The sequence below is a fragment of the Streptomyces sp. NPDC001380 genome (assembly GCF_042895785.1).
In the GTDB taxonomy this organism is placed as follows: Bacteria; Actinomycetota; Actinomycetes; order Streptomycetales; family Streptomycetaceae; genus Peterkaempfera.
Window position 1 is genome coordinate 144,814 of the sequence record NZ_JBIAWP010000013.1, and the last position, 55,620, is coordinate 200,433.

The following is a 55,620-nucleotide window of genomic DNA, read 5'->3' on the forward strand; positions in this document are numbered from 1 at the left end:
CGTGGGGGGGGGGGGGGGGGGGGGGCCGCGGCCGGCGGGGGGGGCGGGGGGGGGGGGGGGGGGGGGGGGGGGGGGGGGGGGGGGGGGGGGGCGCGGGCGGGGGGGCCCCCCCCCCCCCCCCACACCCGCGGTCAGGGGTCAGGCCGTCCGGCGCGGGAGGAGCTGCACCAGTCCCGCCAGGACCAGCTCCAGCACTGCCAGGGCGGCCACGCTGTGCCCGAAGCCGGACACCGCACCGCCGGCGCCGTAGAAGAGCAGGCCGATCAGGGCGATCCCCAGGGCGCCGCCGACCTGCTGGACGGTGGCGATCACCCCCGCCGCGGAGCCGGCCAGCCGCGGGGCGACCCCGGCGAGCACCGTGGCGGTGACCGGTGCGATCACCAGGCCCATCCCGATCCCGTCGAGGAACAACGCCGGCGCGAGCCACCAGACGCCGCCGGTGGTGCCGATCCCGCGTGCGGTCAGCTCCAGCAGGACCAGTCCGGCCGCCATCAGCACGGCGCCGAGGGCGATCGCCTGGCAGCCCAGGCGCTCCGCGACCAGGTGCGCCGTGGTGGAGGTGACGAGGTACCCGGTGCCGATGGAGACGAACAGCAGGCCGGAGCCGAGCGCGTCCAGGCCGCGGCCCTGCTGGAGGTAGAGCGCCAGGACCAGGAAGAAGGACGCCTGGCCGAGCCAGAAGGCCAGCTGGGCGAGGATGCCGACGGTGAAGGCCCGCTCCCGGAACAGCCGGGTGTCCACCAGGGGGTCCCGGTCGCGGCGCCGGTGCTGGTGCGCCCCGAAGAGGGCGAGCAGCACGGCGGAGGCCCCCAGCGACAGCCGGGTCCACAGCGGCCAGCCCGTCTCCCGGCCCTGGATCAGCGGCAGCACCAGGGCGGTCAGCCCGGCCGTCAGGAGGGCGACGCCGCCGGGGTCGAGCCCCGGGCGCTGCGGCGCCCGGGACTCCGGCACGGTGCGGCGCACCAGGGCCAGGGTCGCCAGCCCCACCGGGGGGTTGATCAGGAAGCAGTTGCGCCAGCCCAGCCCGAGCAGGTCGGCCCGGATCAGCAGGCCGCCGACGAGCTGCCCCAGCACGGCGCCGACCCCCATGGTCAGTCCGTACATCGCGAAGGCGCGGGCCTGTGCGGCGCCGGTGAACGCGGTCCGCAGGACGGCCAGCACCTGCGGTCCCATGAGCGCCGCCGAGGCGCCCTGGGCCACCCGGGCGGCCACCAGGGCACCCGCGGCGGGGGCCAGGCCGCAGGCCGCCGAGGCGGCGGTGAACAGCGCCAGTCCGAGGGCGAAGACCCGGCGCCGGCCGTACCGGTCGCCGAGCCGGCCCGCGGTGACCAGCCCGGCCGCGAGGGCCAGTCCGAACCCGGCGACCGTCCACTGGGCCGCGGCCTCCCCGGCGCCGAGGTCGGCCTGGAGGGAGGGGAGGGCCACGTTCACGATGAAGACGTCGAGCGCGGTCATGAAGGTCGCCGCCAGCATCACCGGCAGCAGGCCCCGGTGCTGCCCGCCGGCGGCGGCGGCGGTGGCGGTCGCGGTGGCGGTCGCGGCCGGGACCGGGTCCGGGACTGCGGCCGGGGTGCGCAGGGGGGTGCTCATCTCCGGTTCTCCTTACGGGAGGGCGGGGGCGGGGGCCGGTCAGGCGGAGGGCACCCGGTCCAGGAAGCCGAACACCGAGGCGACGCGGCCCTCCGCGTCCGCGACCAGCACGTCGAAGCCGACGACCAGCGGTTCGCCGCCGGCGGGCCCGAGGTGCCAGGTGAACCGGGCCAGGTCGTGGTGGGTGTCGAACACCGGGCCGGGCGAGAAGACGAGGCCCGGGAACTGCCCCTGGACGGCGCCGACGGTCGCGTCGAACGCCTCCCGTCCGACGGCCTCCCCCAGCGGGTCGGTGTAGGAGCCGTCCTCCGCCCAGAGGGCGTCGACCAGCGCGCGGCGGGCCTGCGGGTCGGTCTCGTTCCAGACGGCGAGGTAGCGCTCGACGAGGGTGCGGATGTCGCTCACGGTTCTGCTCCTTCGGTGGGGCTGCGGTGGTTCTCCTCGGTGTCCCTGCAGTCCACGACCGTAGGAGCGGCGGGCGGACCGCGAATCTGTCGGCTATCCGTCACCGACTGGGTAGGGTGCCGGTCATGCTGTACGGGAGGGCGGAGGAGCAGGCGGCGGTCGACCGGCTGCTCGCCGGGGCGGGGGACGGCCGCAGCGGCGTGCTGGTGCTGCGCGGCGAACCGGGCATCGGCAAGACGGCGCTGCTGGAGTACGCCGCCCGCTCGGCCGGGCCCGGCTTCCGGACCGTCCGCGCCGCCGGCGTCGAGCACGAGGCGGAGCTCCCCTTCGCCGGGCTCACCCTGCTGCTCACGCCCGGCCTCGGGCACCTGGCCGCCCTGCCGGGCCCGCAGCGCCGGGCCCTGGAGAGCGCCTTCGGGCTCGCCGGGCACGGCCCCGGCGACCGGCTGCTCACCGGCCTGGCGACCCTCGGCCTGCTGGCCGAACTCGCCGCCGGGCAGCCCCTGCTGTGCCTGGTGGACGACGCCCAGTGGCTGGACAGGGCCTCCGCAGAGGCGCTGCTGATCGCCGCCCGCCGGCTCCGGGCCGAGGGGGTCGTGCTGCTCCTCGCCGCCCGGGACGGCGAGGGCGCCTTCCCGGCGCCGGGACTGCCGGAGCTCCGGCTCGCCGGCCTGTCCGCCGCCGCCTCCGCCGACCTGCTCTCGGACCTCGGCACGGACCCCGGCATCCGCCGCCGCGTCCTCGCCGAGGCGCACGGGAACCCGCTGGCCCTCACCGAACTGCCCGCCGCCCTGGCGCGGGAGCAGTCCGGGGCCGCCGACGGGACCCCCCTCACCCGGCGGCTGCAGAGCGCGTTCCACGGCCAGGTGGCGGGGCTCCCGGCCGCCACCCGGACGCTGCTCCTGGTCGCCGCGGCGGAGGAGAGCGGCGACCTCGGCGTCGTCCTGCGGGCGGCCGCCGCGCTCGGGTCGGGGGCGGAGGCCCTCGACCCCGCCGAGAGGGACGGCCTGGTGCGGGTGTCGGCGGACAGGAGACTGACGTTCCGTCACCCGCTGCTGCGCGCCGCCGTCCTCCGGGACGCCCCGACGGCCCGGCGGGCCGAGGCCCACCGGGCCCTGGGGGCCGCCCTGGAATTGGGCGACCGCCGCACCTGGCACCTCGCCCTCGCCGCCGCCGGCCCGGACGCCGCCCTCGCCGACGCGCTGGAGCAGGCGGCGCAGCGGGCGGAGGCCCGGGGCGGCCCGGCCGGCGCCGCCGCCGCGTACGAGCGCGCCGCCCGGCTCACCCCCGACCGCGACGGCGCCACCCGCCGCCTCGTCCTCGCCGCCGAGTCGGCCACCGAGGCCGGGGAGCCGGACCGCGCCGCAGCACTCGCCGAGGAGGCCAGGGGGCGCACCGCCGACCCGTTCGCGCTCGCCCTGGTCGACCAGGTCCGGGCGGTCGCCCGGTTCTGGCACGGCGACCACCCCGGCGCGTACCGGCTCCTGCTGGACGCCGCCGGCTCCGCCGTCGAGGCCCCGTACGCCGCCCGGATGCTGGTCCAGGCCTTCCACGCCGCCTGGTACCTCGGGGAGGACCGGCTCGGCACGGTGATGGACCGGATGGGCGCGCTGGAGCCGGCGCTGCCGGACGGCGACCCGGCCGCGGCCGTCCTGCACCACCTGCGCGCCGCCGTCCTCCCCGTGCTCGGCAGGCCCGCCCCGGCGCTGCCCACGGCCGACTCGGTGCTCGCCGCCTGCCTCACGGCCGGCGGCGACCCGGTCGTCGACCTGCTCCAGGTCTGCGGCGCCGCCCTGATCCTCGGCCGCGACGACCAGACCCACGCCCTCGCCGCCGAGCTCACGGCCCGGGCACGGACCCGGGGCGCGGTCGGGGCCCTGCCGACCCTGCTGTTCTTCCTCGCCGAGGCCGAGCTCTTCCACGGCCGGCACCGGGACGCGGAGGCCACCGCCACCGAGGGCCTCACCCTCGCCCGGGACACCGGCCAGCGGCAGTGGGCCAGCCAGCTCCACGGCCTCCTCGCCCACCTCGCCGCCGTGGCCGGCGACGACGGGCGGTGCACCGGGCTCGCCGCCCTCGCCCAGGACGGCCCCGGCGCCGGCCCGGCCGCCGGCCACCCCTGGGCCGCCTGGTCGCTCGGCCTGCTCGACCTGGCCCGGGGCCGCGCCGCCGACGCCGCCGACCGGCTCGCCGACCTCGCCGGCGGCGTCCACCGCCACCACGTCTCCGGCACCCGGTGCGTCCCCGACCTGGTCGAGGCCGCCGTCCGGCTCGGGGAGCCGGCCCGCGCCGAGGAGCCCTACCGGCGTTTCGCCCGCTGGGCCGCCGCGGCCGACCGGCCCTGGGCGCGGGCCCTGCTCCTGCGCTGCCAGGCGCTGCTCGGCCCGGACGAGCTGGCCGAGGACGGGTACCTCGCCGCGCTGGACCTCCACCGGGGCGGGGGCCGGCCCTTCGAGCAGGCCCGGACCGCGCTGCTCCTCGGCGAGTGGCTGCGGCGGCAGCGCCGCAGGACGGAGGCCCGCAGCCACCTGCGGGCCGCCCTGGAGGACTTCGAACTCCTGGGCGCCCACCCCTGGGCGCACCGGGCCCGCACCGAGCTCGCCGCCACCGGCGCCGGCGTGCCGGCCCCCCGCCCGGAGGGGCCGCTCGCCGCGCTCACCCCCCAGGAGCTGCAGATCGTCCGCCTCGCCGCCGAGGGGAACAGCAACCGGGACATCGCCGCCCGGCTCTTCCTCAGCCCGCGGACCGTCGGCTACCACCTCTACAAGGCCTATCCCAAACTGGGCGTCGGCTCCCGCACCGACCTGGCCGCCCTCCTGTAGGGGTCCGGCCCGGGCGGGGGCGCGCCCGGCCGGGCCCGGTGCGGGCGGCCCGCCTCACCCGGTGCGCCCGGCGGCCGGGGTGCCGACGACGACGGTGGCGTCCAGGTCGTCGCAGACGGCGGTCCGCGGGACGAGGCCGGCCCGGGCGAGGGCCGCGGCGGTGTGCGGCGCCTGGCGTCCGCTCGTCTCGATCAGCAGGCTGCCGCCCGGCGCCAGCCACTGCGGCGCGCCGTCGGCCACCCGCCGCTGGACGTCGAGGCCGTCAGCGCCGCCGTCGAGGGCCACCCGCGGCTCGTGGTCCCGGGCCTCGGGGGGCAGCAGCCCGATCGCCCCGCTGGGGACGTAGGGGGCGTTGACGACCAGGACGTCGACGCGGCCGCGCAGCGCGGCGGGCAGCGGTCCGTACAGGTCGCCCAGGTGCACCCGGCCGCCGGCCGCGGCGACGTTGCGGCGGGCGTACCGCACCGCGGCGGGCTCGATGTCGGCGGCGTGCAGCTCGACCGGGCCCGCGGCGGCGGCGAGCGCGGCGCCGACCGCGCCCGAGCCGCAGCACAGGTCGACGACGACCGCGCCGGGCCGGGCGAGGGCGGCCGCCTCGCGGACGAGGAACTCGGTGCGGCGGCGGGGGACGAAGACGCCGGGTCCGACGGCGACCCGCAGGCCGCAGAACTCGGCCCAGCCGAGGACGTGCTCCAGCGGCAGGCCGAGGGTGCGGCGCTCCACCATGGCGGCGAGCTCGGCGGGGGTGCGCGCCGTCCCGGCGATGAGCCGGGCCTCCTCCTCGGCGAAGACGCAGCCGGCGGCGCGGAGCGCGGCGACGGCGGAGGCCGGGGGCAGAGGCGCCCCGGGCAGGGGGAAGTCGGGCAGGGAGGAGTCGGGCAGCGAAGGGTCGGGCAGGGGGGACGCGGGGTGCGGCATGGAGGGCCTTCCGGGGTGCCGTGGGGCGCCCTCCCGGCCGCCTGCGTCGGTGCGTCAGGCGGTCCGCACGGTCGTGAGGGGAGAGCACCCGGTCTCAACAGCGGTAACGGGTCTCACCTCCTCCGACGGGGTCCACTTCCGGGAGCGGTGACACTACCAGAGCCGCACACCGGGTGACGGCCCGTCGCGGAGTGCTCCCGGAGCGGGCGGCGTCCGCGCCGGCCGCCCCGGCGGGCGCCGCGGCAGGGTGCCCCGGCGCGGGGACGCGACCCGGCGGCGGGGACGCGGTGCGGCCCGGGGCACGGGCTCCGCGCGGGCGGCGCCGCCGGGCCGTCAGGCGCGGGCGCGCAGGCGGCGGAGCATCCGGGCGTCCTGGAAGCCGACGGCGCGGGCGGCGGCCTCCACGGTGGCGCCCCGGCCGATGAGGTGCTCGGCGCGCTCGGTGCGGAGCAGCTGCTGGTACCGGAGCGGGGTGAGGCCGGTGGCCTCGGTGAAGCGCCGGGTCAGGGTGCGCTCGCTGACGCGGGCGGCGGCGGCCAGGTCGGCCAGGGAGAGGCGGTCGGCGAACCGGGCGTCGAGGAGGTCCTGGACGCGGTGGACGGCGTCGCTGAGGTGGGCGCGGTGCCGCAGCATGGCGCCGGCCTGCTGCTCGTCGCCGTTGCGGCGGGCGTAGACCACCATCGCGCGGGCGACCCGGGCGGCGGCGCCGGGCCCGTGGCGGACGGCCACCAGGTGGAGGGCGAGGTCGATGCCGCTGGCGATGCCGGCGGAGGTGACGACCCGGCCGTCCTCGACGTAGAGCACGTCGCGGACGACATGGGCGGCCGGGTAGCGGCGGGCCAGCTCGTCCTGCACGTCGTGGTGGGTGGTGCAGCGGCGGCCGTCGAGCAGGCCGGCCCGGCCGAGGGCGTCGGCCCCGGCGCAGACGCTGGCCACGGTGCCGCCGGCCGCGTGGTGGGCGGCGAGGCGGCGCAGCGTGGCGGGTGCGAGCTCCCCGTGCCCCCGGAGGGTCGGCGCCCGCCAGCCGGGGACGACGAGCAGGTCCTCGGGTCCGAGGCCGGGCCAGTCGGTGCGGGCCCGGACAGGCAGCCCCTGGGCGGTGGGGACGTCCTCCTGCTCGGCCGCGTAGTGCAGGCGGTAGCCGTGCCCGAGGTCCGCCGCGGTGGAGAACACCTGGGCGGGCCCGGCGAGGTCCAGCAGGTGCAGGCCGGGGACGAGCAGGAAGACGACGAGGGGCACGATCCGGTCAGCTCCCGGCGGCGGCCGCGGCGGGCCGGACCAGTTCGTCCACGGTGGCGATGGCCGCGAAGCGCCCGGCGAGGGCGTACTCGGTGCGGGCGATGATCTCGGCCGTCCGCAGGGTGCGCGGGTCGGCCAGCAGTTCGGCGACGGTGCGGTCCTGCGGGGCGTCGCGGTGCGGGATGGGGAAGGTGGCGGTGGCGTCGACCGCGAAGACGACGTCGAAGCCGAGGTCGGCGGCGAGGCGGGCGGTGGTCTCGCAGCACTGCTCGGTCTGGATGCCGCAGACGGTGAGGCGGCGGATCCCCCGGGCGGTGAGCTGCTGCTGCAGGTTGGTCGTGGTGAAGGCGTTGCGGGAGGTCTTGGTGAGCACCGGCTCCCCCTCCCGCGGCTCCAGGCCGTCCATCAGCCGGACGTGGCCGGAGGCCGGGTCGAAGACCCCGCCGGTGCCGGGCTCGGCGTGCAGGACCCACACCACGAGGTCCCCCCGCCCGCGGGCGGCGTCGACCAGGCGGCCGACCTGCCCGTCGATGCCGGGGTCGGAGACGGCCTGCCACAGCGGGCGCTGCCGGAAGGACTCCTGGACGTCGACGACGATGAGTGCGCTCTGGTTCTCCATGCCTTCGATCCTGCTCCTCCGGGCGGCTCCGGGTAAGGCACCATCATGCCCCGGTCCGGACCGATCCGGTCAGGCCCTGTCCGCCGGGCTTCCCCCCCGCCGGGTCCTGTCCGCCGGGTCCGCTCCGGTCAGGCCGCCGCGGCCAGGCCGCCGCGGGCAGGTCGTCAAGGATCAGCCGCCCGTCCGCCCGGACGGCGGCCGGCGGCTCCGACCGGTCGGCGGCCGTCCGGCGCGTGGTCACGCGGCGTCCGGCGAGGAGCCCGGCGGCGGCGAGGAGCAGCGGCCCGGCGCGGACCGGGGCGGTGCGGGCGTCGGCGGCGCGCAGCCGCGTGCGGACGGGTCCGAATTCCATGAGGGCGGCCCGGCCGGGTCCGCCGGGCACCACGAGCACGTCGGGCCGGGGCACGTCGGCGAGGGCGGCGCCGGCGGCCCGGACGGCGCCCGTCAGTGCCGCGCGCTGCGCAGGTCCAGGGCCCGCAGCACCCGGTCGACGAGCTCCGGGTCCGCGCCGGGCTCGCTCCGGGCGGCCTGCATCTCCCGCCGGGAGGCGGAGAGCATCTCCTGCTCCACCTCGCGGAAGCGGTCGGCGTAGGCCTTGCGCTCGTGCGCGGCGGCCCGCTGCCCCTCGTCGTACGTCTCCGGGAGCGCCCGGACGAGGCGGTCGCGCTGGCGGCGGCGCAGCCGCTCCACGATCTCCTCGGGCAGCTCCCCGTCGGCGACCAGCTCCTTGAGGCGGACCAGGCCGGCCCGGCTGGCGCGGTGCCACAGCTGCCGTTCGGCGAGGTCCTCGGCGTCGGTGTCGGCGGTGACGCCGAGGCGGCGCACCAGGCAGGGCAGGGTGAGGCCCTGGACCAGCAGGGTGAAGAGCACGGTGGAGAAGGCCACGAAGAGGATCCGGTCGCGCTCCGGGAAGGCGCCGCCGCCGTCGACGGTGCGGGGGATCGCCAGGGCGAGGGCGACCGAGGCCACGCCGCGCATCCCGGCCCACCACATGACCACCGTCTCCCGCCAGGTCACGGGCTCGTCCTCGCGGGTGCTGCGGTCGCGGTCCAGGTGGCGGGAGACCCGGGCGGCGGGCAGCAGCCACAGCAGCCGGACCAGCACGACGACGGCCAGGACCGCCGCGGCGTCGCCGAGCATGCCGTGCCAGGAGCTGCCGACCGAGGCCATCACGGTGTGCAGCTCCAGGCCGATCAGCCCGAAGGCCATGCCGGTCACCAGCAGTTCGACGACCTCCCAGAAGGCGGTGCCGGTGAGGCGGTAGGAGACGTCGTCCTCGTCGCCGGCGTGCGCGCCCAGGTGGAGGGCGCAGACGAGGACGGCGAGCACCCCGGAGCCGTCCAGCTGGTCGGCGAGCACGTAGGCCGCGAACGGCACCAGCAGGCTCAGCCCGACCTGGAGGGTGGCGTCGCCCAGCAGCCCCATCAGCCGGGTGGTGGCCCAGCCGAGGCCCCAGCCGACGGCGAGGGCGATGACGGCGGAGAGCACCAGCCGCCCCAGCGCCTCGGGCGCGGAGAAGGTGCCGGAGACCGCGGCGTCGATCGCCACCCCGTAGATCACCAGGGCGGTGACGTCGTTGAAGAGCCCCTCGCCCTCCAGGACGGAGACCAGGCGGCGCGGCAGGCCGACGCTGCCGGCGACGGCGGTGGCGGCGACCGGGTCGGGCGGGGAGACCACGGCGCCGAGCGCCACGGCGGCGGCGACCGGCACCCCGGGGACGAGGGCCTGGAAGACCTGGGCGACGACGGCGGTGGTGACGAGGACCAGCGCGACGGCGAGCAGCAGGATCGGGCGGACGTTGGCGCGGAACTGCCGCCAGGAGGTGCGCTGGGCGGCGGCGTAGAGGAGCGGGGGCAGGACCAGCGGCAGGATCAGGTCCGGGTCGACGTGCACGTCGGGGACGAACGGCAGCAGCGCCAGCACCACGCCCAGGGCGGTCATCAGCACGGGGGGCGGCAGCTTCAGCCTGCTCCCGACCGGCACCGACAGGATGCTCGCCAGCAGCACGACGAAGAGCAGGGTGAGCTGGTCCATGGTGATCGGCTTCCCCGGCGCGGGTCCCGCGAACCCCGCCTTGAACATGTTCAAAAACAGGTCTACAGTCCTGCCCACCGCAGTTTTGAACACGTTCGAAACGGAGTGGTCCCCATGGACCTGACAGTCGTCAGCTACGCCGTCTACCTGCCGGCCGCCACCGGCCTCACCGTCTGGGTGGCCCGCACCCTCAGCAGGCACGGCCGGCTCTTCCTGGCCGACGTCTTCGGGGGCGACGAGAAGCTGGCGGACGCCGTCAACCACCTCCTGGTGGTCGGCTTCTACCTGCTCAACCTGGGCTTCGTCGCCCTGTGGATGAAGACCGGCAGGAGCATCGGGAGCATCACGGGCGTCTTCGACTCCCTCTCGGTGAAGCTCGGCACCGTCCTGCTCGTCCTCGGGGCCCTGCACCTGGTCAACGTGTACGCGCTGACCCGCATCCGCCGCCGCGGCCTCATGGAGCGCGAGCAGCGCCCGCCGGTGCGGCCGCAGGGCTGGACGGCCCAGGCCGCCCCCCAGCTCTGAGCAGCGGAGGAGCCGCCGTGCACACCGCCGCCCATGCCCCGGACCCGCAGCACCCGGACCCGCGAGCACCCGCGGCCGCCGCGCCGGACGGAGCGGGCACGCCGGGCACGCCGGGCGCGTCAGGCGCACCGGGGCCCGCCGCACCGCCGCCGGTCCGCCGGCTCACCGTGCTCCACGACCCGGGCTGCCTGCTCTGCCGCCATCTCGGCGCCTGGCTCGCCGGACGGCGCCAGCTGGTCCCGCTGGAGTTCGTCACCGTCGCGTCGGCCGAGGCCCGGCGGCGCTTCCCGGGCGTGGACCACGACGCCTCGCTCGGCGAGATCACCGTCGTCGCCGACACCGGCGAGGTGTGGACCGGGCCCCACGCCTTCGTCGTCTGCCTGTGGGCGCTGGCGGACCACCGCCCGCTCGCCCGCCGGCTGGGCTCCCCGGCCGGGCTGCCGTTCGCCCGGGGCGCGGCGTTCGCCGCCTCGAAGTACCGGGCGGCGACGCGCGGGAGGGCCGTACCGGGTGCGCAGGGGGCACCCGGTGCGGCGCCCCGCGGCCGCGGAGGCCTCCCGGGCCCCGGCTGCGGGGACGGCTCCTGCCGCGCGCCGGGCTAGGCTCGACCACTGTGGACGACGCAGCACCCTCCGGCCGCGCGGCCGCCGCGGAACCCGCCGAGCGGGCCCGCGGCGGCCGCGCGCGGCCCCTGACCGAGCAGAGCGGGCGGCCTGCGGGCACCACGGCGTCCGGGCCCGCAGGGGCGCCGGGGTCCGCAGGGGCGCCCGGGTCCGCAGGAGTGCCGGGCGCACCCGCGCCCGCGGACCCCGTCGGGGGACGGGCCCGCCCGAAGACCGGGAAGAGCGAGCAGACCCGGGCCCTGATCCTGGAGACCGCGATGCGGCTCTTCCGGGAGCGCGGGTACGACAGGACCACCATGCGCGCCATCGCCGGCGAGGCCGGGGTCTCCGTCGGGAACGCCTACTACTACTTCGCGTCGAAGGAGTCCCTCATCCAGGGCTTCTACGACCGGATGACGCACGAGCACGCGGCCGACGCCCGGGTGCGGATGGCCGGGACGGCCGACTTCGCGGAGCGGCTGCGGATCGCGCTCGACTCGTGGGTGGACTGCGCGGCCGACTACCACGGGTTCGCGGCCCAGTTCTTCCGGACCGCGGCGGACCCCGACAGCCCCATGAGCCCCTTCTCGAACGAGTCGCACCCGGCCCGCGCCACGGCCGTCCTGCTCTTCCGGGAGGTCCTGGACGGCTCGGAGCTCGGCCCCAAGCTGGACGAGGAGCTCGACGAGCTGCTGCCGGACCTGCTCTGGCTGCACCTGATGGTCGTGGTGCTGTACTGGGTCTTCGACCGCACGGAGGACACCTGGCGCACCCGGGCCTTCGTCGCCCGCTGCGCGCCGTTCGTGGCGAAGATGGTCGGCCTGTCCCGCTACCGCGTCTTCCGCCCCCTGGTGCGCGAGGCCACCGGCATGGTCCGGGACTTCGTCCTGCCGACCCTCGGCAGGGCGGCGCCCCCGGCCGGCTGACCGCCGCGCCGACCGGCCGGCGCGGCGGTCACGGCGCGGTGGTCAGAAGATGTCGGGGCACCAGGGCCGGAACGGGGTGCGCAGCGTCAGGTCGGCCCGCGCCGCGGCCCCCGGCACCAGCTCCTCGACCAGGCCGGCGGCTGCCAGCCGCGGGACCGTCTCGCCGCCCAGGTGGAGCGAGGACAGGGCGGCCACGCCGAGCGCCAGGTCGGCCGGGTCGGCGGTGCGGGTGCAGATGCCGGTGCCGTCGGCGGCGGTCTCCAGGGCCCAGCGGCCCGCCGCCCAGCCGTGGGGGTCGGACACCTCCATGACGACCCGGCCGGGCGCCCCGTAGGTGCGCGCGCCGAAGGCGGCGGGCACGTCCAGCACGCGCAGCCACAGGAAGTCGCCGCTGGTCGCGGTGGAGCGGGCGGCGCGCGGGTCCTCCAGCAGCAGCGGGAGCGGGTCGTCGGGGGCGAGGTCGCGGACCTCGACGCGGCGCACCCAGTCGACCGAGAGGACGAACCGCCACAGGGCGGCGGCCGCGGCCCGGTCCAGGGCGACGTGGTCGCGGACCACGAGCGTGCAGTCGGGGCGCTTGCCGTCCCAGTCGTCGGTCACCGTGTAGGTGACCATGCCGGTGACGTCGCCCGCGGCGTCGCGGTGGAGGGCGGTGAACGGCTCCTTCCAGTCGGAGCCCGGGTGCCGCAGGTCGCCGGTCCGGAGCCGCCAGAACGTGTCGCGGCGCTCGATGGCCCCGGGCCGGGTGCGGCGGTACCGCTCGAAGAGGGCCGGGCCGAGCGTCCGGACCTCCTCCGGCGTGGCCAGGTCGATCCGGCCGGCGCCCTCGCCGGGCACGGCGCGCAGGCCGCCCGCGCGGGCGAGGTCGATCTCCAGGCCGCCGCAGCGGGTGGCCGGCCCGAAGCCGTACCGGTCGTAGATGCCGTACTCGGCGGCGACCAGGATCGCCACCGCGTCGCCGCGGCCGACGGCGGCCTCCAGGTCGCGGGCCATCATGCGCCGCAGCAGGCCGCGCCGGCGGTGGGTGGCGGTCACGGTGACGTTGCTGATCGCGTCGGCCCGCACCACCGCGCCGCCGGGGACGGTCAGCTCGGTGGCGAAGCTGCGGAAGGTGCCGACGCAGCGGTCCCCGTCGTAGGCGCCGAGCGAGCGTCCCGGCTCGAAGAACGCGCGGCGGAACTCCGTGCCGTCCTGGCCGCCGGACCGCAGGAAGCCCGCGTTCACCGCCCGGTCCCAGCCGGGCAGGTCGTCCTCGGTGATCTCGCGGATGTCGATGCCGGACCGGCCGTCCGGACTGCTCGTCTGCATGGCCATGGGGGCACCGTACGGCGCCGCCCGGACGGCGGCACGCGGTTTTCCGCGGCGCCCGGTCCGGCAGCGGGCAGGGACCCGGCGGGGACGGTCCGGCGGCGCGGGGGACGGCCGGTGCGGCCGGTGCGGCCGGTGCGGCCGGTGCGGTCAGCCTCCCGCCAGCAGGTCGTCGACCCGGGCCTCGCCCTCGCGGTAGCGCCGGGTGATCTCGGCGCTGCAGCGGTCCACCGTGCGCTGCAGCGCCTGCCGCCGGTGGGAGACCTCGCGCTCGTACCCGGCCAGCCGCTCCAGCGCGGCGGCCAGTTCCGGGTCGCCGTGGGCCGCGAGGTCGGAGAGCCGGACGTCGCCCATCAGCTGGTCGGCCTCGCAGCCGTAGCGCTCGCCCCGCGGGGTGGCGAGCGTGACGTGGCGGGCGCTGCGGAAGCGGCCGGGGCCGTCGGCGAGGATCTCCGGCAGCCGGTCGACCAGGGTGTCGGCGGGCTGCGGGTCGTGCGGGTCCTGCGGGCCGCCGGAGCGGCGGGCGAGCTCCGCCCGCAGGATGTCGATCCGCCCCTGGAGCAGGCGGCGCAGGTAGGAGAGGTCGGCCTCGTCCTCCTGGGCGCTGCGGCGCAGGGCCCGCAGCTCCTCCATTCCCAGGCCGGCCTCGCCTCCGGCCGCCCGGGCCGCCGCGCCGTCGGGCCCGCTGTGCTCGTCCATCAGCCACCTGCTGTCTGTCGTCGTCCCCGGCGTGTCCCCCACCCGCTCACGTACGGCGGGGACCGGTGGTTCCCCGCCGGGTCGTCCGGCACCCGTCCGGACGACGGGCGGCGCCCCGGGACGGCCGTGGCGCGGGCGGCAGCAGGCCCCCGGCCCGGTGCCGGGCGGGAGCGGTGCGGATGCGGGTGCACGGCCGCATGGCGCCGGACCCCCGTTCGCTGCCCGCATGCTGCCATCCGGGACACGCGGCCCGCACCGCTGGTGCACCCGATCGGACCTCTGGCGAATGCCCCTGGCTAGTACGACGAACAGACCGCCCTGCACGTGCGGTTCCGCGCCGGGCGCGCACGGCTCTTGAAGGGGCGCGCACGCGCGGAGAGCGCCCGCGGCGTCCGCCGCCCGCGCCTCCCCGGCGCGGCCGGGACGGGGGACGACCGGAACCGGGACCGGGGCTGCGGGGCGGCCGGAGGCGGGGCGGGAGGCGTACGCCGGGCCGGACCCGCGCCCGGGGACAATGGGGCCATGCGTGCAGTGGTGCAGAGGGTGACCGAGGCGAGTGTGGCCGTGGACGGGGAGACCGTGGGGTCGATCCTGGGACCGGGGCTCTGCGTGCTGGTGGGGGTGACCCACGACGACACGCCGGAGCAGGCCGCGCAGCTGGCCCGCAAGCTCTGGTCGCTGCGCGTCCTGGAGGGCGAGAAGTCCTGCTCCGACCTGGGTGCGCCGCTGCTCGTGGTCAGCCAGTTCACGCTGTACGGCGACGCCCGCAAGGGCCGCCGCCCCACGTGGAACGGCGCGGCCCCCGGCCCCGTCGCCGAGCCCCTGGTGGACGAGGTCGTGGCGCGGCTGCGGGCCCTGGGCGCCACGGTCGCCACCGGCCGGTTCGGCGCCGACATGAAGGTGTCCCTGGTGAACGACGGGCCCTTCACGGTGCTGCTGGAGATCTGACCCGCCGCCGGGGCACCCCGCCCCGGACCGGCGGGCGGTGCACCGGACAGGCCCGCGGGGAGGTGCGAGACTGGCGGCCGGTCCCGTCGAGCCGCCCCGGGAGGCAGCCCCATGACGTCCGCACCGCCCCCCACCGTCGCCGTGCGCGGCGAGGCCGAGCTGGAGGTCGACCCGGAGCTGGCCCGGCTCCTGGTCACCGTCTCCGCCCGCGACCGGGACCGCGGCCGCACCCTGACACGGCTGACCGAGCGCCTGGACGCGCTCCGCCGCCACATCGCCTCCTTCGGCGCGGCCGTGGAGCGGGCCGACACCGGCTCGCTCTGGGTGCAGCCCGAGTACCGGGACACCAAGCGGCCCGGGGAGCGGGTGAGCGGCTACCGCGGCAGCGCGGAGCTGCGGATCACCGTGGTGGAGTTCGGGGTGCTGGGCGAGCTGCTGCTCGGCATCGCCGACCGGGAGCTGACGGTGGTGGCGGGCCCCTGGTGGGGGCTGCGCCCGGACAGCCCGGTCCACCGGCAGGTCCGCGAGGAGGCGGTGCGGGCGTCGCTGGAGCGGGCCCGGCAGTACGCGGCGGCGCTGGGCTCCTCGCTGACCGGGCTGGTGGAGCTGGCCGACCAGGGGCTGGGCGGCGGCGGCCCGGAGCCGGTCGCGTACGGCGGCCCGGCGGGCATGATGCGGGCGGCGGCCCCGGCCGGCGCGCCCCCGCTGCCCCAGCTGGAGCTGGAGCCGGTCAAGCAGCGGGTGCGGGCCACCGTGGAGGCCCGCTGGACGATGAGCCCGCCCGCCGACCTGTGACGGCCTGCCGGTGACGGGCCGCCCCGGCCGCCCCGGCTGTCACCGCCGCCCCGGGCGGCCGGCCGTCACTGCGGGACGACGACCTCCTGGCCGGCCGGCACCGTGCCGGCCAGCAGGACGGCGTCCACGGGGGTGTTCCGCTTGACCAGGGCCAGCGCCACCGGTCCCAGCTCGTGGTGGCGGGCGGAGGAGGTGACGAAGCCGACCGGGCGGCCCTCCGGGCCGTCGGCGGCGAGGCGGACCTCGGCGCCGTGCGGCGGCAGCACCTCCTCGGTGCCGTCCAGGTGCAGCACCACCAGCCGGCGGGGCGGCCGGCCCAGGTTGTGGACCCGGGCCACCGTCTCCTGGCCGCGGTAGCAGCCCTTCTGCAGGTGCACGGCGGTCCGCAGCCAGTCGACCTCGTGCGGGATGGTGCGGTGGTCGGTCTCGAAGCCGAGCCGGGGCCGGCGGGCCTCGATCCGCAGCGCCTCGTACGCCCAGATCCCGGCGGGCTCGCCCCAGCCGCGCGCCAGGCCGGCCAGGTCCGCGCGGGGGACGAACAGGTCCCGGCCCCACGGGGTCTCGCGGACGGCCGCCGCGCCCTCGGCGGAGGCGGTGGAGCCGGCCGGCAGGTGGGCCACGGCGTACTCGGCGGTGGCGTCGGCGACCTTCACGCGGTGGAAGAAGACCATCGACTCCAGGTACGCGACCAGCGCGCCCTGGGTGCCGGGCTCCACGTGGGCCCAGGTGGTGGTGCCGTCGTCGACCAGGTAGAGGGCGTGCTCCACGTGGCCGTGCGGGGAGAGGACCAGCGCCTCCACGGCCTGCTGCGGCGGGAGCTCGCTGACGTGCTGGGTGAGCAGCAGGTGCAGCCAGGTCAGGCGGTCCTCGCCGGTGACGGTGACGACGCCGCGGTGGGAGAGGTCGACGAAACCGGATCCGGAGGCGAGACGGCGCTGCTCGCGGAAGAGGTCGCCGTAGTGGGCGGCGACGCCCTCGTCGGCTCCTTCGGCGGCGACGGCACCGGGCAGGGACAGCAGCGGGCTCCTCATGCCCCCCACCTTACGGCGGCGGCGCCCCCGCGCGGAGGGGCGTCCCCCGGCGTGCGGGCCCGCTCCGGCCGGCCCGCTCCCGCGGGGTCACTCCGGCGGGGCGTCCCGGGGGTCGTCCTGCGGGTGGGCGTCCTGCGGGTGGGCGTCCTGCGGGCCGCCGGCCCCGCGGCGGCGGGCGGTGCATCCGGCGCAGCGGCCGAAGATCGCGAAGTGCTGCATGTCGGTGTCGAAGCCGTGCTCCGCGCGCAGCCGGTCGACCAGGGGCGCGGCCACCGCCGTGTCGGTCTCGGTGACCCCGCCGCAGTCGCGGCAGACGAGGTGCATGTGGTGGTGGCGGTCGGCGAGGTGGTACGTCGGCGCCCCGTGTCCCAGATGGGCGTGGGAGACCAGGCCCAGCTCCTCCAGCAGCTCCAGGGTGCGGTACACGGTGGAGATGTTGACGCCGCTGGCGGTGCGGCGGACCTCGGTGAGGATGTCGTCGGGGGTGGCGTGGTCGAGGGCGCCGACCGCCTCCAGGACGAGCTGGCGCTGCGGGGTGAGGCGGTAGCCGCGGGTGCGCAGCTCGGTCTTCCAGTCGGTGGGGCTGTGCTGGTCGGTGCCGGTCCTCGCCACGGTCTCCAGTCCCTCGCGTCTCGGTCCCTCGCGTCCCGCGCCCCGCGGGCCCGGGGTCCGGTCCCCAGTGTAGGGAGGGGGCCGGGTCCCGGGGAGCGGCCGGACGGCCCGTCCTGCGCCGGGCGCGTCCCGCGCGGGACGCGCCGCGGGGCGCGGAGGGGCGGGCGGGTCAGCGGAAGAAGGCGATGCCGTCGTCGGGCAGGTCCGCGATGTCCTCGATCAGCCTGGCCGGGTTGAGGACCTTCTTGAGCTGCGCGGACATGTACGGGCGCAGCGGGACCTCGGGGGCGGCCTTCTCGCCGACCCACATCAGCTCGCCGTTGACCAGCCCGTACAGCCGCTTGCCGCCGGTGTACGGGGCCGCGGACGCGGTGCGGGCCACGGCGTCGGTGGCGACGTCGATCTGCGGGCGGCCGTCGGCCATCTCGCCGTACCAGATCTCGATGACGCCCTCGTCGCGGACCATGGAGACCTCGACGCCGCGGACGCCGCTCGCACCCTGGGCGTTGCTGGTGATCCGCCAGAAGCCGGACTCGTTCTCGAGCGGACGGGCCTTGTTGCCCTCGGCGTCGAGCACCCAGGTGCGGGAGCGGTACTCCAGGAACGCGCGTCCGTCGTGGCGGAAGATCACCTCCTGGCCGAAGTTGCACTTCTCGTGGCCGGGGAAGTCGAAGACGCCCGCCCCCTCCCAGGTACCGAGGAGGAAGGCGAGGGGGACGACGTCCTTGTGGAGGTCGGAGGGGATCTCGATCATGGTCCTGGTCAAGCCTCGGGTGTCGCGGGCGGGGTTCGGAGGGCGGCGCGGGGCCACCCCCCACCGTACCCCGGTGTCAGCGCTGGCCCTGGTAGAGCTTCAGGACGGCGAAGACCGCGAACCAGACGATGGCCACGGCCACCACGGCGAGCAGGGCGGAGTATGCGATCTCAAGCACCTCTGTGCTCCTCAAGGCGTCGACGGTGAGCGTACGGCTGCACCTGGCAGTCTAGTGTCCGGCCGTCGCGGGGCCGCCGTGAGGGCCGCCCCGGACGGTCGGCGCCGCCCGGACACCGCCGGGCGGGCCGGACGGCGAGGCGAGGAGCGGGCAGTGGCGAGGAAGCTGGTCATCAAGGTCACCGCGGGGGCGGACGCGCCGGAGCGCTGCTCGCAGGCGTTCACCGTGGCGGCGGTGGCGGTGGCCAGCGGGGTGCAGGTCTCGCTCTGGCTGACCGGGGAGTCGGCGTGGTTCGCGCTGCCGGGCCGGGCGGCGGAGTTCGAGCTGCCGCACGCCGCGCCGCTGCCGGACCTGCTGGACGCGGTGCTGGCGGGCGGCTCGGTGACGCTCTGCACCCAGTGCGCGGCGCGCCGGGGGATCACGCAGGACGACGTGGTGGAGGGGGTGCGGATCGCGGGGGCGCAGGTCTTCGTCAGCGAGGCCGTCGAGGACGGCGTGCAGGCCCTCGTGTACTGACCTCCCCGGCGGTCCCGGCCGGGCGCGCCCCCACGGGCGCGCCCCCACGGGCGCGCCCCCGCCGGGCCTCCGGCGGGCCTCAGCGTTCGTCCCACCAGCGGTCGTCGGGCCCGCGCCGGTTGGCGACGACGGCCGCGCACGGCGGGATGACCATCGCCACCACGCACATGGCGATGGCGGCGGGCACCGACCAGAGCCGGACCACGGCCCAGGCCAGCACGAAGAGGGTCACGCACGTGCCCATGAGGGCGAAGTAGAGGTGCCGCCGCCGCGCCTGCATGCCCTCCACCGTACGCGCCGCGGCCCCGCGGCCCCAGGGCCGTACGCGGCCCCAGGGCCGTACGGGGCCCGGGGGAGGGGAGCGGACGTGCCGGGGCCCGGCCGCGGATCGCTCCGCGGCCGGGCCCCGTTCCGGCCGCACCGCCGCCGCACGGACGGCGGCGGGCCGGACGGCGCCGGCGGGACGGCGCCGGTCGGACGGCGTCGGTCAGACGGCGATGGCGACCTCGGTGAAGGCGCCCTGCTGCGCGACGACCTTCCGGTCCACGCTCGCGCCGGGGACGAGCGCGCGCAGGGTCCACGTGCCGGGGGCCGCGAAGAAGCGGAACTGCCCGGTCGCCGAGGTCGGGACCTCGGCCGTGAACTCGCCGCTCTCGTCGAGCAGGCGCACGTAGCCGTTGACCGGCTCGCCGTCGCGGGTCACCGACCCCTGGATGATCGTCTCACTGGCCACGTCGACTCCTGCCAGCTCGGGCCCGCCGGCCTTCGCACCGCACATGTGCTGTTCTCCTCCGTGGTGGGGTGGGGTGGGACGGGGACGGGCTACTTGCCGGAGCCGAGCTCGATCGGCACGCCGACGAGGCTGCCGTACTCGGTCCAGGAGCCGTCGTAGTTGCGGACGCTCGACTGGTCCAGCAGCTCGTGCAGCACGAACCAGGTGAGCGCGGAGCGCTCGCCGATGCGGCAGTAGGCGATGGTGTCCTGCGACAGGTCGACGCCCTCGGCCTCGTAGAGGGCCTTGAGCTCCTCGTCGGACTTGAAGGTGCCGTCGTCGTTGGCGTTCTTGGACCACGGGATGTTGCGGGCGCTCGGCACGTGGCCCGGGCGCTGCGACTGCTCCTGCGGGAGGTGGGCCGGGGCGAGCAGGCGGCCGGAGAACTCGTCGGGCGAGCGCACGTCGACCAGGTTGGCCGAGCCGATGGCGGCGACCACGTCGTCGCGGAAGGCGCGGATCGAGGTGTCCTGGGCCTTGGCCCGGTACTCGGTCGCGGGGCGCTCGGGCACCTCGGCGACCAGGTCGCGGGAGTCGAGCTCCCACTTCTTGCGGCCGCCGTCGAGGAGCTTCACCGACTCGTGGCCGTAGAGCTTGAAGTACCAGTACGCGTAGGAGGCGAACCAGTTGTTGTTGCCGCCGTAGAGGACGACCGTGTCGTCGTTGGCGATGCCCTTCTCCGACAGGAGCCTCTCGAAGCCGGCCTGGTCCACGAAGTCGCGGCGGACCGGGTCCTGGAGGTCCTTCCTCCAGTCGATCCGGACCGCGTTGCGGATGTGGTTCTTGTCGTACGCGGAGGTGTCCTCGTCGACCTCGACGATGACGACCTTCGGGTCGTCCAGGTGGGCCTGGACCCAGTCGGCGTCGACCAGGACGTCGCTGCGGCTCATGGTGTCTTCTCCTCCGGGGCAGTTGCGGAAGGGGGTGCGCGGGCCGCTGCGCCGCTCCGTGTCCGGCGGAGTGTCCGGATGCCGGGACGGTGCGGGTGGGGCCGGCGGTGGTCGGTGGTGCGGCAGGCCTGCGCGGCCGGGAGCCCGGCGAACCGGGTCGTCGCCGGCCGCCGGCCCGGACGGCAGGGCGGGGAAAGCCGGGAGATGCCGTCCGGTCAGGGCATTCGACACAGGCAGGCGGACACGCGGCACAGGTCGACCGCCCGCCGCTTCGTGAGGTCCGCCTGTCGCTTCATGCCGTCGATGCTAGGGACCGACGGCGCCGCGTGTCATCGGTGTATCGAATGGCGAGACTGATGCGTCCACATGGTGGTACTGGCGGCGGATCCGCGCAGGGCCCGCGGTCCGGACCGCCCGGCCCGCGCCCCGCCGCCCGGCGCAGCGGCCCCGGGTCCGGGTCCGGCCGGGAGGAGGCGCACCCGGGCGGGGCCGGGCCGGGGGAACGCAGCGCAGCGGGGCGGGGCCGGGAAGGACGAGGCAGACAGAGCAGGGCCGGGTCGGGCCGGGCCGGTCCCGGATGGGACGGCCCGGGTCAGCCCGCCAGGTCCACGTCGTGCCCGGCGAAGCCGATGGCCACCCCGTCCGGCCGCGGGTCCAGCGAGGTGAGGGAGAGTCCGACCGGCAGCCCGCTGAGCTTCTGCGAGGTCGCGAAGAGCGAGCTGAACGCCGCGTCCAGCCCGGGGATGGAGCCGAGGTCCACGCCGGTGCCCAGCGCGTTCACCTTCAGGCCGCCGACCCGGACGGTGTCCCCGCCGCTGACCGAGAGCTGCGCGGTGGCGCTGCCGTCCACCGCGCCCAGCGGCGTGTCGACCTTGCCGGAGATCTTGATCCGCCCGTTGCCGCCGTAGCCGACGGTGGCGTTCTTGTTGCCGATCAGCGAGGTGATGTCGGCGTAGGAGATGACGGCCGTGCCGTCCGCGGCGTCCGCCGTGGCCGAGGAGAAGCTGCTGTCGACCCGGACCCCGGTGATGTGCGCGGAGAAGCTCTTCAGGGTCGCCCGGCGGCCGCCGCCGCTGATCTCGATGCCGTCGGCGGAGAGCTTCACGCTGTCCAGCTTCTTCGCCAGCACCTGGGTGAGGAAGGGGAAGCCCTCGATCTGCACGTCGGGCTTCGTGCTGAGCCCCTTGCGGTTCTGGATCTGCTCGGCGACCTTGTCGTCCGCCACCCCCACGGCGACCCGGTCGGCAGCCACGAGGAGTCCGACCAGGATCACGAGCGCGATCGTCAGCTTGGGCAAGGCGCGCATGGGGCTCCCTCGGTGGGTTGCGTCGTCGTCGGTTTCGGACGCCCCGCCCGGAGGCGCGGTTCCGCCGAGCGGCCCATCATGCCGTACCGGTCCGAACGGCCGTGCGTCCCCGAACCGACAGGCGGGCCCTCACCCGCCCGCGAACGGCGGCAGCACCTCGACCGTGCCGCCCTCGGCCAGCGCCACCGCGCCGTGGTCGCGGCCGCCCACCGGGTCGCCGTCCACCAGGAACGAGCAGTGCGCCAGGACCCGCGCGAAGCGCGGCCGGTCCGCGTGCCGCTCCCGGGCCTGCTCCAGCGCCTCCGCCAGCGTCGCGGCCCGGTACGGCTCCTCGGCCGTGCCCGCCTCGGCCTTCGCCGCCGCCCAGTAGCGGATCGTGCCCGCCGGTGCCTCCGTCATGGCTCCCCTCCTCCTCGCCGCCCGCCGCCGTCCGGGCCGGCCCTCACGCGCCGCCGCCCGCCGCGTCACGCCGTCCATCATGGCCTGCCGTGCGCCCGGTCCCCGCCGGGGCCGGCTCCCCGGCCGCCGCCGCCCGCTCCGCGAGCCGGCCGGCGATCCGGTGCAGCAGCTCCTCCCCCGCGGAGTTCTCGGCGTGGCCGAACCCGGGCTCGATCCACAGCTCGGACTCCGTGCCCGCCGCCCGCGCCGCCCCGTGCAGCGACCTCGGGTGGTCGAGCGGGAAGTACGCGTCCCGGTCGCCGTGCACGACCAGCAGCGGCACCGCGCCCAGCATCCCGGCCGCCTCCACCGGCGGCACCGGCACCTCGGCCCAGTCCCGCGGGTCGATGCGGGTGCCCAGGCCGTGCCGGGCCACCGCGCGGCCCAGCGGGTGCATCACCACCCGGTGCAGCCGCCTCATGGGCGCCGTGCCGCGGTAGTACCAGCGTGCGGGGGCGCTCACCGCGGCCACCGCCGCCACCCCGCCGTACAGGGCCGCGTGGCGGACGGCGACGGCGCCGCCCATGGAGAAGCCGACGGTGGCGATCCGCCGGTACCCGAGCGACCGGGCCCAGGCCGCCGCGGCCTCCAGGTCCAGCACCTCGCGGTCGCCGACCGTGGACAGGCCACCCGAACGGCCGTGTCCGCGGAACGAGAACGCGACCACCCCGCCGTGGTGCGAGAGCACGCCGACGGCGCGCCGCACGGCCGGGCGCTCCACCGCCCCGGTGAACCCGTGCGCGACCACGAAGGCCGTACCGGAGCCGCCCGGGGCGGCCCCCGGGAGGGCGCGGGCGGGGGTGTGGACGGCGTGGACGCGCGTGCCGTCGGCCGCGGTCAGCAGCGCCTCCGCGGGCGCGCTCCAGGCGCCCGCACCCCAGGAGACCCCGGCACGGACCTTCGCGGTGGGTGTCATGTCGGCTATTCTCGTTCCCGTGAAGGATCCGGGCAGAGTCGCCCCCGGGTCCTTTCGTGCTTTGAGGACGCCAGCACGGACGTCCGGGAGCGCGGCACCCGCCCGTGCCGCCGCGCCCGGGCGGACCGGCCGCCACCGCACGACGGAGTGCACCCGGCGGTCGGACACCGAGCCGATCCCGCCCCGGGCCGCCGCCCGGTACGGGGCCCTCCTCCCCGCTCCCGCGGGAGGGAGGGCAGGACACCGGAAGGGTCGTTGGATGGCAGGCGGAGCAGGGAGCAGACGCCGAGGGTCGCGGGACCCCCGGCCCCGTCCCGTCCCCGCCGCTCGCCGCGCCCCCCGCCGGCCGTCGGCCGCCTCCGCCCGCATGGCCCTCGCGCCTGTGTCCACCGCCTGCGGCGGCAGCGGACCGGAAGCGACCGCGACGACCCGGAAAGGGGACTGCCGGGTATGAGTTCACTGCTCCTGCTGACCAACGCCCTCCAGCCGTCCGCCGAGGTGCTGCCCGCCCTCGGCCTGCTCCTGCACAGCGTCCGGGTGGCCCCGGCCGAGGGCTCCGCCCTGGTCGACACCCCCGGCGCCGACGTCATCCTCGTCGACGGGCGGCGCGACCTGCCGCAGATCCGCAGCCTGTGCCAGCTGCTGCGGTCCACCGGCCCCGGCTGCCCGCTGATCCTGGTGGTCACCGAGGGCGGGCTGGCCGCCGTCACCGCCGAGTGGGGCGTCGACGACGTCCTCCTCGACACGGCGGGGCCGGCCGAGGTCGAGGCCCGGCTGCGCCTGGCCACGGGCAGGCTCCAGATCACCTCCGACGACAGCCCGATGGAGATCCGCAACGGCGACCTGTCGGTGGACGAGGCCACCTACTCGGCGAAGCTCAAGGGCCGGGTGCTGGACCTCACCTTCAAGGAGTTCGAGCTGCTGAAGTACCTGGCGCAGCACCCCGGCCGGGTCTTCACCCGCGCCCAGCTGCTCCAGGAGGTGTGGGGCTACGACTACTTCGGCGGCACCCGCACGGTCGACGTCCACGTGCGGCGGCTGCGGGCCAAGCTCGGACCCGAGCACGAGCAGCTGATCGGCACGGTGCGCAACGTCGGCTACCGCTTCGTCGTGCCGGAGAAGGGCGACCGGTCGGCCTCCGACCGGGCCTCCTCCGACCGGACCTCCTCGGACCGGGCCTCCTCCGACCGGACCTCCTCGGACCGGGCCTCCTCCGACCGGACCGACGCCGAGGAGCCGCAGGCCGGAACGCCCCGCCGGGCCTGAACGGCCGCGGCCGCGCAGGCCCGGAGCGGCCGGGCGCCCGGGGGAGGGCGCCCGGCCGGCGGGCCCGCCGGCCGGAGCAGCCCACGGGTCCCGGGCCGGCCGCCGGGACCGCGGACGCGCCAAGGGGTGGACAGCCGGTCCGCACCGGCCGCCACACGCGTAGAATCCCCGCGTGCCCAAGGTGACACGTGACGATGTGGCCAGGCTGGCAGGTACCTCGACCGCGGTCGTCAGCTATGTCATCAACAACGGTCCGCGCCCCGTCGCGCCCGCGACGAAGGAGCGCGTGCTCGCCGCCATCGAGCAGCTCGGCTACCGGCCCAACAGCGTGGCGCAGGCCATGGCCAGCCGCCGCACCAACCTCATCGGCATGGTGGTGCCCGACGCCCGCCAGCCGTTCTTCGCCGAGCTGGCGCACGCCGTGGAGCGGGTCGCCTCCGAGCGGGGCAAGCTGGTGCTGATCGGCAACTCCGACTACGTGGACGACCGCGAGGTCCACTACGTCCGCGCCTTCCTCGGCATGCGGGTCTCCGGGCTGATCCTGGTGAGCCAGGGCCCCTCGGAGCGGGCCGCGGAGGAGTTCGCCGCCATGGAGGGGGCCCGGGTGGTGCTGCTGCACCGCCGCCCCGAGGCCATCGACGACGTCGCGGTGGTCACCGACGACGTGGGCGGCGCCGAGAACGCGGTGCGCCACCTGCTGGAGGTCCACGGCCACCCGTACGTCGCCTGCTTCGGCGGCCCGGTGGCCTCCCCGGCACCGGGCGACCCGGTGGTGGACCACATCGAGGGCTGGCTGCGGGCCATGGAGGCGCACGGCGTCGCCGAGCCGCGCCGCCGGCTCGTCGAGGCGCCCTTCGACCGGTACGGGGCCTACAAGGTGGCGCTGGACCTGCTGCGCTCGCCGGACCGGCCGCCCGCGGTCTTCTGCTCCACCGACGACCAGGCCGTCGGCGTGCTGCGCGCGGCCCGGGAGGCGGGGGTGCGGGTGCCGGAGGACCTGGCGGTGGTCGGCTTCGACGACATCCCCGAGGCCGCGTTCTGCGACCCGCCGCTGACCACGGTCGCCTCCGACCGGGACGCCATGGCCCGCGCCGCCGTCGACCTGGTGCTGGACGACTCGCTGCTGGTGCCCGGCTCGGAGACCGAGCGGATCCGGCAGTTCCCCAACCGGCTGGTCGTCCGCCGCTCCTGCGGCTGCCCGTGACCGACGTCCCGCCGCGCCGGCGCCCCCGCGGACCCGGCGGGCTTCTCGGGCGCTTCTGACCCGGCTCTCATCGTGCTCTCACGTGCGGGGCGGAGCCTGGCCGGCATGGACGAGCAGCAGCAGCACGGCACCGGCGGCACGACCGGTACGGACAGGACCGGCACCCCCGGTACCCCCTCCACCCCCGACGGCCCGGCCGGCCCGGCCGGCACCGCAGGAGCGGGCGGCGCGGGCGGCGCGGACCGGCCCCACGACCCGCCGCGGGTCCTGGAGGGAACCGTCGTCGGGCACGCCCCCGGCACCGGCGGCCACGGCGGTCCCGACGGACCGCCGCCTCCGCCGCCGCCGGCCGCCCCCTCCCCCGCCGCGCCCGGCCACCGGGGCCGCAGGCGCCGGGCGGCCGGCCCCGCCGCCCTGGTCGCGGCGGTCGCCGTGCTGGCCGCCGCCGCGGGCGCGGTCGGCGGCGGACTGGTCGCCGCCCGCCGGGACGGCGGCTCCGGCGCGGCGGGGGCCGCCGTGGTGCGCACCGCCGCCGAGCGGACCTCGTCCGGCGCCGCGTCGGCCGCCGCCGTCGCCGCGGCCGTCTCCCCCAGCGTGGTCGAGATCTCCGTGCGGTCGGCGGGCGGCACCGCCACCGGGACCGGGATCGTCCTCACCTCCGGCGGCCGGATCCTCACCAACGACCACGTGGTCTCCGGCGCGGTCGGCGGCGGCGGCACGGTGACGGTCACGTTCCACGACGGCTCCACCGCGCGTGCGGCGGTGGGCGGCACCGACAGGGCGCTGGACGTCGCCGTGGTCGAGGCCTCCGGCGTCCACGGCCTGACCCCGGCCGTCCTCGGCGCCTCCGACGCGGTCGCCGTCGGGGACCCCGTGGTGGCGATCGGCTCGCCCGAGGGCCTCACCGGCACCGTCACCTCCGGCATCGTCAGCGCCAAGGACCGCGAGGTCACGGTGGAGGTCGACGAGGAGTCGACCCGCGGCAACGGCGGCTTCGGGTACCCGCACCTGCCCGGCGCGTCCGGCGCATCCGGCTCCCAGGGCTCCCAGGGCTCCTCGGGCGGCTCCTCCACCGCCACCTACCGGGCGCTGCAGACCGACGCGGCGCTCAACCCCGGCAACTCCGGCGGTCCGCTGATCGACGCCTCCGGCCGGGTGGTCGGGATCAACTCCGCGATGTACTCCCCGCCGGACGGGGGCACGGGCTCCGCCGCCGGCGGCGGCGGGTCCGGCTCCGTCGGCCTCGGCTTCGCCATCCCGGTGGACGACGTGCGGAAGGTCCTCCCCCAGCTCGAGGCCGGCCGCACCCTGTCCGCCTGAACCGCAGCGGCCGGCCGTCGCGGCCCCGCGCCGCGGCGGCGGACAATGGCCCCCTGCACCCGCGCCCGGAGCACGACGCCGCGGCCCGTGCGCCCGTCCCCCCGTACGGCGGACCGCCCCGGCACCGCACCCCACCCCGGAGAGCCCCCATGACGCCCCCCGACGCCGACCGCGGCCGCCCCGAGGCGGCCGGCAGCGCCGCCCGCATCCTCGTGGTCGACGACGAGCCCGCCCTGCGCGACGCCCTGGAGAGCAGCCTCGCCTTCGAGGGCTACGACGTGCGCACCGCCTCCGACGGCCTGGAGGCGCTGGCCGCCGTCGAGCGCGAGCGGCCCGGCCTGGTGCTGCTCGACGTCATGATGCCGCGGATGGACGGCCTCACCGCGGTCCGCCGGATGCGGTCCCGCGGGGACACCGTGCCGGTGCTGATGCTCACCGCGCGCGACGCCGTCGGCGACCGCGTCACCGGCCTGGACGTCGGGGCGGACGACTACCTCGCCAAGCCCTTCGAGCTGGACGAGCTGCTGGCCCGGGTCCGCGCCCTGCTGCGCCGCGGCGCCCTCGCCGCGGAGGCGGCCCGGCTGGAGGAGGCGGCCGGCGGGGAGGTCCTCGCCTTCGAGGGACTGCGGATGGACACCGCGACCCGCGAGGTCACCCGCGACGGGCGGCCCGTGGAGCTGACCCGCACCGAGTTCATGCTGCTGGAGATGTTCCTCTCCCACCCCCGGCAGGTCCTCACCCGCGAGCAGATCCTCAAGGCCGTGTGGGGCTTCGACTTCGAGCCCTCCTCCAACTCCCTGGACGTGTACGTGATGTACCTGCGGCGCAAGACCGAGGCCGGCGGCGGGCCCCGCCTCATCCACACCGTCCGGGGCGTCGGCTACGCGCTGCGCGCCGCCGGCCGGGCCGGCTGAGCCCGGCGATGAGGCGCCCCGCCCTCCCCGCCGCCGGCTGGTTCCGCCGCGCGCCGCTGCGCCGCCGGCTCGCCCTCCTCACGGCGCTGGCCGTGGCGGTGGCGGTGGCGGTGTCGGCGCTCTCCTGCTGGCTGCTGGTCCGCAAGCAGCTGTACAAGCAGCGGGAGGACCGGCTCCGGGCGACCTTCGCCCTGCCCCCGGACGTGCTCTTCACCCCCGACCAGGCGGTCCGGCAGTTCTGCGTCGACCCGCGGGGGCCGCGGGGGCTGCGGCAGGCCGACGCCACGCCGACCGTGGTCCTCGCCGACGGGCACGCCTGCAGCTCCACGCGCGAGGACGCCGACCGGCTCAGGGGCGTGACCGCCACCGCGGCCGACCGCGAGGTCGCGGGGGAGCCCGGCGGCGGCCGGTTCCGCTACGGGACCCTCGCCAACGGCACGGAGGTCCGCGTCTACACCCGCAACATCGGCCCGGGGGTGGCCCTCGCCGTCGCCACGCCGACCGGGGAGGTGGACGGGCAGCTGGGCTCCCTGGCCCTGCGGCTCGCGCTCGTCGCCGCCTGCGGCGTGGTCATGGCCTCCAGCGCGGGCCTGGTGGTCGCGCGGGCCTCGCTCAAGCCCGTCGACCGCCTCACCGACGTGGTGGAGCACATCGCCCGCACCGAGGAGGTCGGCACCACCATCCCCGTCGAGGGCCGGGACGAGATCGCCCGGCTCAGCGAGTCGTTCAACGCCATGAGCACCGCCCTCGCCGCCTCCCGGGACCGGCAGACCCGGCTGGTCGCCGACGCCGGCCACGAGCTGCGCACGCCGCTGACCTCGCTGCGCACCAACGTGGACCTGCTGGTCCGCAGCGACTCCACCGGCCGTCCGCTGCCGCCGGAGACCCGCACCCGGCTGCTGGGGAGCATGAAGGCCCAGATGGGCGAGCTCTCGACGCTCATCGGCGACCTGCTGGAGCTGTCCCGGCCCGCGGCCGGCCGCTCCGGCGGGGAGGCGTCGGTCGTCGCCCTGCACGAGGTCGCCGCCCGCGCCGTGGACCGGGGGCGGCTGCGCGGCCCGGGACTGTGCTTCGAGGTGCGGCTGGAGCCCTGGTACGTGCGGGGCGACGCCCACGCGCTGGAGCGGGCGGTGGTCAACCTGCTGGACAACGCCGTGAAGTACAGCCCGCCCGGCGGCACGGTGGACGTGGCGCTCTCCGGCGGCAGGCTCGCGGTCCGCGACCGGGGGCCGGGCATCGCCCCGGACGAGCTCCCCTACGTCTTCGACCGGTTCTGGCGCTCGCCGTCGTCGCGGCAGCTGCCGGGCTCGGGCCTGGGGCTGTCCATCGTCGCCCAGGCCGTGCGCGACGGCGGCGGTGAGGTCGCGCTGGGGGCGCCGCCGGACGGGGGCGCCGGCACCGAGGCCGTGGTGCGGCTGCCGGGCTCGCCGGTGCCGCCCGCGCCGGGGGACCCGCCCGGCCCGCCGGGGCGGGGCGGGGACGACGACGGCGGGCGCGGTGCCTGAGCACCGCGCCCGCCGGAGGTGGTGACGCCTCGTCAGCCCTGGGCGGTACCGGGACCGACGACCGTGATGCGGTCCTGCGCCGGCGGGGCCAGCGGGGCCGCCGCCGAGGAGTGCGCGGTGAGGTAGGCGGTGAACAGGTCCAGGTCGGACGGGCCGACCAGCTTGTTCGTACCCTGGGCGAGGGCCGGGAAGCCGTCGCCGCCGCCCGCCAGGAACTCGTTCATGGCGACGCGGTAGGTGCGGGCCGGGTCGATCGGCTCGCCGTTCAGCCGGATCGAGGAGGCCACGACCCGGTCCGCGCCGGCCTTGGTGAGGTCCAGCGTGTAGGTGAGGTCCCTCGAGACCTGGAGGATCTTCGGCGCGGCGAGGTTGGAGCCGCTGACCTGCTGCTGCAGGGCGGCGACCACCTGGGCGCCGGTCAGGTCGACCACGTTCATCATGTTGGTGAACGGCTGCACGGTGAAGGCCTCGGCGTAGGTCACCACGCCGTCGCCCTCGGTGCCGGACGCCTTCTGGACCAGGTCGGCGCGGATGCCGCCGGGGTTCATGAGGGCGATCTGGGCGCCGCCCTTGTCGGCGGGCGCCAGGCCCTCCAGCTGGGCGTCGGCGATCACGTCGCCGAGCGGCTTCTCGTAGGCGTCGCTGCCGCGCCCGTTGATGTCCGCCGAGATGTAGCCGACGGTCCGGCCGGCGATCGGGGCGGCGATCCGCTGGTAGTACGCGATCAGGTCGGTCAGGTCGGCGGCCTTGGGGACCGTCCGGCGGACCACGTGGTTGGCGGCCGTGACCGAGCTGCGGACGACGTCGCCGGTGGCGTGGTCGATGGGCAGGTCGATCTCGGTGTACAGGCGCCCGAAGGAGGCGGCGCTGGTCACCCGGCGGGGCTGGCCGGCCGGGTCCGGGATGGTGCAGTTGTACGCGTTGTGGGTGTGGCCGGTGACGATGGCGTCGACCTCGGGGTCGACGTTCTTCGCGATGTCGACGATCGGGCCGGAGATGCCGGCGCCGGCGCCCGGTGAGTCGCAGTCCGCGTCGTAGGTGGTGCCGGCCGGGTAGCCGCCCTCGTGCACCAGGGCCACGATGGTCCGCACGCCCTGCTGCTTCAGCTCGGCGGTGTACCGGTTGATCGTCTCGACCTCGTCGCCGAACTTGAGGCCCTTGACGCCGGCCGCGGTGACGATGTTCGGGGTGCCCTCCAGGGTGACCCCGATGAAGCCGACCTTCACGCCGTGCACGTTCTTGACCCAGTACGGGGCCAGCAGCGGCTTGCCGGTCGCCTCGCTGGTGACGTTGGCGGCGAGGTAGTCGAACTTCGCGCCCTTGAACTTCCGGCCCTCGGCGTAGCAGCCGTCGGTCGGGTGGCAGCCGCCGTTCTGGAGGCGCAGCAGCTCGGCCGAGCCCTCGTCGAACTCGTGGTTGCCGACGCTGGTGACGTCGAGGCCGATCTTGTTCATCGCCTCGACGGTCGGCTCGTCGTGGAAGAGGCCGGACAGCAGCGGGCTGGCGCCCACGATGTCGCCGGCGGCCACGGTGAGCGAGTGCTTGTGGCCCTCGCGGGCCTGGCGCAGCGCAGTGGCGAGGTACTCGACGCCGCCGGCCGGGGTGGAGACGACGGCGCCGGAGGCGTCCTTCTCCTTGATGGCCCCGGAGGAGCCCGCGGGAGGCTCCAGGTTTCCGTGGAAGTCGTTGATCGCCAGCAGCTGCAGGTCGTCGATGCGCGGGGCGGCGGGGCCGGCCGCGGCGGGCTGCGCGTCGGCGGCGGAGGCGGTCGCCGCCGGGATCGCCAGGGCGACCAGGCCCGCGGAGACCGCTGCGGTCAGCAGGAGGCGGCTCCGGCGGGCACCGGTTCTGATGGTCTCGGGCAAGGGGGTCCCCTTCACCTTGGGACGAGGCACGGGAGTGTCGGGGGAAGCCTAGGGTCAACGCGCGTAGCTGTCAGGGTCCTTCGGGTAACGGTGTGGTTTCCGACCGCCGTACGCCCGGCGCCGCGGCGGTGCGGGAACGGCGCGGGGACACGGCGGCGCCGGGCCGGCCGAGGGGACCGGCCCGGCGCCCGCATCGGGTGCCGGCCGTGGCACGACGGTGCGTCAGGTGCAGTTCTGACCAGCGTTGATGCAGTTGACGGCCTTGTTCATGAGCTCGCTGGACATCACGTTGACGAAGTCGCCGTGGTCGGTGACCGCCTTGTGCAGCTCCTCGGGGAAGCTGTCCAGCGCGAACCTGGCGCCCTGCGGGATCCGGTAGCTGAGCGTCATGCGCAGCTGCGGGATGGCCCGGAAGCCGTTCGGGCAGGCGCCGTCGCCGCCCGGGAAGAGCACGTGGGTGCGGTGGTTGGCGCTGTCCGTGTTCTGCCCGTCCCAGCAGCTGGGGAAGTCCAGGATGCGGACCGTCCGGGCGCCGCCGCACAGCGGGTACTTGTCCTTCAGCCGCAGGTTGAGGGCGTTGCTGCAGCTCCACTGGGCCTTCGCGTTGGCGGGGCCGTTGGTGACGGCGGCCTTGGCGTCGCCGGTGATGATGCGGAGGAACTGCGGCATCGCGACGACCTTGGCCGTCAGGCTGCCGCGGAACTCCAGCTTGACGCTGCTCGCGCGGAGCTTGGTGCCGATGTTCTTGTCCCCCTGGCCGCCCAGCTCGTCGGCGTCGCCCTGGTCGCCGGCCCGGGTGAGGCGCAGGACGGGCCAGTAGTACGCCGACTTGTCCTGCTGCTCGGCGCAGGTGGTGCCGCCCGCGAGGAGGCTGTCGTTGGTGGAGAAGCCGTCACTGGTCCTGTTGCCCACGTAGTCGTGCACGTGGTGGGCGCCGTTGGCGACGCCGGGGGCGACGATGAAGTTGGCGGGGTTGTTGTGGTCGCTCACCCCGCAGTCGGAGGTGAAGGTGCCGGCGGCGGGGCCGGCGGCGAGGTTGGGATCGTTGGCCGGGGTGCCGGTGCGGATGTCGGCGAAGTCGGCCGCGGAGAGGCCGTTGGCGAAGCCGTCGGGGCTGATCCCGCCGCCCTGGTTCTGGTTGCCGCCGTTGTTCTGGCCGGCGTCGACGTTGCCGTTGTTCTGGCCGCCCTGGTTCTGGCCCCCGCCGTTCTGGCCGCCCTGGTTCTGGCCGCCGTTCTGCAGCGTGCAGGCCGCGAGGGTGTTCAGGCCCCGGGGCCGCTGGGCGCCGGTGCGGCCGATGGCGATGGCGATCCGGTCGAGCGTCGCCACCCGCTTGCTCTTCAGCGGGCCGAGGATGGCGTTCTGCACGAAGTTGGGGCCGCCCTGGCCCTGCGAGGAGGCGAGCCGCCGGTCGGCCTCGGCGACCTGCCGGTCGAGGAGCGCCAGGTTCCGGTTCACCTCGTTCTGCGCCCGGGCGGGGATGTTGCCGACGGCGCCCTTCACGTCGGGGCAGGCGATGCCGCCGGCGCCGTTCTGCGCCTGGCCCTGGTTGCCCTGGACCTGGCCGGCGTCGGCGGATCCCTGGTTCTGGCCGCCCTGGTTCTGGCCCCCGTTGTTCTGGCCGCCCTGGTTCTGGCCCCCGCCGTTCTGCAGGGAGCAGTCCGCCAGGTTCTGCAGGCCCTGCGGCCGCTGGGCGCCGGTGCGGCCGATGGCGATGGCGATCCGGTCGAGGGTGGAGACCCGCTTGTCGCGCAGCGGGCCGAGGATGGCGTTCTGCACGAAGTTCGGGCCGCCCTGGCCCTGTGAGGAGGCGAGCCGCCGGTCGGCCTCGGCGACCTGCTGGTCGAGGAGCGCGAGGTTGCTGTTCACCTCGTTCTGCGCCCGGGCGGGGACGGCCCCGATCATCTCGTTCACGCGCGGACAGGCGATGGCGGCCCCGGCCACGTTGTCGTCCGCATTGGCACTCGCGGTGAAGGCGGCGTATCCCCCGCCGCCCAGTGCTAAGGCGGCGGTCACGCCGATGGCCACCGTACGGCCCCTGCGCCGAGCGCGCTGGTGCTGGCTCATGGTGCTATGCCCTCCATCGGGGGAGTAGAGGCGATGGGCCCGCCGCAAGTGGTGGTCCGCCGGGCGCTGCCGTCCTCTACGCGCGGGTCCCGGGGCCGGTTCAAACATCCGGCGGCGGGACAGCCGTAAGGTCATGACCATGGACGCTGCTGCCGCGGGGACCAGCCCCGACGAGGACCGCATCGAGACCGTCGCCGTGCCGCTGCCGGACGACGCCCGGCTGATCGGCGCGCTGCTGGAGACGGCCGCCCGCGAGGACGGCAGGGAGGCGGTGTCCGAGCAGGGCCGGCTGCACCTGCGCGCCGAGCGGGCCGGGGTGCGGCACCTGCTCCAGCACGACGGCTACGGCACCCTGGTCGGCTACGCGCAGCTCGACGGCTCGGCCGGGGGCCGGGCGCCCGTCGTGGAGCTGGTGGTCGACCCGTCCCACCGCGGCCGCGGCCACGGCCGGGTCCTGGCGCGGGCGGCGGTGGCGGAGGCCGGCGGCGCCGTGCGGCTCTGGGCGCACGGCGGCCACCCGGCCGCCCGGCACCTGGCGGAGTCCCTCGGGCTGGAGCTGTTCCGGGAGCTGCGGCAGCTGCGGCGCCCGCTGCCCCAGGCGGGGCCCGCCCTGGACGCGGAGCTGCCGCAGCCGCCGCTGCCCGAGGGCGTGTCGGTGCGGACGTTCCGGCCGGGCGAGGACGACGAGGCGTGGCTGCGGCTGAACGCCGCGGCCTTCGCCCACCACCCCGAGCAGGGCGCCTGGACGGCCCGCGACCTGGCGGAGCGGCTCGACGAGCCGTGGTTCGACCCGGCGGGCTTCTTCCTGGCCGTCCGCGACACGCCCGGGGGCGAGGCGCTGGTCGGCTTCCACTGGACGAAGGTGGCCCCCCGCACCCCGGGCCAGGAGCAGGTCGGCGAGGTGTACGTGCTCGGTGTGGACCCGGCCGGGCAGGGCGGCGGCCTCGGACGGGCGCTGACCGCGGTGGGCCTGCGCCACCTGGCCGCCGACCGGGGGCTGCGGACCGCGGTGCTGTACGTCGACGCGGACAACCCGGCCGCGCTGCGGGTGTACGAGCGGATGGGCTTCGCCACGCACGAGGTGGACCTGATGTACCGCACCCCGGGCGCGTGACCCGGGACACGTGACCCGGGGCCCGCGCCCCGGTGCGTCACCGCAGGTGACCGGCGTGTGGACAGCGCGACCGCCCGAGCTTCCCTGGCGGCCACGCGCTGTTTACCGTGGATTCAACCACTGTTGCGAAGATCACGGGACGACGCCGGCAGTGCCCTCCCCGCGCCCGGCCGCGCCGCGGCGCCCCCGGCGGTCCGGGAGCGCCCTGCGGGGTATGCGAGGAATGAGCCGGTATCGCCGGACGTCGCCGTGCAGGAGGAGCTGGAGACCATGAGCAGCACCCCGCGTCCCACCCGCCCGGCCGTCGAGCAGCCGCCGAACGGCGGTGTGACCGCGACGCTGGGCATCCCGCTGCCGCCCGGCACCGCCCTGGTGGACGGGGACGTGCCCGAAGAGGTCTTCCCGGAGTTCGAGGAGGAGCTGCCGCAGGGCCGCTTCCTCGACCGGGAGCGCAGCTGGCTGGCGTTCAACGAGCGCGTGCTGGAGCTCGCCGAGGACCCGGACACCCCGCTGCTGGAGCGCACCAAGTTCCTGGCGATCTTCGCGAGCAACATGGACGAGTTCTTCATGGTGCGGGTGGCGGGCCTCAAGCGCCGCATCGCCACCGGCGTCGCCCAGCGCTCCGCGTCGGGCCTGCAGCCCCGCGAGGTGCTGGACCTGATCTGGACCCGCTCGCGGGAGCTCATGGCCCGGCACGCCGCCGCCTTCCAGCAGGACGTGCTGCCGGAGCTGGCGGCCGAGGGCATCGAGCTGGTGCGCTGGTCGGACCTCACGGACGCGGAGCAGGCCCGCCTGCACACCCTGTTCCGGCAGAACATCTTCCCCGTGCTCACGCCGCTGGCGGTCGACCCGGCGCACCCCTTCCCGTACATATCGGGCCTCTCCCTCAACCTGGCGGTCGTGGTCCGCAACCCGCTGTCGGGCCACAAGCACTTCGCCCGCGTGAAGGTGCCCCAGTCGCTCCACCGCTTCCTGGAGGCGTCGCCGCAGCGGTACGTACCGCTGGAGGACGTCATGGGGGCCCACCTGGAGGAGCTGTTCCCGGGCATGGAGGTGCTCGCCCACCACGCCTTCCGGGTCACCCGCAACGAGGACCTGGAGGTCGAGGAGGACGACGCCGAGAACATCCTCAAGGCGCTGGAGAAGGAGCTCATGCGGCGGCGCTTCGGCCCGCCGGTGCGCCTGGAGGTCGAGGAGTCCATCGACCCGTACGTGCTGGACCTGCTGGTCCGCGAGCTGAACATCAGCGAGGCCGAGGTCTACCCGCTGCCCGGCCCGCTCGACCTCACCGGCCTGTTCGGCCTGGCCGCCCAGGACCGGCCCGACCTGCTGTACCCGAAGTTCGTGGCGGGCACGGCGCGCGGCCTGGCCGACGTGGAGTCGGCGTCCGCGCCGGACGTCTTCGCCGCCCTGCGCGAGCGGGACGTGCTGCTGCACCACCCGTACGACTCCTTCTCCACCTCGGTGCAGGCGTTCCTGGAGCAGGCCGCGGCCGACCCGCACGTGCTCGCGATCAAGCAGACGCTGTACCGCACCAGCGGCGACTCGCCGATCGTGGACGCCCTGATCGACGCCGCCGAGGCCGGCAAGCAGGTGCTGGTCCTGGTGGAGATCAAGGCCCGGTTCGACGAGCAGGCCAACATCAAGTGGGCCCGCAAGCTGGAGGAGGCGGGCTGCCACGTCGTCTACGGCCTGGTCGGGCTGAAGACGCACTGCAAGCTCTCGCTGGTGGTGCGGCAGGAGGGCGAGACGCTGCGCCGGTACGCGCACGTCGGCACCGGCAACTACCACCCGAAGACCGCCCGCCTCTACGAGGACCTGGGCCTGCTGACCTCGGACCCGCAGGTCGGGGCCGACCTGTCGGACCTGTTCAACCGCCTCTCGGGCTACTCCCGCCGCGAGTCCTACCGCCGCCTGCTGGTGGCGCCGCGCGGGCTGCGCGACGGCCTGGTCTCCCGCATCCACGACGAGATCGCCCACCACCGGGCCGGCCGGCCCGCCCGCGTCCAGATCAAGGTCAACTCGATCGTCGACGAGACCCTGGTGGACGCCCTCTACCGGGCCTCGCAGGCCGGGGTGCCCGTCGACGTGTGGGTGCGCGGCATCTGCGCGGTGCGGCCGGGCGTGCCGGGGCTGTCGGAGAACATCCGGGTCCGCAGCGTGCTGGGGCGCTTCCTGGAGCACTCCCGGATCTTCGTCTTCGGCAACGGCGGCGACCCCGAGGTGTGGATCGGCAGCGCCGACATGATGCACCGCAACCTCGACCGCCGCATCGAGGCCCTGGTCCGCGTCGCCGACCCGGCGCAGCGGGCCGAACTGGCCGGGCTCATCGAGCTCGGCATGTCCGACGAGACCGCCTCCTGGCACCTGGGCCCGGACGGCACCTGGACGCGCCACTGGCACGACGCGGAGGGCCGCAGGCTGCGGCACGTCCAGGAGACGCTCATCGAGTCGCGCAAGCGCCGCCGCCGGTCGGCGGGCCGGTAGGCGCCGCGCGGCCGCCGCTCACGCTCCACGGGGACGGGGACCACTTCCACCATGAACGACGCGCTCTCGCCGTCCTCGCAGTCCGTGTCGCTCCCGGCGGCCGCGACCGCGGGGGACGTGCTCACCGTCCACCTCACCGCGCAGGCCGGGGCGTTCCTCCGCGCCCTGCCGCTGGTGCACGCCCTGCCCCGGACGGACGGGCCGCCCCGGGCCGACGGGGGGCCGGACGACCGCGGGCCGGGCGGGCCGGCGGACCGGGTCGGCGAGCTGCTGCGCGCCGTCCGGCGGGTCGGCGGGGCGCTGCACACCTTCGCGGCCGTGGTGCAGCCGGGCTGGGCGCAGGAGCTGCGTGACGAGCTGCGGTGGCTGCTCGGCACGCTGAGCCGGGAGCCGTCCTGCGACCGCAGGCTGGCCCGGCTGCTGGGCTCGCTGGACTCGCTGACCGGGACGGCGGCCCCCGACCGGCTGCCCCCGCAGCGGGGCGCGGAACCGCCGGGGGCCGACCGCAGCGGCGGCACCGGGATCCTGGCCGGCCACGCGGGGGCCGCCAAGGCGCGGGCGCTGCTGGAGCGGCAGCTCACGGCGGCCCGCTCCCGCGTCCACAGCGAGAACCTGCAGCAGCTGCGCTCGGCCAGGCTGCACGCCCTGGCCGACCGGATGACGCTGATGAGCGGGGAGGTGCCGCTGGCCGCCCCGGCCGCCGGACCGGCCGCCGAGGTGCTGCTGCCGCAGGCGGCGGCCGCGCTGCGGGCGCTGGAGCGGGCCGCGCGGGCGCTGCCGCTGGCGAGCGCCGGCACCGCCTACAACGGGGACGCGCTGCACCGGCTGGGCAGGGAGGGCCCGTCCGAGGGCCGCGGCCCGGGAACCGCGGCCGGCGACCCGGGGGCGGCCGGGGCGCCGGCGGCGGACGACGCGCCGTGGCTCCGGGTGCGGATCCTCGCCAAGCGGGCCCGCTACGCGCTGGAGGTGTGCGAGCCGCTCCTGGACGGGCAGGCGGCGGGGACGGCGGCCCGGCTGGGGGCGCTGGGGCGCGTCCTGGACCGGCACCAGGAGGCCGCCGACGCGGCCGCCGCCGCGGCGGCGGTGGCCTGCACCCCGCGGATCACCCCGGCGACGGCCTACGTGCTGGGGGTGGTCCACGCGGACCAGCGGCTGGAGGTGGAGGCCGCCCGGTACGCCTTCGGCCGGCAGTGGCCCGAGGTCGCGGACCCCGCCCGGCACGGGTGGGCGGTCCGCTGAGGGGGGACGGCCCGCTGCCGGGGGGCGGCGGGGACGGCCCGGGCGCCGCGGCGGCCGGAGGGGGGGCCGGGCAGGGGCCGCGCGGGCTGCGGACGGTGCGGGCGGCGGGAGCGGTGCTCTGGCTGCCGGGGGCCTCGGGCGGCGCGGCGCGGCACGCGGCGGAGGCCCGGTTCGCGTGGTTCGAGCCGCTGGTGGCGCTGGTGCACCGGCCGAAGTACGACGACTGGTCGATGCCCAAGGGCAAGCTGGAGGCGGGCGAGGACGCGCTCGCGGCCGCGCTGCGCGAGGTCCGGGAGGAGACCGGCCTGGGCTGCGTGCCGGGGGCCGAGCTGCCCGTGCGGCGCTACTGGGTGCGGGGGCGGCCGAAGGAGGTCCGGTACTGGGCCGCGGTGCCGTCGGGCGGCGCCTTCGCGCCCAACCGGGAGGTCGACCGGCTGGAGTGGCTGCCCGCCGCGGCGGCGCGCGCCCGGCTCACCCACGACCACGACCGGGTGCTGGTGGACGCGCTGCTGGCGGTGCTGGCGGGCGCCTCCCCCGGCGGCGGGCAGCCTGACATGGTACCGACATTTCCTTGATCCCGCCGTGTCCCCACCGTGAGGAAACCGTTACTACCGGCCGCGGTCTCCTGGCATCCCTCCGAGGTTCACCCCCCGTTCATGTCCGCCCGCCTGCAGCTTCACCTGTCCGGCCTAACGTCGGGGTCAACGGCGTCCGGGAAGGCCGTCGTGAATCCGCGAAGCCCCAGGTCAGGTTGTACAGGGGCTGCCAGAAAGGGACACACAGTGAAGCTCCAGCGGAACGGCCGCACCAAGGCCCTCGCGATCGGCGCCCTGGCGGTCGTCAGCTCGCTGTCGCTCGCAGCGTGCGGCTCTGACGACAACACCAAGACCGGCTCGAACACGTCGGCCTCGTCCTCCGCCGGCGGCGCCTCGGCCGGCGGCGCGGCCGCCGACTGCGGCAAGGGCGGCCAGCTGCTGGGCGCGGGCTCCACCGCGCAGGCCAACGCCATCGAGGTGTGGAAGGCCGCCTTCCAGGCCAAGTGCTCCGGCACCGTGATCAACTACAACGGCAACGGCTCCGGCGCCGGCGTGGCCAACTTCAACCAGGGCAAGGTCGCCTTCGCGGGCTCCGACGCCGCCCTGAAGCCGGAGGAGGTCGACGCCTCCAAGAAGGTCTGCGCCGGCGGCCAGGGCATCGACCTCCCGATGGTGGGCGGCGCCGTCGCCATCGCCTACAACGTGGACGGCGTGGACAACCTGGTCCTCGACGCCCAGACCACCGCGAAGATCTTCGACTCGAAGATCACCAAGTGGAACGACCCGGCGATCGCCAAGCTGAACCCGGGCGTGAAGCTGCCGGACGCCAACATCCAGGCCTTCCACCGCTCGGACGACTCCGGCACCACCAAGAACCTCACCGCCTACTTCGCGGCCGCCGCCGGCAAGTCCGCCTGGCCGTACGAGCCCGACAAGAAGTGGGCCGGCAAGGGCGGCCAGGCCGCGACCGGCAGCGCCGGCCTCGCGGGCCAGGTCAAGCAGCAGAAGAACTCGATCACCTACGTCGAGCTCTCCTACGCGCAGACCAACAGCCTGAAGACCGCGAAGATCGCCACCGGTGCGGCCCAGCCGGTCGAGGCCACCGCCGAGGCGGCCGCCAAGACCATCGGCCTCGCCAAGGTCAAGGGCACCGGCAGCGACCTGGCCCTGTCCCTCGACTACGCCACCAAGGCCGACGGCGCCTACCCGCTCGTCCTGGTGACCTACGAGATCGTCTGCGACAAGGGCAACAAGCCGGAGACCCTCCCCGGCGTCAAGGCCTTCCTCAACTACACCATCAGCGACGAGGCCCAGCAGGCCATCGCCGACAAGGGCTACGTCCCGCTGCCGGCCGAGGTCGCCGGCAAGGTGAAGGCCGTCATCCCGACCCTCGCCTGACCCGCCGCCCGGGGTCCCGCACACGCGGGACCCCGCCGTGGCCGGCCCCGACGGAGGGGGGCGGGACCGGCCGCGGCAAGGCCCCCTCCCCCTCCCCCTCCGCCCGCCGACAGAACCGACAGAACCGACAGTCCGGTGCACCGCCGCCAGGCGCCGTCCCCCAGGGACAGGCGCCTACAGACCGGAGAAGACATGGACACACCCTCGCCGACCGTCCCGCAGGACCGGGACGGACCGTACGGCCCCCACCAGACCTCCCACGGCCACGCCGCGCACGGCCAGACCCCGGTCGAGCTCCCGGCCGAGCTGCCCGCCGCCCTCGCCGAGGCCACCGGCCAGCGCGGGGTCACCGCCCCGCCCAAGGCCCGCAACCGCATCGGCGACACGCTCTTCCTCGCCGCCTCCCGCGGGTCCGGCATCCTGCTGCTGGTGATCATGGCGGCCATCGCCGTCTTCCTCGGCTGGCAGGCCAGCAAGTCGCTGAGCTCGAACGCGGGCCACTTCTTCACCACCTTCGAGTGGAACCCGGACGCGACCCCGCCGGTCTTCGGCATCGCGGTACTGCTCTTCGGCACCGTGGTCAGCGCCGTCATCGCGATGGCCATCGCCGTGCCGGTGGCCGTCGGCATCGCGCTGTTCATCTCGCACTACGCGCCGCGCCGCCTGGCCCAGCCGATCGCCTACCTGGTCGACCTGCTGGCCGCCGTGCCGAGCATCGTCTACGGCCTGTGGGGCGCGCTCTTCCTGGTGCCGCACCTGGACGGCCTGACCGCCTGGATGAACGACTACCTCGGCTGGACCCACCTCCTCAGCCAGAGCGACGCCGTCTCCGGCAGCGCCCCGCGCAACCTGTTCACCGTGGGCATCCTGCTCGCGATCATGATCCTGCCGATCATCACCGCGGTCAGCCGCGAGGTCTTCAAGCAGGCCCCGCGGATGCACGAGGAGGCCGCCCTGGCCCTCGGCGCCACCCGCTGGGAGATGATCCGCACCGCGGTGCTGCCGTTCGGCCGCCCCGGCGTGATCAGCGCCTCCATGCTCGGCCTGGGCCGCGCGCTCGGCGAGACGATGGCGGTCGCCACCGTCCTGTCCCCCTCGGACAAGCTGAACCTGCACCTGCTGGACCCGGGCGGCGGCACCTTCGCCCAGAACATCGCCGCCAAGTTCGGCGAGGCCTTCGACAACGGCCGCAGCGCCCTGATCGCGTCCGGCCTCATGCTGTTCGTGATCACCCTGCTGGTCAACGCGGCGGCCCGCCTGATCATCGCCCGCCGCAAGGAGTTCTCGGGGGCCAACGCATGAGCACCGACGTGAAGCACAGCGCCTCCTCCGCGCCCCTCGGCCGCACCTCCCTCACCGGGGGCCGCCTCCCGAAGTGGGCCCCCGCCGCCACCGCGGCCGCCTCCGTCGCGGCCGGCTGCGCGATCGGCGCCGGGGCCGGCCTCGCCAGCCACATCCAGTGGGGCCTCATCGCGGCCCTGCTCTTCGTGTCCGCCTCCTACGCGCTGGCCGCGAAGGTCGAGGGCACCCGGCAGGCCAAGGACCGCCTGGCCACCAGCCTGGTCTGGGTCTGCTTCATCCTCGCCGTGGTCCCGCTCGTCTCGCTGACCGTGTACACGGTCCAGCAGGGCGCGGGCGTCGTGGACGGCACCTTCCTGAGCCACTCCATGAACGGCGTGATCAGCTCCGAGCCCGGCGGCGGCATCTACCACGCCATCCTCGGCACCCTGGAGCAGGTCGGCCTCGCCACCCTGATCGCCGCGCCGATCGGCCTGCTCACCGCCGTGTACCTCGTCGAGTACGGCCGCGGCCGCCTCGCCAAGGCCGTCACCTTCTTCGTGGACGTCATGACCGGCGTGCCCTCGATCGTGGCCGGCCTGTTCGTCCTCTCCTTCTGGATCATCATCCTGGGCTTCAGCTTCTCCGGCTTCGCCGGCAGCATGGCCCTGGCGATCCTGATGATGCCGGTCGTCGTGCGCTCCACCGAGGAGATGCTCAAGCTCGTCCCCAACGAGCTGCGCGAGGCCTCCTACGCGCTGGGCGTCCCCAAGTGGAAGACCATCGTGCGGGTCGTCGTCCCCACCGCGATCGGCGGCATCACCACCGGCATCATGCTGGCCGTCGCCCGCATCACCGGCGAGACCGCCCCCGTGCTGCTGCTCTGCTTCACCACGGACGTCATCAACACCAACCCGTTCCAGGACGCGCAGGAGTCGCTGCCGCTCTACATCTGGCACCAGTACTCGCTGGGCAACGACCAGACCTACGCCCGCGCCTGGGGCGCCGCGCTGGTCCTGATCGCCATCGTCATGGGCCTGAACCTGGTCGCGCGGGCCGTCGCGCGCTGGCGTTCGCCCAAGGCCGGCCACTGACATCCTGACGACGAGGAACGAGAGAAGAAACACCATGGCCAAGCGCATCGACGTCAGCGGACTGTCGGCCTACTACGGATCCTTCAAGGGCATCGAGGACATCTCGATGACCATCGAGCCCCGCTCGGTGACGGCCTTCATCGGCCCCTCCGGCTGCGGCAAGTCCACCTTCCTGCGCACCCTCAACCGGATGCACGAGGTGATCCCCGGCGCCCGCGTCGAGGGCAAGGTGATGCTGGACGACGAGAACCTCTACGGCCCCGGGGTCGACCCCGTCGCCGTCCGCCGCACCGTCGGCATGGTCTTCCAGCGGCCCAACCCCTTCCCCACCATGTCGATCTACGACAACGTGGTGGCGGGCCTGCGCCTCGCCGGCGTGCGGAAGAAGCCGCTGCTCGACGAGGTGGTGGAGAAGTCCCTCAAGGGCGCCAACCTCTGGAACGAGGTCAAGGACCGCCTGAACAAGCCCGGCGCCGGCCTCTCCGGCGGCCAGCAGCAGCGCCTGTGCATCGCCCGCGCCATCGCGGTCGAGCCGCAGGTCCTGCTCATGGACGAGCCCTGCTCCGCCCTCGACCCGATCTCCACCCTCGCCATCGAGGACCTGATCGGCGAGCTGAAGTCGCGGTTCACCATCGTGATCGTGACCCACAACATGCAGCAGGCGGCGCGCGTCAGCGACCGCACCGCCTTCTTCAACCTGGCGGGCGTCGGCCAGCCCGGCCGGCTGGTCGAGATCGACGACACCCAGCGGATCTTCTCCAACCCGTCCGTCCAGGCCACCGAGGACTACATCTCCGGCCGCTTCGGCTGAGCGGTGGCGGTCCTCGCCACGAGCTGTCCCCCGGCGCTGCATGGCGGTGCCGCCGGGGGACATGGAAAAGGGCCCGTCCCCCTCGGGGGGCGGGCCCTCTCCGCGTCCGCGTCCGCGGCCGCCGGCGGCCGGCGGCGGTCAGGTGACCGCGAGCACCAGGGCGTGGGTGATCCAGTAGAAGACCGCCGCCACGAGGGCGGCGGCCGGCATGGTGATGAACCAGCCCATCACGATGTTCTGCGCCACCCCCCAGCGCACCGCCCGCACCCGCTTGGTGGCCCCCACGCCCATGATCGCCGAGGTGATCACATGGGTCGTGGAGATCGGCGCCTTGAAGAGGTAGGCGGTCGTGTAGAGGATGCCCGCCGCCGTGGTCTCGGCGGCGAAGCCCTGCGGCGGGTCCAGCTCGATGATCTTGCGGCCGAGGGTGCGCATGATGCGCCAGCCGCCCGCGTACGTGCCCAGCGAGAGCATGAGCGCGCAGGAGACCTTCACCCACACCGGGATGGTGCTGCCCTCCTGCACCCCGGCGATGGTCAGGGCCAGGACCACCACGCCCATGGTCTTCTGGGCGTCCTGCAGGCCGTGGCCGAGCGCCATGGCGGCCGCCGAGCCGGTCTGGGCGATCCGGAAGCCGCGCTTGGCCTTGTGCGGGTTGACCCGGCGGAACGCCCACAGGATGGCCAGCATCACCAGGTAGCCGACGACCAGGCCGACGACCGGGGAGAGGAACATCGGGATGATGATCTTCTCCACCACGCCGGACCAGATGACGTCCGTGCCGCCCGCCAGCGCCGCGCCCACCATGCCGCCGAAGAGGGCGTGCGAGGAGGAGGACGGCAGGCCGTAGTACCAGGTGACCAGGTTCCAGGTGATCGCCCCGACCAGCGAGGCGAAGAGGATCGTCATGCCCTGGCTGCCCGTGGGGGTCTCGATGATCCCCTTGGAGACCGTCTTGGCCACCCCCTCGCCGAGGAAGGCGCCGGCCAGGTTCATCACGGCCGCCATGGCGAGCGCGGCCCGCGGGGTCAGCGCCCGGGTCGAGACCGACGTGGCGATGGCGTTGGCGGAGTCGTGGAAGCCGTTGGTGTAGGTGAAGAGGAACGCGACGCCGACGACGACGACGAGTGCGGCGGTGTCCACCGTGCTCAGGACTCCTTGACCGCGATGGTCTCGACCGTGTTCGCGACGTGCTCGAAGGCGTCGGCCGCCTCCTCCAGGACGTCCACGATCTGCTTCAGCTTGAGGACCTCGATCGCCTCGTACTGGCCGCTGAAGAGGTGGGCGAGCAGCTTGCGGTGGATCTGGTCGGCCTGGTTCTCCAGCCGGTTGATCTCGATCCAGTACTCGGTGAGGTTGGACATGGTCCGCAGGTTCGGCATCGCCTCGGCGGTGAGCTCGGCGGCCCGGGCCAGCACCTCGATCTGCTGTTCGATGCCCTGCGGAAGCTGCTGCACGTCGTAGAGGACGACCAGGTCGACGGCCTCCTCCATGAAGTCCATGATGTCGTCCAGCGACGAGGCGAGGGAGTAGATGTCCTCGCGGTCGAAGGGCGTGATGAACGACGAGTTCAGCTGGTGGAAGACCGCGTGGGTGCTGTCGTCGCCCGCGTGCTCGGCGGCGCGCATGCGCTCGGCGATCTCCGAGCGGGCGGCGACGTCGGAGCCGAGCAGTTCGAGCAGGAGCTTGGAGCCGGTGACGAGGTTCTCCGCGGCGGCGGCGAACATGTCGTAGAAGCTCGTCTCCCGTGGGGTCAGACGAAAACGCACAGAAATCTCCGGTGTGCAGGGTGCGGACTTGTCGATGCTAGGCGCTAGGGACGCGGAACGCGCAAACCGGGTGGCGGCGCACCCCCGTACCGCAGGCCGCCGGTCCCGTGCTCCCTCCGGAGGGCGGGCGCCCCTCAGTGTGCCGGACGCCACGGCGGAGCGCCCCCCTCGTGCACCGGTGGATACCGTTGCGTGATCTGCTGCCCGTACGCCGTGCCCCTACCCCCGGGGAGCCGCGCCTCTACCCTGGGGGCATGACGGCGTCGGAGGAGCTGCCCGTGCCGGCCGGTGACGGCCCGCACGGCCCGCACGGATACAGCATGCGCAAGGACGAGCACCTGAAGCGGCTGCGCCGCATCGAGGGGCAGGTGCGCGGCCTGCAGCGGATGGTCGAGCAGGACGTGTACTGCATCGACATCCTCACCCAGGTCTCCGCGGGCACCAAGGCGCTGCAGGCCTTCGCGCTGAGCCTGCTGGAGGAGCACCTGGGGCACTGCGTCGCCGCCGCCGTGGAGCAGGGCGGCCCGGAGGCGGACGCCAAGGTGGCCGAGGCCACGGCGGCGATCGCCCGGCTGCTGCGCACCTGACGGGCCCGGCCGCGGAGGCGGACCGGGCGGCCCGGCCGCACCGCCGGCCGGGCCACGGCCCGGGCAGGCGGCCCTGGCAGGCGGCCTCGGCAGCGGGACCGGACGGCCGCCGCGCTACGCGTTGCGGGGCAGGGGCACCCGGTGCGGGTCGGGTCCGTCGGGGCGCGCCACCTTCAGCACCTCGTCGATCCTGGCCGGCGTCAACCGGTCCTCCCCGCTGGACGAGGCGGCGATCATCAGGTCGCCGCACATCTCGATCTCGTCGAGGGCCACGTGGTCGTGGACACCCGCTCGGCGCGGAGACGTCACGCACACCACCTCCTCGTCGTCGACCCCTCGCGTCGCCGCCCCCGCCCGTCCCGGTGGTGCGGAGGCGGACGCACGCCCGCACGGCAGACGGCCCGCCCCTACCAGGGTAGGCAGCGCGGGCCCGCTCCACATGGCACGGACGGGCCATTTGCACCCCACCCGAAGGACCCCTCCGACGTGTCCCGGCCACGGCGGCGCACCGGGAGGGGCCGGCGACGGGTGCGCCCCGGCGCGGACCCCGGGCCGGGGCGCGCGCCGGGGCGCGGACGGGTCAGCGGGAGCTGCTCACCGGGAGCCGCCGAGGGCCTTCGTGGTGAGGACCTGGGAGGCGGGCGGCTCGGCGGCCTGCACCGGGCTGCCGAAGTCCGACAGGGACGTGGTGGAGACCACGGTCACCCGGTCCCGCTTCGCGGTCGAGCCGGGCACCGAGGAGAAAGTGAACACCTCGACCACCTTGTGCAGCCGTCCCCGGTCGTCCAGCCAGACGTCGTACGGGACCTGCTTGACGGTGAAGGCGCGGGCGGCCACCCGCAGCCCCTCGGCGGCGGGCCCGCCGGTGGCGTCCGCCGCCGCGGCCAGGTCGAGGGTGCCGCGGTAGTGCTTCAGCGAGGTGCCGCCGACCGTCTCGGTGCCGACCAGGGACGCGGTCCGGGCGCCGCGCAGCGCGCCGGCGGCGGTGGCCGGATCGGTACTGCCGCTGCTGACCAGGTTGCCGTCGGAGAGCTGCCCGACGGGGACCTTCACCCACTTGCCGGCCGGCACCCTGGCGCCGCTGTTCTTCAGGTAGACGACGCCGGGCGTGACCACCTCGCTCATCAGGCCCTTGGTGGCGGCGCCCGGCGGGAGCACGACGGAGACGGTGCCGACGCGTTTGGCGTAGTCGTAGACGCCGGTGCCGCGGAACTCCGCCTTCTTGCCGGGCGACTTCGTCACCAGGCGGGTGGCCGTGCGGGCGGACCCGGAGTGGCCGGTGATGTCGGCGGCGCTGCGGACGGCGGTGAGGGGGTCGTCGGCCAGGCGGTCCGAGGAGATCTGCGGTGACCGTGCGGCCGTCCCGCCGCCGCCGACGCCGGTGCAGCCGGCCGTGGCGGCCAGCGCCGCGAGCAGGGCGGCGGCCGCCCCTGCGGAACCGATCGAGCGGCGCACCCGGTCGGTGGTGCCGCGTTCCCGACGCTTCATCAGCTCTGAGCCCCCTGTGGTCCTGTTCCCGTGTCCCGGATGGCTGCCGTTTGCCGTGCCGGGGCTCCGTCCGTGGCCGCGGACGAGTCCCCACCGGCTAACGACGGGACCGGACCGGGGTTACGACCCGGGGTCCGTCCGGGGACGCGCCGGGGTTACCGTGAGGTACGTGCCCCGTGCCATAAGCCGTCGGCCGGTCGCCGAGCGGCCCGCCGCCCCCGGCCCCGCCCCCGCCGGCCCCCTCTCCACAGGCCTCCTCCCCGACGGCCCCCTCCCGCCGCACCCCGCCGCCCTGCGCGGCCCCGCCGCCCTGGTCGGCACACCGCCGCCGGGGTCCGCGCGGGCCTCCGGCGCCGTCCGGACCGCCGACCCCGTGCCGCCGCCCGGGCTCCCCCCGGCCGGCGACCGTCCCGGGCACCGCGTGGACGTGACGGAGAACGGCTCGTTCTGCACGGCCCGCTGCAGCTGCGGCTGGTACGCCCCCGCCCGGCGGTCCCGCGACCGGGCCCGCCGGGACGCCGCCGAGCACGCGGCGGCCTGACCCCGCCCCTCCGGGGCCTCCCGCTCTCCCGGGGCCTCCCGCTCTCCCGCGGCCGCGCTCCGGCGTGCGGGGACCGGGCGTGGCCGGGTCAGGCGGCCATGCCGGACCCGGGGCGTCCGCTCCCGCTGTCGTACGGCGCCGCCGCGGGCCGCTCCCGGCGTCCGGGGGCGGCGGCCACGAGCGGACGGGCGGCGGAGCGGGACACGGACCGGCACAGGGGCACCAGGACGGCCGTGGCGAGCGGGGCGAGCAGCAGCACCACCGCCGTCCCCAGGGCGTAGCCGCCCAGCACGTCGCTGGGGTAGTGCACGCCCATGTACATGCGGCAGAAGCCCTCGAGGAGGGCGAACAGGAGGGCCAGGAGCCCGAGGCGCCGCTCGACCAGGAGCAGGGCCACCGCGACGGCCATGGTCATGGTGGCGTGGTCGCTGGCGAAGGAGAAGTCGTTCTTGCCGCTCACCAGGACGTCCAGCCCGGTGTGGTCGACGAAGGGGCGCGGTCTGGCCACCAGGGCCCGGACCGGGATGTTGAGGACCTCGGCGACGCCGGCGGCCAGCGGGGCCCAGAGGACCGCCGCCACGGCGGCGGGGGCGTCGGGGCGGCGCCGGGAGCGCAGCCAGGCGGTGGCGCAGAGCGCCAGCAGGCCGAGCAGGATGCCGTACTCGCCGACCCAGGAGACGGCGGTGTCCACCCAGCCCGGCGCGTCGCGGGCCAGGCCGTTGACGTCGTAGAGCAGGCCGACGTCGGGGTTGGAGCCGTCAGCCTGCAGCGTCGGCACGCCGTACCTCCTCTTCCGCCCGCCGGTCGGCTGTCCGGCCGGGTGTGGTGCCTGTTCGGTCCCGCGTCGCCGCGGCGGACACGCCACGGCGGTCCCGCTGTCGGAACGCCGTGCGGAGGGGCCGCCGTTCCGCGCGGAGCGCAGTGTTATGGAAACTTGACTGGCCGCACACGCCTCCCTTACACGGACCCTCCGCACACGGACGCTCGGCGGACGGGCCCGGCAGAGGACCCCTGCGGACGGGACCGGCGCGGACGGATCCACCGTGGACGGGCCAGCCGCGCACGGATCCCTGCCGCAGGGACCCGCCCGGGGAGGCCCGCACCCGGGGTCCCCGGTGCGCGGCGGCCGGCCGCCCGGGCCCGACCGGGCGTCAGCTGCTCGCCGGAGGGCCCGCGGGGGCGCCGGACCCGTTGGCGATCGTGCCGTCCCGTCCGCGCGCCGGAAGGGCCGCGGCGCCGCCGGAGGTGACCCGGGTGGCGCCGATGTAGTCGGGGGTGTCGATCCGGTCGTAGCGGATCACGGCCCCGGTGTGCGGGGCGTTGATCATGTAGCCGCCGCCGACGTAGATGCCGACGTGGTGGATGGTGCGCGGGTCGTTCAGGTCGTGCGCGAAGAAGACGAGGTCCCCGGGGCGCAGCTGGTCGCGGGCGGGGTGCCCGCCCGCGTACCACTGGTCGTTGGCGACGCGGGGCAGCCGGATGCCGACGGTCGCGTAGGCGGCCTGGGTGAGGCCGGAGCAGTCGAAGCGGCCGCCCTGGGAGGGCAGTCCCTCGCCGCCCCACAGGTAGAGGGTGCCGAGCTTGCCCTGGGCGAAGTAGATGGCCCCGGCCGCCTGCGCGGAGTAGCCGACCGGGCCGGCGGCGGCGGTGAAGCTCGCCGCGAGCGAGCGGATGCGCCGCACGTACCCCTGCGTCTCGGCGTAGGGGGGGACGCCGCCGTTGCTGATCACCGCGTACGGGCCGGCGTTGTAGGCGGCGAGCATGTTGGCGACGCGGTCGCCGGGCACGCCCCGGGTGTCGCGGGCCAGCGCGCAGTCGTAGGACGCGGCGGAGGGGATGGCGTCGGCCGGGTCCCAGATGTCCCGGTTGCCGTCGCCGTTGCCGTCCACCCCGTGGCTCGCCCAGGTCGCCGGGATGAACTGGGCGATGCCGTAGGCCTTGGCGGGGCTCACGGCCGTGGGGTCGAAGCCGCTCTCCTGGTAGAGCTGGGCGGCCAGCAGCGGCGGGCTGAGCTCGGGGCAGAGGGTGCCCCACTTCTGGATGAGGCCCTGGTAGGCGGCGGGCACGGTGCCGGGGGCGAGGGCCGCCGTGCCGGCGGGGGCGGGCCCGGAGGCGGCGTAGGTGCCGACGGCGACCAGGCCGACGAAGGAGAGCCCGACGACCCCTGCCGCCCCGGCCACGGCGAGGGACCTGCGGAGTACCATCACATGCCCCCTGCACATGCCGGGTCGACGGACTGACGCCACCGCACAGTGTGCGGCAGAGAGTTGCTCTGAGCAATCATCAGAGGTACGAGGAGTGAGCGGTATCCTCTACAGGGTGCCGCGCCACGGACCATCGTGGCCGACACGTCCCGCACCGCACGACACATCCCCCGGAAACAGCCAAGTCGACACCAAATCTGGCCAAGAACAGTCCCCGTCCCTTCGCCCGGAGCCGGTGCGGGGCCTTGAATGCCTGATCAGGCGGTGAGAGAACATGACCTTCCAGTCTGCGGACCACTTCAGCGCGGCGCCCTCGAAGGGCGACATCAACACGATCATCGGCGGCATCGCGCCCGACTGGGGCCCGTTCGCCAGTCTCGGCGCGGAGGCGCGGGTCATGGTCGAGGTGGTCATGGCGGTGGCCATCCTGGGCTGCCTGGCGATCGCGATCTGGGGTGCGGCCAAGCAGCGCATCGGTGCCACGGCGATGCGGGACACCTTCAGCGCCGAACAGGGGAAAGGCCTGATCATCGCCGGGCTCACCGGCGTGTTCATCATCGGTTCGCTCGGCACCCTGTTCACCATTGTCTACGGGATGGCCATCTGACGATCTGATGAGTCATCCCGCAGCGGGCGCTGCGCCCTCCCACAGCGCACACGTCCCGCAGCCCTGCCCCCGGACGCCGGTCATGCGCCCCTTGTGACCGCCGCTCCCGTCCACCACCATCCATCACTGTTGCCACCGCGTGCCCCGGGTCCGCCCGCCGGGGCTGCTCCTTCCTTCGTCCCAGGAGGGCCCGCCGTGTCGTTGTCGGACGACCAGCCGCACACCCGCACGCGGCTCCCGGTCGGCGACCTGCCCTCCGCGCCGCCGACCAGGCAGCCGCGCCCCCTGCGCACCCTGCTCACCGTCATGACCGTCCTCGTGCTGCTGGTGGTGGCCATCTCCTTCGCCAACCGCGACAAGCCCGTCCCGCGCAGCGGCACGGGCACCGCCTCCGGCGGCGGCTCCGGCGACTCCGGCGGCGGGGCCGCGCCCACCGCCGCCACCGGCCGGCGTCCCGTCGACACCACCACGGCCGGCGGCATCCCGACCGGCTTCCCCCGCACCGACCAGGGCGCCCAGTCCGCGGCCGCCAACTACGCCGTCGCCCTCGGCTCCGCCGGGATGTTCGACCCCGGCACGCGGCACTCGGTGGTCGCCGCCATCGCCGACCCCGCCGCCGCAGCAGCCCTGCAGCGCCGCCTCGACGACGCCTTCGCCCAGGGCGCCGCCGCCCGGTACGGGCTCGACGAGCACGGCGCCGCACCCGCCGGCCTCACCTTCATCAGCCGCACCGTCCCTGTCGGCACCAGGACCGAGCAGTACGGCGGCGACGGCGCCCGCGTCGCGGTGTGGAGCAACGGCCTGATCGGCCTGGCCGGACAGGGCTCCACCCAGCCCGTCGCCGAGAACTGGTTCACCCTCACCCTCACCCTGCGGTGGGCGGGCGGCGACTGGAAGGTCGCCGACTTCCGCCAGCAGGCGGGCCCCGCCCCGGTCAACGGCGACCAGCGGGCGGCGAGCGCCGACGAGATCAGGTCCGCGGCCGAGCAGTACGGAGGCTTCCGCTATGCCCGCTAGCCCCCTCCTCCGCCGCGCCGGCGTCCTCGGCGGCGCCCTCGCCGCCCTGCAGTTCGCGGCGCTGGCCGCGGCCCGGGCCGTCCTGGCGGCGCCGAGCCCGGGGCCGTCGCCCAGCCCGTCACCGACCTGCGTCACGCTGCCCGGCCCCGGCAGCGGCCGCTGCGACACCGGCAGCGGGCTGCCCGGCGGCGGCACCCTGGACACGGTCACCGACCCCCTCGGCTCCCTCGCCAAGGGCTGCGCCGAGGCCGCCGCCTGGGTCATCCGCCGCCTGTCCGCCGCGATCGACGGCACCACCGAGGTCGACTTCACCAACGCCGCGTTCCTGCGCCAGTACGCCGTCGTCTTCGCCGCCTCCACGATCCTCACCCTGGTGCTGTGGCTGCTGGCGGTGGCCAAGCGGGCCGTCCGGGGCGCGCCGCTGCAGCAGGCGTTCTCCGAGGCCGTCGGCTTCCTGTGGCTGACGGTCCTCGCCTCCGCGTTCACCCCGCTGATCCTGTACACGGTGGTCACCGCCACCGACGGGGTGACCAAGGCCATCGCGCTCGGCACCAAGTCCGACACCGGCACCTACCTGGGCGGCTTCGCCGACACCCTGGAGAAGGGGGACCTCGGCGGCGGCCCGCTGATCCTCATCATCGTCTCGCTGGTCGCCGTCCTCGCCGCCGCCGTGCTCTGGCTGGAGCTGCTCATCCGGGCCGCCATGCTCTACGTCGGAGCGCTGCTCGGCACGGCCGTCTACGCCGGGCTGGTCGACCGGCAGCTGTGGCAGCACGTGCGCCGCTGGGCGGGGCTGATGGTCGCGGTGGACCTCGCCAAGCCGGTGATCGTGATCGTGCTCGGCCTCGCCGGGGCGATCGCCACCGACGCGGGGGCGTCCGACGCGTTCGCCCGGGTGCTGTCGGGCCTGGCGATCCTCTTCCTGTCGATCTTCGCGAGCACCGCCATCTACCGCTTCGTGCCCGGCTTCGGCGACGACATGATCGCCATGCGCCGGGCCCGCGCCGGCGCCGTCTCCGCCGGACAGGCGGTGGTCAACGGCCCGGCGAACTTCGTGAAGCAGGGCATCTCCACCCACGGCTCGCGCGGCGGCGGCGACGCCCCCGCCCGCGCCCAGGGCGGTCCGGCCGCCGCCTCCGGCGGCTCGGTCGGCTCCGGCATCGCCGCCCACTCCGGCCGCGGGGGCCGCCAGGCCCCGGCCGGGCCCCCGGCGCAGTCGCCGCCGCCCGCCTCCTCCGCCCACCGCAGCAGCCCGACCTCGAAGGGGGTGTGACGGACGGTGTCCAGCCAGCCCGTCGGCCAGTACGGAGGGCAGTACGGCGGCAGCCCGTACGTCCACCAGCGCCGGACCTACCTCATCGGCAAGGCCAGGCCCAACGCGGTCATCGGCCGCAACCGGGAGACCGGCGAGGTGCTGCTGATCATCGCCGGGGCCTTCCTCGGCATGATGTGGGGCCTGCTGGTCCCGCTCCTCCCGCTGCGCATCCTCGGCCTGGCCGGCCTCCCGGCCCTGGCCTTCGCCGCGGTCTACGTCCCGTACCGCAAGCGCACCTTCTACAAGTGGGCGGAGATCAACCGCAGCTACCGGCGCACCGTCCGCTCCGGGCGCGCCGCCTGGGCCTCGACCGCGATGGAGGCCGGCACCCGGCTGGACGGCCGCGAGGTGGAGGTCGGCCCGCCGCCCGGCGTGGGGCGGCTGCGCTGGCTGTCCGCACCGTTCGGGCCCGACGAGGTCTCCGTCCTGCTCCACCTGGACCGGCACACCGTCACCGCCGCCATCGAGATCGAGGGGCCCGGTGTGGGCCTGCGCGACTCGGAGGACCAGGAGGCGCTGGTCGACCGGTTCGGCACCCTCCTCAAGCACGTCGCCAACGGCGACGGCTTCGTGACCCGCATCCAGATGCTGGCCCGCACCCTGCCCGCCGACCCCGACGCCCACGCCAAGGACGTCGAGCGCCGCGGCGACCCGGGGGCCCCGCCGTGGCTGCAGCACTCCTACGACCAGCTGCAGTCGATGGTCTCCACCTCCTCCGAGCAGCACCGGGCCTACCTGGTCGCGTGCATGCACTACACCCGCGACCTGGCCGCCGAGGCCAACGCGATGGGCCGCACCGCGCACCGCCGCGCCCGCGGCGACGAGGGGATCGCCGCCGTCATGGCGCGCGAGCTCACCGACATCTGCGCCCGCCTCGCCGAGGCCGACATCCGGGTCCGGCAGCCGCTCGGCCAGGCCCGGCTCTCCTCGCTGCTGCACTCCATGTACGACCCGGACCACCCCATCGACCACATCCAGGCCATGTCGCGGCGGAACGCGTGGCCGGCCGAGCTGGACGCCACCCATCCCCAGTACCTGACCGCCAAGACCCGGGAGTCCGCGACCCGCGAGCCGTGGTGCCACGCCACCGCCTGGGTCAAGGAGTGGCCGCTCACCCCGGTCGGCGTCAACTTCCTGGCACCGCTGCTGGTCCACACCCCGGACGTCATCCGCACCGTGGCCGTCACCATGGACCTGGAGCCGACCGACGTCGCCATCGAGCGGATGCTCACCGAGAAGACCAACGACGACGCCGAGGCCAGCCGGGCGGCCAAGATGAACCGCACCGTCGACCCGCGCGACCTCGCCCACTCCGGCCGGGTCGACCAGCGCGGCGACGACCTCGCCTCCGGCGCCGCGGGCGTCAACCTGGTCGGGTACATCACCGTCTCGTCCCGCTCACCCGAGGCGCTGGCCCGCGACAAGCGCACCATCCGCGCCTCGGCCGGCAAGAGCTACCTGAAGCTGGAGTGGTGCGACCGCGAGCACCACCGGGCCTTCGTGAACACCCTCCCCTTCGCCACCGGCATCCGCCGGTGAGTCCGCCGCACGCCGCCGCCCCCGCCTGCCGCCGCACCGAGGAGTCGCCATGCCGTCCCCGCTGAGCGCGCTGACCGAGGCCTTCACGAGCTTCGTGTTCGGCAAGGTGGAGACCACCCGGCTGCCGGTGCGGACCTCCACCGGCCAGGCGCAGGCCGTCTACCTGCCCACCGCCGCCCCCGGCCTGGGCGACTCCGGTGTGATCATCGGCCGCGAGGTGTACAGCGGCAAGGGCTACGTCTACGACCCCTTCCAGCTGTACGGGCAGCAGCTGCCCGCCCCGCACTGGCTGGTCCTCGGCGAGTCCGGCAACGGCAAGTCGGCGCTGGAGAAGACCTACGTCCTGCGCCAGCTGCGCTTCCGCGACCGGCAGGTCGTGGTGCTCGACGCCCAGGGCGAGGACGGGGTCGGCGAGTGGAACCTCATCGCGGAGGCGCTGGGGATAACTCCCATCCGGCTCGACCCGGCGGCGGCCCTCGACGGGGGCATCCGCCTCAACCCGCTGGACCCGGCGATCGCCACCACCGGCCAGCTGGCGCTGCTGCGCACCATCGTCGAGGTGGCGATGGGCCGCGGCCTGGAGGAGCGGGCCGGCTTCGCCCTCAAGGCCGCGCACGGGCACGTCCACGCCGCGGTCACCGACCGCCAGCCGGTGCTCACCGACATCGTCGACACGCTGCGCAACCCCCACCCCGCCTCGGTGGAGTCGCTGGGCGTCTCCCTGGACGACGTTCGCTCCTGGGGCCTGGACGTCGCCCTGGTCCTGGACCGGCTGGTCGACGGCGACCTGCGCGGCATGTTCGACGGCCCCACGACGGCAGGCATCGACCTCGACGCCCCGCTGATCGTCTTCGACCTGTCCCACATCGACCGCAACTCCATCGCCATGCCGATCCTGATGGCGATCGTCGGCGTGTGGCTGGAGCACACCTGGATCCGCCCCGACCGGAAGAAGCGCATCTTCCTGGTCGAGGAGGCCTGGCACATCATCAACAGCCCCTTCGTGGCACAGCTCTTCCAGCGGCTGCTGAAGTTCGGCCGCCGCCTGGGCCTGTCCTTCGTCGCCGTCGTCCACCACCTCTCCGACGTGGTCGACGGCGCGGCGGCCAGGGAGGCGTCCGCGATCCTCAAGATGGCCTCCACCCGCACCGTCTACATGCAGAAGGCGGAGGAGGCCCGCGCCACCGGCCGGGTCCTCGGCCTCCCCCGCTGGGCCGTGGAGATCATCCCCACCCTGTCCCCCGGCATCGCCGTCTGGGACGTCAACGGCAACGTGCAGGTCGTCAAGCACATCATCACCGAGACCGAGCGGCCGCTCGTCTACACCGACCGCGCCATGACCGAGGACGCGGTCGCCGAACGGACGCGCGCGGAGCAGCAGCTCGCGGACGACCCGGCCGCCTAGCCCCCACCGGAACGCCATGACCCGTCCCCCCGCACCCTCCCCGTCCGCACCGGCCCCGCCGCCCCGCTCCGGGATACCCGACGGGGCGGTGGTCGCCCTGCTGGCCTTCCTCCTCGGCTCGGTGACGCTCGTCTGGACGGCCACCGGGCTGGCCGCCCTGGCCACCCGGGGCGCCTGGCCGCGGGACCTGCCGTTCACCCGGTCCGC

General features: G+C 75.6%; 54 protein-coding genes (1 of these 54 only partly in view). 28 read left to right on the forward strand and 26 right to left on the reverse strand.

Annotated features, from left to right (window positions below):
• Window positions 1-138: 138 nt before the first annotated feature.
• Window positions 139-1,590: an MFS transporter gene (locus tag ACFY07_RS17935; protein WP_390869542.1), complete on the reverse strand. Its 1,452-nt coding sequence runs from the start codon at window positions 1,588-1,590 to the stop codon at window positions 139-141.
• 39 nt (window positions 1,591-1,629) lie between these two features.
• Window positions 1,630-1,995, reverse strand: coding sequence for a nuclear transport factor 2 family protein (locus ACFY07_RS17940; protein ID WP_390869544.1), 366 nt, complete (start codon window positions 1,993-1,995; stop codon window positions 1,630-1,632).
• A gap of 125 nt (window positions 1,996-2,120) precedes the next feature.
• Between ACFY07_RS17940 and ACFY07_RS17945 the strand changes: the two genes are divergently transcribed.
• Complete coding sequence (locus ACFY07_RS17945) at window positions 2,121-4,817, forward strand: AAA family ATPase (RefSeq protein WP_390869545.1); 2,697 nt, start codon at window positions 2,121-2,123, stop codon at window positions 4,815-4,817.
• A 54-nt stretch (window positions 4,818-4,871) separates the two neighbouring features.
• On the opposite strand, the gene ACFY07_RS17950 is transcribed toward ACFY07_RS17945, so the two are convergent.
• From ACFY07_RS17950 to ACFY07_RS17965, 4 genes are all read right to left on the reverse strand, one after another.
• A complete protein-coding gene (locus tag ACFY07_RS17950) occupies window positions 4,872-5,735 on the reverse strand; it encodes a putative protein N(5)-glutamine methyltransferase (protein WP_390869547.1) in 864 nt (287 codons plus the stop codon).
• Between the two features lie 333 nt (window positions 5,736-6,068).
• Window positions 6,069-6,974, reverse strand: a complete 906-nt coding sequence (locus ACFY07_RS17955) for a GlxA family transcriptional regulator (protein WP_390869549.1) — start codon at window positions 6,972-6,974, stop codon at window positions 6,069-6,071.
• A gap of 7 nt (window positions 6,975-6,981) precedes the next feature.
• Window positions 6,982-7,593 (reverse strand): isochorismatase family protein, encoded by a 612-nt coding sequence (locus tag ACFY07_RS17960; RefSeq protein ID WP_390869551.1) that lies wholly within the window; start codon window positions 7,591-7,593, stop codon window positions 6,982-6,984.
• A 444-nt stretch (window positions 7,594-8,037) separates the two neighbouring features.
• Complete coding sequence (locus ACFY07_RS17965; protein ID WP_390869633.1) at window positions 8,038-9,627, reverse strand: Na+/H+ antiporter; 1,590 nt, start codon at window positions 9,625-9,627, stop codon at window positions 8,038-8,040.
• Window positions 9,628-9,741: 114 nt separating this feature from the next.
• On the opposite strand from ACFY07_RS17965, the gene ACFY07_RS17970 reads away from it, so the two are divergent.
• From ACFY07_RS17970 to ACFY07_RS17980, 3 genes are read left to right on the forward strand one after another with little or no spacing between them, the layout of a single operon-like run.
• Entirely contained in the window at window positions 9,742-10,152 is a 411-nt protein-coding gene (locus ACFY07_RS17970) for a hypothetical protein (RefSeq protein ID WP_390869553.1), read from the forward strand.
• A gap of 17 nt (window positions 10,153-10,169) precedes the next feature.
• Window positions 10,170-10,754, forward strand: a complete 585-nt coding sequence (locus ACFY07_RS17975) for a DCC1-like thiol-disulfide oxidoreductase family protein (RefSeq protein WP_390869555.1) — start codon at window positions 10,170-10,172, stop codon at window positions 10,752-10,754.
• Window positions 10,755-10,765: 11 nt separating this feature from the next.
• On the forward strand, window positions 10,766-11,680 hold the full coding sequence (locus ACFY07_RS17980; protein WP_390869557.1) for a TetR family transcriptional regulator: 915 nt from the start codon (window positions 10,766-10,768) through the stop codon (window positions 11,678-11,680).
• A 42-nt stretch (window positions 11,681-11,722) separates the two neighbouring features.
• Here the strand turns inward: ACFY07_RS17980 and ACFY07_RS17985 are convergent, their stop codons facing one another.
• A complete protein-coding gene (locus ACFY07_RS17985) occupies window positions 11,723-12,994 on the reverse strand; it encodes a GNAT family N-acetyltransferase (protein ID WP_390869559.1) in 1,272 nt (423 codons plus the stop codon).
• 144 nt (window positions 12,995-13,138) lie between these two features.
• The gene (locus tag ACFY07_RS17990) at window positions 13,139-13,915 is read right to left on the reverse strand and encodes a hypothetical protein (protein ID WP_390869562.1); all 777 of its coding nucleotides are present in this window, start codon (window positions 13,913-13,915) and stop codon (window positions 13,139-13,141) included.
• Window positions 13,916-14,209: 294 nt separating this feature from the next.
• Between ACFY07_RS17990 and dtd the strand changes: the two genes are divergently transcribed.
• Both dtd and ACFY07_RS18000 read left to right on the forward strand, forming a co-directional pair.
• Window positions 14,210-14,635, forward strand: a complete 426-nt coding sequence (gene dtd / locus ACFY07_RS17995; protein WP_230746758.1) for a D-aminoacyl-tRNA deacylase — start codon at window positions 14,210-14,212, stop codon at window positions 14,633-14,635.
• Between the two features lie 111 nt (window positions 14,636-14,746).
• On the forward strand, window positions 14,747-15,430 hold the full coding sequence (locus ACFY07_RS18000) for an SIMPL domain-containing protein (RefSeq protein WP_390869564.1): 684 nt from the start codon (window positions 14,747-14,749) through the stop codon (window positions 15,428-15,430).
• A gap of 65 nt (window positions 15,431-15,495) precedes the next feature.
• On the opposite strand, the gene ACFY07_RS18005 is transcribed toward ACFY07_RS18000, so the two are convergent.
• The 3 genes from ACFY07_RS18005 to ACFY07_RS18015 form a co-directional block, all read right to left on the reverse strand.
• Window positions 15,496-16,461 (reverse strand): YgfZ/GcvT domain-containing protein, encoded by a 966-nt coding sequence (locus tag ACFY07_RS18005; protein ID WP_390869566.1) that lies wholly within the window; start codon window positions 16,459-16,461, stop codon window positions 15,496-15,498.
• Window positions 16,462-16,548: 87 nt separating this feature from the next.
• Window positions 16,549-17,073: a Fur family transcriptional regulator gene (locus ACFY07_RS18010; protein WP_390869569.1), complete on the reverse strand. Its 525-nt coding sequence runs from the start codon at window positions 17,071-17,073 to the stop codon at window positions 16,549-16,551.
• 169 nt (window positions 17,074-17,242) lie between these two features.
• Window positions 17,243-17,827, reverse strand: coding sequence for an FABP family protein (locus ACFY07_RS18015; RefSeq protein ID WP_390869635.1), 585 nt, complete (start codon window positions 17,825-17,827; stop codon window positions 17,243-17,245).
• Window positions 17,828-18,158: 331 nt separating this feature from the next.
• On the opposite strand from ACFY07_RS18015, the gene ACFY07_RS18020 reads away from it, so the two are divergent.
• Window positions 18,159-18,521 (forward strand): DsrE family protein, encoded by a 363-nt coding sequence (locus ACFY07_RS18020; RefSeq protein ID WP_390869571.1) that lies wholly within the window; start codon window positions 18,159-18,161, stop codon window positions 18,519-18,521.
• Window positions 18,522-18,600: 79 nt separating this feature from the next.
• Here ACFY07_RS18020 and ACFY07_RS18025 read toward each other — a convergent pair whose 3' ends face one another.
• From ACFY07_RS18025 to ACFY07_RS18055, 7 genes are all read right to left on the reverse strand, one after another.
• Window positions 18,601-18,810 carry a DUF3099 domain-containing protein gene (locus tag ACFY07_RS18025; RefSeq protein ID WP_390869573.1) on the reverse strand — a complete coding sequence of 70 codons (210 nt, stop codon included), beginning with the start codon at window positions 18,808-18,810 and terminating at the stop codon, window positions 18,601-18,603.
• 198 nt (window positions 18,811-19,008) lie between these two features.
• Window positions 19,009-19,299 carry a DUF1416 domain-containing protein gene (locus ACFY07_RS18030; RefSeq protein ID WP_390869575.1) on the reverse strand — a complete coding sequence of 97 codons (291 nt, stop codon included), beginning with the start codon at window positions 19,297-19,299 and terminating at the stop codon, window positions 19,009-19,011.
• A 44-nt stretch (window positions 19,300-19,343) separates the two neighbouring features.
• The gene (locus ACFY07_RS18035; RefSeq protein WP_390869577.1) at window positions 19,344-20,183 is read right to left on the reverse strand and encodes a sulfurtransferase; all 840 of its coding nucleotides are present in this window, start codon (window positions 20,181-20,183) and stop codon (window positions 19,344-19,346) included.
• Window positions 20,184-20,398: 215 nt separating this feature from the next.
• Window positions 20,399-20,479, reverse strand: a complete 81-nt coding sequence (locus ACFY07_RS18040) for an Ms5788A family Cys-rich leader peptide (protein WP_374228240.1) — start codon at window positions 20,477-20,479, stop codon at window positions 20,399-20,401.
• A 296-nt stretch (window positions 20,480-20,775) separates the two neighbouring features.
• Window positions 20,776-21,489 carry a DUF2993 domain-containing protein gene (locus tag ACFY07_RS18045; RefSeq protein WP_390869579.1) on the reverse strand — a complete coding sequence of 238 codons (714 nt, stop codon included), beginning with the start codon at window positions 21,487-21,489 and terminating at the stop codon, window positions 20,776-20,778.
• 129 nt (window positions 21,490-21,618) lie between these two features.
• The gene (locus tag ACFY07_RS18050) at window positions 21,619-21,888 is read right to left on the reverse strand and encodes a MoaD/ThiS family protein (protein ID WP_230746772.1); all 270 of its coding nucleotides are present in this window, start codon (window positions 21,886-21,888) and stop codon (window positions 21,619-21,621) included.
• 43 nt (window positions 21,889-21,931) lie between these two features.
• A complete protein-coding gene (locus ACFY07_RS18055; RefSeq protein WP_390869581.1) occupies window positions 21,932-22,843 on the reverse strand; it encodes an alpha/beta hydrolase in 912 nt (303 codons plus the stop codon).
• Between the two features lie 450 nt (window positions 22,844-23,293).
• Between ACFY07_RS18055 and ACFY07_RS18060 the strand changes: the two genes are divergently transcribed.
• The 5 genes from ACFY07_RS18060 to ACFY07_RS18080 all read left to right on the forward strand — a co-directional run bounded on the left by ACFY07_RS18060 (window position 23,294) and on the right by ACFY07_RS18080 (window position 29,052).
• Window positions 23,294-24,109: a winged helix-turn-helix domain-containing protein gene (locus ACFY07_RS18060; protein ID WP_390869583.1), complete on the forward strand. Its 816-nt coding sequence runs from the start codon at window positions 23,294-23,296 to the stop codon at window positions 24,107-24,109.
• 172 nt (window positions 24,110-24,281) lie between these two features.
• The gene (locus tag ACFY07_RS18065; protein WP_390869585.1) at window positions 24,282-25,313 is read left to right on the forward strand and encodes a LacI family DNA-binding transcriptional regulator; all 1,032 of its coding nucleotides are present in this window, start codon (window positions 24,282-24,284) and stop codon (window positions 25,311-25,313) included.
• 105 nt (window positions 25,314-25,418) lie between these two features.
• Window positions 25,419-26,633 carry a S1C family serine protease gene (locus ACFY07_RS18070; RefSeq protein WP_390869587.1) on the forward strand — a complete coding sequence of 405 codons (1,215 nt, stop codon included), beginning with the start codon at window positions 25,419-25,421 and terminating at the stop codon, window positions 26,631-26,633.
• Window positions 26,634-26,782: 149 nt separating this feature from the next.
• A complete protein-coding gene (locus tag ACFY07_RS18075; protein WP_230746781.1) occupies window positions 26,783-27,547 on the forward strand; it encodes a response regulator transcription factor in 765 nt (254 codons plus the stop codon).
• A gap of 8 nt (window positions 27,548-27,555) precedes the next feature.
• The gene (locus ACFY07_RS18080; RefSeq protein WP_390869589.1) at window positions 27,556-29,052 is read left to right on the forward strand and encodes a sensor histidine kinase; all 1,497 of its coding nucleotides are present in this window, start codon (window positions 27,556-27,558) and stop codon (window positions 29,050-29,052) included.
• 32 nt (window positions 29,053-29,084) lie between these two features.
• On the opposite strand, the gene ACFY07_RS18085 is transcribed toward ACFY07_RS18080, so the two are convergent.
• Window positions 29,085-30,833, reverse strand: coding sequence for a bifunctional metallophosphatase/5'-nucleotidase (locus ACFY07_RS18085; RefSeq protein WP_390869637.1), 1,749 nt, complete (start codon window positions 30,831-30,833; stop codon window positions 29,085-29,087).
• Window positions 30,834-31,139: 306 nt separating this feature from the next.
• Entirely contained in the window at window positions 31,140-32,984 is a 1,845-nt protein-coding gene (locus ACFY07_RS18090) for a DUF1996 domain-containing protein (protein ID WP_390869591.1), read from the reverse strand.
• A gap of 139 nt (window positions 32,985-33,123) precedes the next feature.
• Between ACFY07_RS18090 and mshD the strand changes: the two genes are divergently transcribed.
• The 8 genes from mshD (at window position 33,124) to pstB (ending at window position 42,941) form a co-directional block, all read left to right on the forward strand.
• A complete protein-coding gene (mshD, locus tag ACFY07_RS18095; protein ID WP_390869592.1) occupies window positions 33,124-34,098 on the forward strand; it encodes a mycothiol synthase in 975 nt (324 codons plus the stop codon).
• A gap of 270 nt (window positions 34,099-34,368) precedes the next feature.
• The gene (locus ACFY07_RS18100) at window positions 34,369-36,585 is read left to right on the forward strand and encodes an RNA degradosome polyphosphate kinase (protein ID WP_390869594.1); all 2,217 of its coding nucleotides are present in this window, start codon (window positions 34,369-34,371) and stop codon (window positions 36,583-36,585) included.
• A 51-nt stretch (window positions 36,586-36,636) separates the two neighbouring features.
• Window positions 36,637-37,824 (forward strand): CHAD domain-containing protein, encoded by a 1,188-nt coding sequence (locus ACFY07_RS18105; protein WP_390869596.1) that lies wholly within the window; start codon window positions 36,637-36,639, stop codon window positions 37,822-37,824.
• A gap of 113 nt (window positions 37,825-37,937) precedes the next feature.
• Entirely contained in the window at window positions 37,938-38,399 is a 462-nt protein-coding gene (locus ACFY07_RS18110; RefSeq protein ID WP_390869598.1) for an NUDIX hydrolase, read from the forward strand.
• Between the two features lie 207 nt (window positions 38,400-38,606).
• Entirely contained in the window at window positions 38,607-39,758 is a 1,152-nt protein-coding gene (gene pstS / locus ACFY07_RS18115; protein ID WP_230746790.1) for a phosphate ABC transporter substrate-binding protein PstS, read from the forward strand.
• Window positions 39,759-39,950: 192 nt separating this feature from the next.
• Complete coding sequence (pstC, locus tag ACFY07_RS18120) at window positions 39,951-41,060, forward strand: phosphate ABC transporter permease subunit PstC (RefSeq protein WP_390869600.1); 1,110 nt, start codon at window positions 39,951-39,953, stop codon at window positions 41,058-41,060.
• Entirely contained in the window at window positions 41,057-42,130 is a 1,074-nt protein-coding gene (gene pstA / locus ACFY07_RS18125; RefSeq protein WP_390869602.1) for a phosphate ABC transporter permease PstA, read from the forward strand. The genes pstC and pstA overlap by 4 nt, the downstream gene beginning before the upstream one ends.
• Before the next feature lie 34 nt (window positions 42,131-42,164).
• A complete protein-coding gene (gene pstB / locus ACFY07_RS18130) occupies window positions 42,165-42,941 on the forward strand; it encodes a phosphate ABC transporter ATP-binding protein PstB (protein WP_230746796.1) in 777 nt (258 codons plus the stop codon).
• 138 nt (window positions 42,942-43,079) lie between these two features.
• On the opposite strand, the gene ACFY07_RS18135 is transcribed toward pstB, so the two are convergent.
• Window positions 43,080-44,084 (reverse strand): anion permease, encoded by a 1,005-nt coding sequence (locus ACFY07_RS18135; protein WP_390869603.1) that lies wholly within the window; start codon window positions 44,082-44,084, stop codon window positions 43,080-43,082.
• Between the two features lie 5 nt (window positions 44,085-44,089).
• Window positions 44,090-44,710 (reverse strand): DUF47 domain-containing protein, encoded by a 621-nt coding sequence (locus ACFY07_RS18140; RefSeq protein ID WP_230746801.1) that lies wholly within the window; start codon window positions 44,708-44,710, stop codon window positions 44,090-44,092.
• Between the two features lie 254 nt (window positions 44,711-44,964).
• Between ACFY07_RS18140 and ACFY07_RS18145 the strand changes: the two genes are divergently transcribed.
• Complete coding sequence (locus ACFY07_RS18145; RefSeq protein WP_304944862.1) at window positions 44,965-45,297, forward strand: metal-sensitive transcriptional regulator; 333 nt, start codon at window positions 44,965-44,967, stop codon at window positions 45,295-45,297.
• 114 nt (window positions 45,298-45,411) lie between these two features.
• Here the strand turns inward: ACFY07_RS18145 and ACFY07_RS18150 are convergent, their stop codons facing one another.
• Together ACFY07_RS18150 and ACFY07_RS18155 are read right to left on the reverse strand one after the other, a co-directional pair.
• Window positions 45,412-45,606 (reverse strand): hypothetical protein, encoded by a 195-nt coding sequence (locus ACFY07_RS18150; protein ID WP_230746831.1) that lies wholly within the window; start codon window positions 45,604-45,606, stop codon window positions 45,412-45,414.
• 285 nt (window positions 45,607-45,891) lie between these two features.
• Complete coding sequence (locus ACFY07_RS18155; RefSeq protein ID WP_230746803.1) at window positions 45,892-46,785, reverse strand: hypothetical protein; 894 nt, start codon at window positions 46,783-46,785, stop codon at window positions 45,892-45,894.
• A gap of 169 nt (window positions 46,786-46,954) precedes the next feature.
• On the opposite strand from ACFY07_RS18155, the gene ACFY07_RS18160 reads away from it, so the two are divergent.
• Complete coding sequence (locus ACFY07_RS18160; RefSeq protein ID WP_390869606.1) at window positions 46,955-47,326, forward strand: hypothetical protein; 372 nt, start codon at window positions 46,955-46,957, stop codon at window positions 47,324-47,326.
• An 88-nt stretch (window positions 47,327-47,414) separates the two neighbouring features.
• Here the strand turns inward: ACFY07_RS18160 and ACFY07_RS18165 are convergent, their stop codons facing one another.
• Together ACFY07_RS18165 and ACFY07_RS18170 are read right to left on the reverse strand one after the other, a co-directional pair.
• A complete protein-coding gene (locus tag ACFY07_RS18165) occupies window positions 47,415-48,104 on the reverse strand; it encodes a phosphatase PAP2 family protein (protein ID WP_390869608.1) in 690 nt (229 codons plus the stop codon).
• Window positions 48,105-48,477: 373 nt separating this feature from the next.
• Window positions 48,478-49,530 (reverse strand): NlpC/P60 family protein, encoded by a 1,053-nt coding sequence (locus tag ACFY07_RS18170; protein WP_390869610.1) that lies wholly within the window; start codon window positions 49,528-49,530, stop codon window positions 48,478-48,480.
• Window positions 49,531-49,804: 274 nt separating this feature from the next.
• Here ACFY07_RS18170 and ACFY07_RS18175 point away from each other — a divergent pair, with 274 nt between their 5' ends.
• The 6 genes from ACFY07_RS18175 to ACFY07_RS18200 all read left to right on the forward strand — a co-directional run.
• On the forward strand, window positions 49,805-50,137 hold the full coding sequence (locus ACFY07_RS18175; protein ID WP_230746810.1) for a hypothetical protein: 333 nt from the start codon (window positions 49,805-49,807) through the stop codon (window positions 50,135-50,137).
• A 195-nt stretch (window positions 50,138-50,332) separates the two neighbouring features.
• On the forward strand, window positions 50,333-51,154 hold the full coding sequence (locus tag ACFY07_RS18180; RefSeq protein WP_390869611.1) for a hypothetical protein: 822 nt from the start codon (window positions 50,333-50,335) through the stop codon (window positions 51,152-51,154).
• Entirely contained in the window at window positions 51,144-52,427 is a 1,284-nt protein-coding gene (locus ACFY07_RS18185) for a hypothetical protein (RefSeq protein WP_390869613.1), read from the forward strand. The genes ACFY07_RS18180 and ACFY07_RS18185 overlap by 11 nt, the downstream gene beginning before the upstream one ends.
• A 6-nt stretch (window positions 52,428-52,433) precedes the next feature.
• Window positions 52,434-54,008, forward strand: coding sequence for an SCO6880 family protein (locus tag ACFY07_RS18190; protein WP_390869615.1), 1,575 nt, complete (start codon window positions 52,434-52,436; stop codon window positions 54,006-54,008).
• A gap of 49 nt (window positions 54,009-54,057) precedes the next feature.
• Window positions 54,058-55,413, forward strand: coding sequence for an ATP-binding protein (locus ACFY07_RS18195; protein ID WP_230746816.1), 1,356 nt, complete (start codon window positions 54,058-54,060; stop codon window positions 55,411-55,413).
• A gap of 16 nt (window positions 55,414-55,429) precedes the next feature.
• Window positions 55,430-55,620 carry the start of a type IV secretory system conjugative DNA transfer family protein gene (locus ACFY07_RS18200; protein WP_390869617.1) on the forward strand. 1,753 nt of this gene lie beyond the right edge of the window, so only the first 191 of its 1,944 coding nucleotides appear in the window; it begins with the start codon at window positions 55,430-55,432; its stop codon lies off the right edge, out of view.

Excerpts from the sequence above, each read along its gene's own strand:
- ACFY07_RS17935 (WP_390869542.1), bottom strand. The coding sequence starts at position 1,590 with ATGAGCACCCCCCTGCGCACCCCGGCCGCAGTCCCGGACCCGGTCCCG.
- ACFY07_RS17945 (WP_390869545.1), top strand. The coding sequence starts at position 2,121 with ATGCTGTACGGGAGGGCGGAGGAGCAGGCGGCGGTCGACCGGCTGCTC.
- ACFY07_RS17950 (WP_390869547.1), bottom strand. The coding sequence starts at position 5,735 with ATGCCGCACCCCGCGTCCCCCCTGCCCGACCCTTCGCTGCCCGACTCC.
- ACFY07_RS17960 (WP_390869551.1), bottom strand. The coding sequence starts at position 7,593 with ATGGAGAACCAGAGCGCACTCATCGTCGTCGACGTCCAGGAGTCCTTC.
- ACFY07_RS17965 (WP_390869633.1), bottom strand. The coding sequence starts at position 9,627 with ATGGACCAGCTCACCCTGCTCTTCGTCGTGCTGCTGGCGAGCATCCTG.
- ACFY07_RS17970 (WP_390869553.1), top strand. The coding sequence starts at position 9,742 with ATGGACCTGACAGTCGTCAGCTACGCCGTCTACCTGCCGGCCGCCACC.
- ACFY07_RS17985 (WP_390869559.1), bottom strand. The coding sequence starts at position 12,994 with ATGGCCATGCAGACGAGCAGTCCGGACGGCCGGTCCGGCATCGACATC.
- ACFY07_RS17990 (WP_390869562.1), bottom strand. The coding sequence starts at position 13,915 with ATGCGGGCAGCGAACGGGGGTCCGGCGCCATGCGGCCGTGCACCCGCA.
- dtd (WP_230746758.1), top strand. The coding sequence starts at position 14,210 with ATGCGTGCAGTGGTGCAGAGGGTGACCGAGGCGAGTGTGGCCGTGGAC.
- ACFY07_RS18000 (WP_390869564.1), top strand. The coding sequence starts at position 14,747 with ATGACGTCCGCACCGCCCCCCACCGTCGCCGTGCGCGGCGAGGCCGAG.
- ACFY07_RS18005 (WP_390869566.1), bottom strand. The coding sequence starts at position 16,461 with ATGAGGAGCCCGCTGCTGTCCCTGCCCGGTGCCGTCGCCGCCGAAGGA.
- ACFY07_RS18015 (WP_390869635.1), bottom strand. The coding sequence starts at position 17,827 with ATGATCGAGATCCCCTCCGACCTCCACAAGGACGTCGTCCCCCTCGCC.
- ACFY07_RS18030 (WP_390869575.1), bottom strand. The coding sequence starts at position 19,299 with ATGTGCGGTGCGAAGGCCGGCGGGCCCGAGCTGGCAGGAGTCGACGTG.
- ACFY07_RS18035 (WP_390869577.1), bottom strand. The coding sequence starts at position 20,183 with ATGAGCCGCAGCGACGTCCTGGTCGACGCCGACTGGGTCCAGGCCCAC.
- ACFY07_RS18040 (WP_374228240.1), bottom strand. The coding sequence starts at position 20,479 with ATGAAGCGACAGGCGGACCTCACGAAGCGGCGGGCGGTCGACCTGTGC.
- ACFY07_RS18045 (WP_390869579.1), bottom strand. The coding sequence starts at position 21,489 with ATGCGCGCCTTGCCCAAGCTGACGATCGCGCTCGTGATCCTGGTCGGA.
- ACFY07_RS18050 (WP_230746772.1), bottom strand. The coding sequence starts at position 21,888 with ATGACGGAGGCACCGGCGGGCACGATCCGCTACTGGGCGGCGGCGAAG.
- ACFY07_RS18055 (WP_390869581.1), bottom strand. The coding sequence starts at position 22,843 with ATGACACCCACCGCGAAGGTCCGTGCCGGGGTCTCCTGGGGTGCGGGC.
- ACFY07_RS18060 (WP_390869583.1), top strand. The coding sequence starts at position 23,294 with ATGAGTTCACTGCTCCTGCTGACCAACGCCCTCCAGCCGTCCGCCGAG.
- ACFY07_RS18070 (WP_390869587.1), top strand. The coding sequence starts at position 25,419 with ATGGACGAGCAGCAGCAGCACGGCACCGGCGGCACGACCGGTACGGAC.
- ACFY07_RS18075 (WP_230746781.1), top strand. The coding sequence starts at position 26,783 with ATGACGCCCCCCGACGCCGACCGCGGCCGCCCCGAGGCGGCCGGCAGC.
- ACFY07_RS18080 (WP_390869589.1), top strand. The coding sequence starts at position 27,556 with ATGAGGCGCCCCGCCCTCCCCGCCGCCGGCTGGTTCCGCCGCGCGCCG.
- ACFY07_RS18090 (WP_390869591.1), bottom strand. The coding sequence starts at position 32,984 with ATGAGCCAGCACCAGCGCGCTCGGCGCAGGGGCCGTACGGTGGCCATC.
- mshD (WP_390869592.1), top strand. The coding sequence starts at position 33,124 with ATGGACGCTGCTGCCGCGGGGACCAGCCCCGACGAGGACCGCATCGAG.
- ACFY07_RS18100 (WP_390869594.1), top strand. The coding sequence starts at position 34,369 with ATGAGCAGCACCCCGCGTCCCACCCGCCCGGCCGTCGAGCAGCCGCCG.
- ACFY07_RS18105 (WP_390869596.1), top strand. The coding sequence starts at position 36,637 with ATGAACGACGCGCTCTCGCCGTCCTCGCAGTCCGTGTCGCTCCCGGCG.
- pstC (WP_390869600.1), top strand. The coding sequence starts at position 39,951 with ATGGACACACCCTCGCCGACCGTCCCGCAGGACCGGGACGGACCGTAC.
- pstA (WP_390869602.1), top strand. The coding sequence starts at position 41,057 with ATGAGCACCGACGTGAAGCACAGCGCCTCCTCCGCGCCCCTCGGCCGC.
- pstB (WP_230746796.1), top strand. The coding sequence starts at position 42,165 with ATGGCCAAGCGCATCGACGTCAGCGGACTGTCGGCCTACTACGGATCC.
- ACFY07_RS18145 (WP_304944862.1), top strand. The coding sequence starts at position 44,965 with ATGACGGCGTCGGAGGAGCTGCCCGTGCCGGCCGGTGACGGCCCGCAC.
- ACFY07_RS18155 (WP_230746803.1), bottom strand. The coding sequence starts at position 46,785 with ATGAAGCGTCGGGAACGCGGCACCACCGACCGGGTGCGCCGCTCGATC.
- ACFY07_RS18170 (WP_390869610.1), bottom strand. The coding sequence starts at position 49,530 with ATGGTACTCCGCAGGTCCCTCGCCGTGGCCGGGGCGGCAGGGGTCGTC.
- ACFY07_RS18175 (WP_230746810.1), top strand. The coding sequence starts at position 49,805 with ATGACCTTCCAGTCTGCGGACCACTTCAGCGCGGCGCCCTCGAAGGGC.
- ACFY07_RS18185 (WP_390869613.1), top strand. The coding sequence starts at position 51,144 with ATGCCCGCTAGCCCCCTCCTCCGCCGCGCCGGCGTCCTCGGCGGCGCC.
- ACFY07_RS18195 (WP_230746816.1), top strand. The coding sequence starts at position 54,058 with ATGCCGTCCCCGCTGAGCGCGCTGACCGAGGCCTTCACGAGCTTCGTG.